Source organism: Micromonospora chokoriensis, assembly GCF_000718555.1.
GTDB lineage: Bacteria > Actinomycetota > Actinomycetes > Mycobacteriales > Micromonosporaceae > Micromonospora > Micromonospora chokoriensis_B.
Window position 1 is genome coordinate 54,002 of sequence record NZ_JOAN01000016.1, and the last position, 57,671, is coordinate 111,672.

A 57,671-nucleotide genomic window follows, 5' to 3' on the forward strand; every position below is an offset into this window, starting at 1 on the left:
CGCCGCCACCCGCCTCGCGGCCGAATTCGACGGGACCTACGGCGTCGAGACCATAGAGCGATTCCTGTATGCCAGCTACGACCAGTTCGCCACCGCCACCAGCATCCCCAACTACCTTCCCCTCCTCGCGGAACGGTTCGCCCGGCAACGCCTACAGGCGTTGGCCCGCGTCGAGGGACACCACCGCGACGGCCGCCCAGTGGCGCTGTTCCTGTGCACGCACAACGCCGGCCGGTCCCAGATGGCCCTCGGCTTCTTCAGCCACCTCGCCGGCGACAATGCGGTGGCCTGGTCCGGTGGCAGCGAACCCGGTGCCAAGGTCAACCCCGCTGCGGTCGCGGCGATGGCCGAACGCGGCATCGACATCTCCGACGAGTTCCCCAAACCCTGGACCGACGAGGTCGTCCGCGCCGCCGATGTCGTGGTCACGATGGGCTGTGGGGACGCCTGCCCGGTCTTCCCCGGCACCCGTTACGAGAACTGGCACCTCGACGACCCGGCCGGCCTCGACCTCCCCGAGGTCCGCCCGATCCGCGACGAGATCGAACGGCGCGTCCGCCGACTCCTCGACGACCTGCACGTAGCTCACCCGTCAAGGCAGATCCAGCCCATCACCCTTACCGAGAATCAACGGGAGCGCCCGTGAGCACCCGCACCACAATCCAGGACGATCCGCCGACGAGCGCCGTGGTCGGCCGCCTCTCCCGACTCGACCAACTCCTCCCGGTCTGGATCGGGCTCGCGATGGTCGCCGGCCTGCTCCTCGGCCGGCTGATCCCCGGCCTGAACAGCGCGCTGGACTCGGTGACGATCGGCGGGATCTCGCTGCCGATCGCGGTCGGCCTGCTGATCATGATGTACCCGGTGTTGGCGAAGGTCCGCTACGACCGGCTCGACACCGTCACCGGCGACCGCCGGCTGCTGATCTCCTCGCTGGTCCTCAACTGGCTCGTCGGCCCCGCCGTGATGTTCGCCCTGGCCTGGCTCTTCCTGGCCGATCAACCGGCGTACCGGACCGGTCTGATCATCGTCGGCCTGGCCCGGTGCATCGCCATGGTCATCATCTGGAACGACCTCGCCTGCGGCGACCGGGAGGCCGCCGCGGTCCTGGTCGCGCTCAACTCCGTCTTCCAGGTCGTCGCCTTCGGCCTGCTCGGCTGGTTCTACCTCTCCGTGCTGCCCGGCTGGCTGGGGTTGCCCGGCACCGAGTTGACGATCTCGGCCTGGGACATCGCCCGCAACGTGCTGATCTTCCTCGGCATCCCGTTGCTCGCCGGCTACCTCACCCGCCGTCTCGGCGAGCGCGCCAAGGGCCGCGACTGGTACGAGGCCCGCTTCCTGCCCAGGATCGGCCCGGCCGCCCTCTACGGGCTGCTGTTCACGATCGTGATTCTATTCGCCCTGCAGGGCGACGCGATCACCAGCCGGCCCCTGGACGTGGTCCGCATCGCCCTGCCCCTGCTGGTGTACTTCGCGCTCATGTGGGCCGGCTCCTACGCCCTCGGCCGGGCCATCGGTCTCGGCTACGAGCGCACCACCACCCTGGCGTTCACCGCCGCCGGCAACAACTTCGAGCTCGCCATCGCCGTCGCGATCGGCACCTTCGGCGTCGCCTCCGGGCAGGCCCTTGCCGGGGTCGTCGGCCCGCTGATCGAGGTGCCCGTCCTGGTCGGGCTCGTCTACGTGTCCCTGTGGGCACGCCGCCGGTTCTTCACCACCCCTTGATTGAGAGGCACCACCGTGAGTGACAAGCCCAGCGTCCTGTTCGTCTGCGTGCACAACGCCGGCCGTTCCCAGATGGCCGCCGGCTGGCTGCGCCACCTCGCCGGCGACACCGTGGAGGTCCGCTCGGCCGGCTCCGCTCCGGCCGAGACGATCAACCCCGCCGCCGTGCAGGCCATGCGCGAGGTCGGCATCGACATCACCGACCAGACCCCAAAGCTTCTTGAGTACGCGGCCGCAGAGTCCTCCGACGTCATCGTGACCATGGGCTGCGGCGACACCTGCCCGGTCTTCCCCGGCAAGCGCTACGAGGACTGGAAGCTCGACGACCCGGCCGGCCAGGGCGTCGAGGCCGTCCGCCCGATCCGCGACGAGATCCGGGGGCGGGTGGAGAAGCTCCTCGCCGAGCTGCACCCCACCACCTGAGAGCGTCGCAGAAGCCCAGAGCTGAGCGCGCCGCTTCTTTGATCAGGTGACGAGAAGCAGCTCAGCACCGTTGCGCTAGACGGAGTGACTGTTCGTCAACCCCGCACTACGTCGTCGATCATGGAGTTGTGGTGGGTGACAAAGTGCCCGCACAATAGCAAATGAGGCACCACAACTCCATGATCGACGAGAGCGGGCCACCTCTTCCCCGCGATCTTGCGCGGACGGGGCGTTAGAAGTCGTCGTCGAAGGCGACGGTGCCCGTCACCCCGACCTGGTACGCGGACACCCGCCGTTCGAAGAAGTTGGACAGCTCCTGCACGTCCTGCAACTCCATGAAGCCGAACGGGTTGCTCGACCCGTAGTGCGGCGCGATGCCGAGTTGGGCGAGGCGGCGGTCGGCGACGTGCTGGAGGTACTCCCGCATGTCGGCCAGCGTCAGGCCGGGCACGCCGTGGCCCACCAGATCCTCGGCGAACTGCACCTCACACTCGACGGCCTCGGCGAGCATCTGCCGGACCTGGTCGGCGAGGTCGTCGTCGAACAGGTCCGGCTCCTCGGCGCGGACGGTGTCCACCACGTCGAACGCGAACGCCATGTGCATCGACTCGTCGCGGAACACCCAGTTGGTGCCGGAGGCCAGACCGTGCAGCAGGCCACGGGAGCGCAGGAAGTAGACGTACGCGAACGCGCCGTAGAAGAACAACCCCTCGATGCAGGCGGCGAAGCAGATCAGGTTGAGCAGGAACGTCCGTCGGTCCTCGCGGGACCGCAGCTCCCGCAGATCGCTCAGGGAATCGATCCAGCGGAAGCAGAACTCGGCCTTGCGGCGGATCGAGGGAATGTTCTCGATGGCCGCGAACGCCTCGAAGCGCTCGGTCTCGTCGGGCACGTACGTGTCGAGCAGGTTGAGATAGAACTGGACGTGCACGGCCTCCTCGAACAGCTGCCGGGACAGGTAGAGGCGACCCTCGGGGCTGTTGACGTGCTGGTAGAGGTTGAGCACCAGGTTGTTGGCGACGATCGTGTCGCCGGTGGCGAAGAACGCCACCAGTCGGCTGACCAGGTGCCGTTCGGCCGGCGACAGCTTGTCCAGGTCGGCGAGGTCGGCGTGCAGGTCGACCTCCTCGACCGTCCAGGTGTTACGGATGGCGTCGCGGAACCGGTCGAAGAAGTGCGGGTAGCGCATCGGGCGGAGGGTGAGGTCCATCCCGGGGTCGAGCAGCATGTGCGTGGTCCTCGTGTCGGTGGTGCGGGTGTCGGCGGTGGTGGCGTCGGCGAGGGTCACTGGCAGGCCTCGCACGACTCGGGGTTCTCAAGCGAGCAGGCCAGCGCCTCCGCGTCGACGGCGACGACGGGTGCGACGGCGCTGACGGTGGCCTGCTGGATCCGCGTGGCGGGGCGGGAACGCAGGTAGTAGGTGGTCTTCAGCCCGGCCTTCCAGGCGTACAGGTACATCGAGGAGAGCTTGCCGATGGTCGGTGCGGCCAGGAACAGGTTCAGCGACTGGGACTGGTCGATGAACGGAGCACGGGCGGCGGCCAGGTCGATCAGCGCCCGCTGCGGCAGCTCCCACGCGGTGCGGAACAGTTCCCGTACGCCGGCCGGCAGCTCGGCGATGTCCTGCACCGACCCCTCCGCCCGCTTGATCGCCGAACGGATCCGCTCGTTCCACAGACCGCGGGCCTTCAGCTCGCGTACCAGAGCGGTGTTGACCTGAAGGAACTCCCCGGACAGGGTCTCGCGCTTGAACAGGTTGGACACCTGCGGCTCGATGCACTCGTAGCACCCGGCGATCGAGGCGATGGTCGCGGTCGGCGCGACCGCCACCAGCAGCGAGTTGCGCAGCCCGTACGCCTCGACCCGCGTGCGCAGCGCGTCCCAGCGCGCGGTCTGCGTACCCTCGACGCCCCACAGGTCGGGCTGGAGCTGGCCCCGCGCGGCCCGGGTCTGCGGGTACGCCGGGTGTGCGCCGAAGTCGCGCGCCAGGTCGGCGGAGGTCTCCAGCGCGGTCAGGTACAGCTCCTCGCTGATCCGGGTGGACAGCTCCCGCGCGGCCGGCGAGTCGAACGGCAACCGCAGCGCGAAGAACACGTCCTGCAGGCCCATCAGCCCGAGCCCGACCGGCCGCCAGCGAGGGTTGCTCGCCGCCGCCTGCGCGGTCGGGTAGTAGTTGATGTCGATGACCCGGTCGAGGAAGGTCACCGCGGTCCGCACCGTGGCGCGCAGCCGCTCCCAGTCGATGCCACCGGCGGTGAGGTGGGCGGCGAGGTTCACCGAACCGAGGTTGCACACGGCGGTCTCGGCGTCGCTGGACACCTCGACGATCTCGGTGCACAGGTTGGACAGGTGCACCACGTTGCCCGGCTCGGCGGTCTGGTTGCACAGTCGGTTGGCGGCGTCCTTGAAGGTCATCCACCCGTTGCCGGTCTGGGCGAGGGTGCGCATCATCTTGCCGTACAGCTCCCGCGCCGGCACCTGCCGCACGTAGCGACCCTGCGCCTCGGCCTCCCGGTACGCGGCGTCGAACCGCTCGCCCCACAGGTCGGGCAGCTCGGGCACCTCGTGCGGGTCGAACAACGACCACATCTCGTCGGCCTCGACCCGGCGCATGAACTCGTCCGGGACCCAGTTGGCCAGGTTGAGGTTGTGGGTGCGCCGGGCGTCCTCGCCGGTGTTGTCCCGCAGTTGCAGGAACTCCTCGACGTCCGGGTGCCACGGCTCCAGGTAGACGCAGGCCGCGCCCTTGCGCCGGCCGCCCTGGTTGACCGCGGCGACGCTCGCGTCCAGCGTACGCAGCCACGGCACGATCCCGTTGGACTGCCCGTTGGTGCCCCGGATCAGCGCTCCCCGCGAGCGGACCCGGGAGTACGCGATGCCGATGCCGCCGGCGAACTTGGACAGGTTGGCGACCTGGGCGTACCGCTGGTAGATCGAGTCCAACTCGTCGAGCGGGGAGTCGACCAGGTAGCAGGAGGACATCTGGGTGTGCCGGGTGCCGGAGTTGAACAGGGTCGGTGAGCTGGGCAGGTAGGCCAGGCTGGACATCAGCCGGTAGAAGTCCACCGCCTCGTCGGCCGTCCGGGACAGCCCGCACGCCACCCGCAGCAGCCAGTACTGCGGGGTCTCCAGCACGAGTCGGCTGGTGGGGTGGCGCAGCAGATACCGGTCGTACACCGTGCGCAGGCCGAAGTACTCGAACCTCCGGTCGCCGTCGCGGTCGATCGCGTGATCGAGCGTCGTGGCGTGCGCGGCGACGAACGCGGCGGTGTCGTCGCCGATCAGGCCCTCGGCGTGGCCGACCTTGATCGCCACGCTGAACGAGGTGATGCCCTGTCGCCGCACCTCCTTGTCGACGTAGCCCGCCAACAGCCGCGCGGCGAGGCGCGAGTACTGCGGCTCCTCACCGATCATCTCGGCCGCGGTCTGGATGGAGAGCCGGTCCAGTTCGGCCGTCGTCGCGCCGTCGTACAGGCCGCTGATGGTGCGGGTGGCCACCCGCATCGGGTCGACGTCGGTGAGGTCGTCGGCCCACCGCTCGACCGCCCGGACGATCTTGTTCACGTCCACGGGTTCGGTGGCGCCGTCGCGCTTGCGGACCTGCATCGGCGTCCGCCGCAGGGTCGCGTCGCCGCTGACCGGGACTACCTCGATGACTGTCACCACTCGCTCCTCGGAGTTCGAGACCTGGTGGCCCGGACGCGAGGAGACAGACACCGACGGACGCCACGCCAGCCCGGCGTGGGTCAGGTGGCGTCAGCCGTCCCACGCGGCCTCGGACCGCCGCCTACCCGGGTGCGGGTACGCGGCGCGCTGGCAGGTCTTCGGACTCGTGGGCACGACCGGGCTCGCCGGTCTCCTACTGGCCGTCGCTTCCCAGGCCGGTTGGTGGCCCAGTGCTGTTGACGGCGGTCGTTCCCACTCACCGCTGCGGGACAGTCCCGGATTTCCACCGGGTTCCCTGTTGCCTCGACCGCACCGGATGAGCGGCCGAACCAGCTGCGCTCGACACCATATATAGGGACGCAGCCGTTGTCACACCCCACATGTCGGTCTCGGGCGTGTCGGGAGCCGGTCGGTGATCACCGTCACCAACGCGGCCAACCTGTCGAGGCGAGCACGCGGCGGCGGAACTCTGCACGCGAGTGTCGACAATCGACGACGACACGACGCATCGAGGTCGACCGACGAGGTACGCGGCAAACATCATACGTCTGCGGGGCTTACAGTGATCGACGTCGTTGACGTTCCCAGGCAATCGTTCGTATACTCCCAGTGATCATCTGATCTTTAGCCTAGCCGGGCGAGGAGCGCATGCCGCAGATCACCGCTGTCACCGTGCAGGACGTCCGCTTCCCCACCTCCCTGACCGCTGACGGCTCCGACGCCATGAACAAGGACGGCGACTACTCGGCGGCCTACGTCATCCTGCACACCGACGGCGTCGACGGCGTGGGTGCGCCACTCGCCGGGCACGGCCTGACCTTCACCATCGGTCGAGGCAACGACATCGTCGCGGCGGCGGCAGTGCACCAGGCACAGCGCCTCGTGGGCCTCGACGTGGCGACGATGGCAGCGGACATGGGCGCGGTCTACCGCCTGCTCACCTCCGACTCGCAGCTGCGGTGGCTCGGTCCGGAGAAGGGCGTCGTGCACCTGTCGCTGGCGGCCGTGCTGAACGCATCGTGGGACCTGGTCGCCCGGGTCGCCGACAAGCCGCTGTGGCGGCTGCTCGTCGACATGTCCCCCGAGCAACTCGTCGATATCGCGGACCTGCGCTACCTCTCCGACGCGCTGACCCGGGACGAGGCGCTGGCCATCCTGCGCGCCAAGGAGAGCACGAAGGCCGACCGCCTCGCCGAGCTGGACCGGACCGGCTACCCCGCATACACCACCTCGGCGGGCTGGCTCGGCTACGGCGACGACAAGCTGCGCCGGTTGTGCCAGGAGGCGGTCGACACCGGCTACGGCTACGTCAAGCTCAAGGTGGGCGCCAACCTCGACGACGACATCCGGCGGTGCCGGATCGCGCGGGAGATCCTCGGCCCGCACCGCAACCTGATGATCGACGCCAACCAGGTGTGGGACGTCGGTCAGGCCATCGAGTGGGTCAAGGCCCTCGCCGAGTTCACGCCACTGTGGATCGAGGAGCCGACCAGCCCCGACGACATCCTGGGCCACGCGGCCGTCCGCCGTGCCGTCGCCCCCATCGGCGTCGCCACCGGCGAGCACTGCCACAACCGAGTGATGTTCAAGCAGCTCTTCCAGGCCGGGGCCATCGACTTCTGCCAGCTGGACACCGGCAGGTTGGCCAGCATCAACGAGATCGTCGCCGTGCTGCTGCTCGCCGCGAAGTTCGACGTCCCGGTCTGCCCCCACGCCGGCGGCGTCGGGCTCTGCGAGATGGTCCAACACGTGTCGGTGCTCGACTACGTCTCGATCTCGGGGGATCTCACCGACCGGGTCACCGAGTTCGTCGACCACCTGCACGAGCACTTCACCGACCCGTGCATCATCCGGGACACCGGCTCGGGCAGCGGTTACGTCCTGCCCAGCCAGCCCGGCTACTCCACCCGGATGCGCCCCGAGTCGGTTGCGCACTACCGGTTCCCCGACGGCGACTACTGGGCGGCGACAGACCCGGCTACCGTGTCAGCTCCGGAGCCGTTCGTGATCGCGGGTGGGTCGGCCACCCCCGCCGGACGCTAGGGGGGTTCGTGTCTCGCACCGACGAAGTGGTCAACGGCATCAAGCGGATGATCCTCGAAGGTAGGTTCAAGCCCGGCGACCGGCTGCCCATCGAGAAGGATCTCGCCGAGTCGCTCGGCGTCTCGCGGGGGTCGCTGCGCGAGGGCATGTCGGCCCTGTCCATCCTCGGCATCGTCAACATCCGTCAGGGTGACGGCACCTACGTCACCAATCTCGACGCGCCGCAGCTGCTGGCCCCGATGGGCTTCGTGGTGGACTTCCAGGGTCAGGGCGACCCCCGGCACATCCACACCGTTCGGCGGCTGCTGGAGTGCGAGGCCGCCTGCCTGGCGGCGACCAGGATCACCGACGAGGCCCTCGCCCAGGCGGAGGACCTGCTCGACGAGGCGGCCCGGATGGTCGGCCAGTCACCGCAGGACCACGAGCGGATCCTCGAAATCGACATCGCCTTCCACCGGATCATCGCCGTGCACGCCGGGAATCCGGTGCTCGTCGGCCTGATCGAGGCCTTCGCCGGGCGCACCGTACGCGGGCGGCTCTGGCGCAGCCTGCACGAGGAGGGCGCGGACCGGCGTACCCACGACGAGCACGTGGCGATCCTCAAGGCCCTCCTGGCACGCGACCCCGAGCGGGCCCGCACCCGGATGGCCAACCACCTGATCGGGGTGGAGGAGTCGTTGCAGGGGCTACCCGACGACACCGACCCGAACGGCGAGCCCGCACGGCTCTGAGCACCCACTCACCGCTCGTCGCGCTCGGCGCTGATGCTCCCGGTCATCGCCGCGACCAGGTCGTCGGTGGTGACCTCGTCCGCGCGCAGCCGGGCCGCCCGCCGGCCGAGGCGCAGCACCTCGACCCGGTCGGCGATCTCGAGCACCTGCGGCATGTTGTGGCTCACCAGCACCACCGACATGCCGGCGTCGCGGGCCCGCCGGACGACGTCGAGCACCCGCCCGGTCTGGACCACGCCCAGCGCCGCGGTGGGCTCGTCGAGGATGACCACGTTCGTCGCCCAGATGATGGCGCGGGCCACCGCCACGCACTGCCGCTGCCCACCGGAGAGCATCGCGATCGGGGTGGTGACCCGAGGAATCCGTACGCCCAGCTCGTCGAGGGCCGCGGCGGCGCCCTGTCGCATGGCCCGCTTGTCGAGCAACCCGAGTCGACCGAGCGGACCGGAGCGCAGGATCTCCCGGCCGAGGTACAGGTTGGCGGCCACGCTGAGGTCGTCGGCGACGGCGAGATCCTGGTAGACGGTCTCCACCCCGGCGCGTCGGGCGTCGACCGGGGTGGAGAACCGGACGGGACTACCACCCACCCGGATCTCGCCCTCGTCCGGCGAGTGCACACCGGACAGCGTCTTGATCAGGGTGCTCTTGCCAGCGCCGTTGTCACCGATCAGCGCGACGACCTCGCCCCGGTGGACTGTGAAGTCGGCACCGCGCAGCGCCTCGACGTGCCCGAATCGTTTGACGATGCCGCGTGCTTCGAGGACCGGCGGTTCGTCGGTGCTCGGCTGCTGATCGCCCTCGGCGGTGACCGTTGGGGAGGTGCCCATCACTGCACCGGCGGGTTGGCGCAGCTGGGTTCGAGCACCGCCTTGATCTCCGTGGAGTCGATGTTCTCCTTGGTGACGAACGTGACGCCGGTGTCCGCCGACGCCAGCGGCGCCTTGTCCCGGAGGTGCTTGACCATCTTGTCGACGCCGAAGTAGCCCATCTTGAACGGGTTCTGCACGACCAGCGCCGAGATCTGGCCGCTGCGTACGCCGGCGATCTCGTCCGGGGCCGCGTCCCAGCCGATGATGACCACCTTGCCGGACTTGCCCGCCGCCTGGATGGCCTGGGCGGCACCGAGCACGCTCGGCTCGTTGGCCGCGAAGACGCCGGCGAGGTTGGGGTTGGCGGTGAGGATGTTCTCGGTGACGCGTCGTGCCTCGTTGACGTCGCTGCGGCTGGGCTGCTGACCGACCAGCTTCAGGTTGGGGTACTGGGCGAGGCCGGACTTGAAGCCGTCGACCCGCTCGGTGTTGGTCTGCGAGCCGGGCTGGAACTCGACGAGCGCCACCTCGTGGTTGCCCGGGCCGAGTGTGGTGGCGAGCCGCTTCGCCGCCTCCACGGCCGACGCACGGTTGTCGGTCGCGAAGAGTGGCACGTTCGATGGCTGCGGGCTGGTGCCAGAGTCGATCATCGCGACGGGGATGTTGGCGCCGAGCGCCTTGTCGGTGGCGGGTGCCAGGGCGCTGGAGTCGGTCGCCGCGTAGACGATGCCGTCGACCTTCTTGGTGACGAAGTTCTGGATCAGGTTGACCTGGCCCTCGACGTCGGTCTCGGTGGTCACCCCGTCCCACTGGACGGTGACGTTACCGGCGCGCTGCGCGGCGCACTCCGCGCCCGCCTTGACCGTGTTCCAGTAGTCGGCCCCGACCGCCTTCGGCACGACGGCGAGCTTCAACGGCCCGCTTGCGTCCTTGGTGGCACCGTCGCCGCCGTCGCGGACCTCGACCCCGCCGCAGGCGCTGAGCAGAGCGGTCGCCGCGGCCACGGCCAGGATCGCCTGTGCGCGCAGGAGTGGGCCTCGTGCCCGCCGGCTGGTGGTGGTGTGTGCCATGGTGTGTGTCCTTCCTCGTTCGGACTCTCGGAATGGCATGTCAACCCCGTGACTCCAGCCGCCGGCGGCGGTACTGGTCGAAGTAGACGGCGGCCCAGATGATCAGGCCGACGATCACCTGCTGGTAGTGGATGCTGATGTCGAGCAGGACGGCGCCGTTGCGCACCAGGGCGATGAGGAACGCGCCGATGATGGTCCCGACGATTCGCCCCTGCCCCCCGAACAGGCTGGCGCCACCGATGACCGCCGCCGCGATGACGTCGAGCTCCAGCGAGATCCCGTAGTTCGGCTGGCCGGAGTTGACCCGGGAGGCGGCGATCATGCCGCCCAGCCCGACCAGCACGCCGGCCAGCACGTAGACGCCGGTCAGGTGACGCCCCACCCGGATGCCGGAGCGGCGGGCCGCCTCCAGGTTGGAGCCCATCGCGTAGGTGTATTGACCGAAACGGGTCTGGGAGAGCAGGAAGGCGACCCCGACGGCGACCAGGACGGTGATCACCACGGCGAACGGGATGCCGAGGATCTCCCCGTTGCCGAGCAGTTGGAAGGATCGGGGCAGACCGTAGACGCCGACCGCGCCGGTGATGATGAAGACGAGGCCACGGCCCACGGACATCGTGCCCAAGGTCGCGATGAACGGCGGGATCCGGGCCACGGTCACCAGCAGCCCGTTCAACAGCCCGGCCAACGCGCCGACGCCGATCGCGACCGCCGTCGCCGCCCAGAGCGAGAAGCCGAGGTCGCGCACGACCATGGCTCCCACGACGCCGGAGAGCGCGGCGACCGACCCGACCGACAGGTCGATGCCCTTGGTGATGATGACCATCGTCTGCGCCGTGGCGATGATGGCGATCACCGCGGTCTGCGCCCCGATGTTGAACAGGTTGTCAGCGGTCAGGAAGTAGGGACTGGCGATGGTCAACGCGATGAACAGCACGACGAGCGCGGTCGCGGCGGTCAGCTCGGAGACGGCGTGGGACAGCCGTTCCCGGAACCAGTCGCTGAGTTCGCCGCGCTGCGTGCCGGCGGTTGCCTCGACGGTACTCATCGTCGGACCTGACCTCCGGAGATAGGTCGGATGTTTCCCTCGATCAGGCGTTACCTTGCCACGCATTCACGCATGTTGCCAAGGTCTTGCCGCCATGTTTTGTCATCGTTACCTGCGCGGCCGGAGGGAGACGTCTGACCAAACCGACACACACAGCCGCCGATGGCGTTTTATCGATAACATGCTATGCGAGACGGTGGTCAACCGCCGCCCTTTGGTCGGACGAATCCGCTGGCACCCACGGTCCCGACGCCGCTTACCGCAAGGTGCGGGGGTTGGGTTGACCGCCTGCGGCGGCACCGATACCGTCGACCCACTATCTGCGGCGACGCGAGGGAAGCCGGTGTGAATCCGGCGCGGTCGCGCCACTGTGAGCGGTCCCCGACCATGGGGCCCGCGAGCCAGGACACTCGGTCGTCCGCAGCCTTACGACGGGGACGCGTCATCCCCGAGGAGGTTCGGGTAATCATGTCCAGCTCCGCTTCCAGCCAGCCGATGGTGCACCCCGCTGGCACCGCTCGTCTCTTGTGGACGGTCTTGGTGACCGTCGTCCTACTCAGCCTGCTGGCCTACCTCGTCGCCTTCGACCAGGGGGCGGTGTCGCGCAGTGGGATGTACCTGCACGAGCTGATGCACGACGGCCGGCACCTGCTGGGTGTCCCGTGCCACTGACCACCGCCACTCCCCCGTTCCTCGCCGTCCTCGTCCGCGGGCTGCTCGCCGGCCTGATCGCTGGACTGCTCGCCGGCGCGTTCGCGTACGTCGCGGGCGAACCACAGGTCGAGGCTGCCATCGCCATCGAGGAGGCGGCCGCGCACGCCGAGCCCGCCGTCGGCGCGCACGACCACGAGGACGCCCTGGTCGGCCGAAATGGCCAACGCGGCGGCCTCTTCCTGGCCACCGGCCTGTTCGGCGCCGCGATGGGCGGCCTGCTGGCCACCGCGTACGTGCTGCTGTCCCGTCGGCGGCGCGGCGACGACGGGCGGTCGGGCCTGCTGCTGGCCGGCGCGGCGCTGCTCGGCGCGGTGATCGTGCCGTTCCTCAAGTACCCGGCGAACCCGCCGGCGGTCGGCGATCCGGCCACCATCAACCAACGGACCGTGACCTACCTGCTGATGGTGGTGCTCGGCCTGGTGGCCGTGTGGGCCGGCTCGCTGGGCTACCGGTCGGTCGGCGCCCAGGCGCCGCCGTGGCTGCGCGCCGCTGCTGCCGTAGGTGGCTTCTTGCTGGTCACGGCGGTGTCGTACGTGGTGATGCCGTCCTTCGAGGAGGTTCCGGCCAACTTCCCCGCGACCCTGCTGTGGAATTTCCGGCTGGCCTCACTCGGCACCCAGGTCGTGCTCTGGACCGGCATCGGCCTGCTCTTCGCGGCCCTGATGCACCACGAGCGGCACCGTCGGGCCGCCACCGCGCTGCCGAGCACGTGACCGGCACCAGCCTCCGGCTGGTCGCCCACGCGCACACCGCCGCCCTGCGTCGGGCCCGCTTCGGCGGGACCGACGACGACCTGGACGAGGGTGGCCGACGTGCTGCCCGCGCCGGCTCAGGCCCGCGTGGGCAGCTCGGCGTCAACGACGTCTGCCTCGCCAGCCCAGCGGCAGCGGCCCGGCAGACCGCCGACGCCTTCGGCCTGCTGCCGACGATCGAAGCGGCGTTGGCCGACTGTGACTACGGCGACTGGTCCGGACGCTCGCTTGAGGAGATCGCCGTCGCGCGGCCGCAGGCGCTGCACGAGTGGCTGGCCACACCGGACTCCGCGCCGCACGGCGGCGAGTCCGTCGCGGCGGTGCGGGATCGGGTGGGTCGCTGGCTGGACGAGCAGCGCGAAGTCGGTCACCGCATCGTCGCGGTCACCCACCCACTGGTGATCCGGGTCGCGGTCGTCCACGCCCTCGACCTGCCGATGGCGACGTACCGGCGGGTGGATGTGGAGCCCTTGGCGATCGTCCGGCTCACCAGCCAGGGTGAGCGCTGGCAACTCCGACTGAGCCCGCCGCGAGCAGGTTGAGGTCACAGCCGCGCCGAGCGCCTGCGGGTCAACCAGCGCGGGTGTGGACCAGGGCGGCGGCATGGTTCAGGGCAGCCTTCTCGACGGCAGAGAGGGCGGGGTCGATCCGGCGCATCCCCAGCGCGCTGCGCAGTTGGGTGGCCCGGGGTGGCTCCGCCCGCCGCTGAAAGGCGTCGAGCCCTTCCCGGGCGAAGTCGGCGAGCTGTCGGTCCCGGCTGACCGCCACCTCGGCGAGGATCAACGCGGTCATGGCCACATCCAGATCGGCCGGCCCCTCGGCGGCGTTACGCCAATCGATCACCACCGGCCCGCGCGAGGTCACCATGACGTTCTGGGGGTGCAGGTCGAGGTGCAGAACGCGGTCCGCCGGGTCGGTGCTGAACCGGGCCGGCAGGGTGTGCAGGCGATCATGCAGGGTCACCAGCAGGTCTGCAGCCACGCCGACGTCGGTGCGTCCAGCGAGCATCGAGGCCAGGAGGGTCTCGCCGTCGAGCCGTTCCAGCACCAGGTCGGGGCCGCTCGCGGCGTGGACCACCGGGACCGGGTAGCCGCCGGCGGCGACGTACGCCATCAGCGCCGCCTCCGGCGCGGTGTCCCCGCCCTGGCGGTAGCGGCGCAGCACCCTCGACTCGTCGAGCGCGAAGACATCGGCGTCACGCCCGGACGCGAGCAGTGCGGGATCGGCCATGGCGCCCGACGCTAACAGGCACGGCGGCAGTCGGTAATGCCCGTGTGGGGCGGGCCGTGAACACGGCCCGCCCCACACGGTTGGTACTACCTCAGACTCAGTTCTAGCCGGTGACGGTGAACGCCCGGGTCACCTTCGTCGCCGAGGTGGCACCGGTCAGCGTGACGCTGGTGGCGCCCGCCTTCGCCGCACCCGGAACGCTGACCGTCGCGCCGGAGATGACGCCGTCACCGTTCGCGCGCACGGTGCTGACCGCGAGCCCGTTCCCGAAGGTGATCGTGACGGCCTCGTTCGGAGCGAACCCGGAACCGTCGACCATGATCGACGTGGCGCGCGGCCCCGAGGTGGTCAGCAGCGCGACCCGCGGCTGGTAGGTCCGCGCCTGCGCCTGCTCGGTCACCTGGACGGTGGCCGTGGCCGGCGTACGCGAGGACGAGCCCGTCGCGGTGACGGCGTACCGACCGGGCTGCGCGTCACCGGAGGTCGGCACCGAGGCGTGGACCGTGCCCGTCGCGGAGGCCGCGACCTTCATGGTCCGGCCGGGGTCGGTGCCGACGCTGACGGTCACCTGCTCGCCGGCGGCGAAGCCGCTGCCGTCGACGGTGATCGCGCCACCGGTGGTGACGGTGCCGGCCGCGGAGAGCGCGATCGCCGGCTGCGATCCGCCCCGAGCCACGGTCACGGTGAAGGACTGCGTGCTGCTCGACAGCGTGTCCCACGCGGTGACGCGCACCGTGTAGGTGCCCTCGCCTGCGTAGGTGTGCTGACCGGTCATGGCACCGGACGCGCTGATCGTCACGTCGTTCGGCACCGTGCCGTCACCCCACTGGACGCGGGCGCGGTAGCCCGTCGTGCCGGGAACGCCACCGGTCACCGAACCGAGGTTCGCCGTGAGGGCCTTGCCGGCGTTGGCCGTCTGGTCCTTCGGAGCGACGGTCGCCAGCGCGGCGGCGGGCGTGCCGTCGTCGGCGACGGCGAACACGTGGATCCGGCCCTCGGCACCGGCGGAACCGGTCTGCTTCGGCAGGGTCACCGAGACCAGCGTCTTGCCCGCCGGGATCTGGTACGGCGCGGTCGCGAACAGGAACGGCTGGGCGCCGTCACGGCTCGTGCCCGACAGTCGGTACGCCGTCCGGGCGACGATGACGTTGCCGTAGGACGGGGTGCCGGATGCGTTCCCGCCCAGCGTCCAGTCGCTCATCTGGATCGGGATGCTGGCCGTGCTGCCATCGCTGAAGTTCGCCGTGCCGGTGGTGCTCTGGTTGCCCTGCGTACCGGCGCCGATGAACGAGATGCTCTTGGCGTCGTTCGGCAGGTCCAGAGCGACGGTCGCGCCGTTTCCGGTGGCGTTGTCCGGCAGCCCGGCCGGGATGGTCGGCAGCGTGAACTGCAGTGCCGTCCCCGGCACCTGCTGCCGCTTGCCCTGGGTCACGCCGCCGGCCGCCAGAGCGGCCCGCGAGTACGCCCACGACTTGGCGTCGCAGTCGCCCGCGACGACCCCTTCGTCGCCGATGCACACGTTGTCGAACGCGGCGATGAGACCGGAGGTCGGGGCGTACGCCACCTCGACGCCGACGGTCGCGGAGCTCTGGCTGTCGCCGTCGGTCACCGTGACGTTCGCCTGGTGGTAACCCGGCGTGGCGTAGGTGTGCGACCCACCGATGTTGTAGACGGCCCGCGACCGCAACGTCAGGGTGCCCTGGGTGACCGGCGTGCCGTCACCCCAGTCGATCGTGGCCCGGTACTCGCTGTCGTCGCCACCGGTGACCGAGGCCAGCGGCACCGAGACCGGCAGCCCAGAGGTCGCCTGCGCGCCGTCCTCGGCGGTGACCGTGATGTCGCCGCCTGCGAGGTCGAGGTCGCCCCCGGCGAGCAACTCGACCTCGGCGAGCGTGGTCTGCGCCGCGCCGACGGTCTTCGTCACCGCGAGGCGGAACTGCGCGAACCGTCCCGGCTTGTCGATCGAGTACGGACGGGTCTGGTTGCGCCACGGGAACACCTGACCGGTACGGGAGTCCACGGTGGTCCAGGTGAGGCCATCGTTGGAGCCCTGCAGGCGCCAGTCCGCCGGATCGCCCGCACTGGCCCCGGACGTGACGGTGTAGTACTTCGGCTTCTGCTTGCCATCACGGAAGGCCCAGGTGATCTGCGGGGTCGCCGAGGTGAAGGTCAGCTGCGTGCTCGACGAGTCGTCGAAGAGCTTCGACGCGTCCTGACCGCCGGTGGCGGTCGCGGTGCCGAGACGGGGGCCGGTGACGTCCTGCAACGGCTTCGGCGTCTCGTCACCCTTGGTCAGCGACGGCGGCGCGTCGTTCTTGCCGCTGCCCCACGACGACGGCTTGGAGCCCATCTCGAAGTCGATGGTGCCGCCCTTGGCGAGCGCCGACACGTTCAGGGACAGGTCGTGCTGCTTCTTGCCGTTGACCTTCACGTCCTGCACGTAGACGTTCGCCACGCTGTTGTTCGGCGCGTTGACGACGATGTCGCCGGTGCTGCGGTGCACGGTCATCTTGGTGAACTGCGGAGAGCCGATCGTCCACTCGGACGACCCGGCCTGCAGCGGGTAGATGCCCAGTGAGCTGAGGACGTACCAGGACGACATCTCGCCGTTGTCCTCGTCGCCCAGGTAGCCCTGGCCGATCTCACTGCCGACGTAGAGGCGACGCAGGATCTCGCGGACCGCCGCCTGGGTCTTCGCCGGTGCGCCGGCGAAGTTGTACATGTACGGAATGTGGTGCGACGGCTGGTTGCTCATGCCGAGCTGACCCATCCGCACCGCGCGGGCTTCGACCATCTCGTGGATGACGCCGCCGTAGCCGCCGGGGTGGTCGGCGTTCTCCGGAGTGGAGAAGAACGTGTCGAGCTTGTCCCGCAGCGCCTTCTGGCCGCCGTACAGGTTGGCCAGGCCCTGACCGTCCTGCTGCGCGGTGAACGCGAAGTTCCACCCGTTGGTCTCGGTGTAGACGCCACCCCAGTCAAGCGGGTCGTCGGCACGGAAGTTGCCAGCGGCGTCGCGACCCTGCATGAGCTTCGTCTTCGGGTCGAACAGGTTGACGTAGTTGCGGGCGCGCTCCAGGAAGTAGCGCGACTCCTCCTTGAGCCGGGCACGCTCCGACTTCGGCGTGGCCGGGTCCTCGGCGAGCGCCGCAGCCATGTTGCCGATGCCGTAGTCGTTGATGTAGCCCTCCAGCGCCCACGACACCGACTCCGCGGTGGAGGTCGGCGTGTAGCCGAGGAACAGGGAGGTCTCGATACCCTTGCGGCCGACCTCGCGGCGCCCGGACGCGACGGTCGCGTCCTTGACGGACGCGTTGTACGCCGAGAGCGGGTCGGGCAGCTTGACCCCGGAGAGGTACGCCTGGGCCAGGGCCACGTTGGCGCTGGTGCCGGTCATCAGGTCGGAGTAGCCGGGCGAGGACCAGCGGGCGATCCAGCCGCCGTCGCGGTAGTGCTGGACGAAGCCGTCGGAGATCTTGGCGGCGATGTCCGGGTAGAGCAGCGAGTAGGCGGGCCACACGGTGCGGTAGGTGTCCCAGAACCCGTTGTTGACGTAGATCTGGCCGTCGACGATCTTCGCACCGGTCTTGGTGGGGGTCGACGTGCCGGGCTGAGCCGAGACCGGGCTCGCGTACTGCCAGCGCGGCGCGGCGGCGGTGCCGGTGTTCTCCGACTGCGAGTTCGGGTAGAGGTTCAGCCGGTACAGGTTCGAGTACATCGAGACCAGCTGCGCCTCGGTGGCGTCCCGCACCTCGACCCGGCCGAGCCGGTCCTTCCACGCGGCCGTGGCGGCGGCGTGGATCTGGTCGAAGCTCTTGCCGGTGACCTCCAGGTCGAGGTTCTTGCGCGCCTGGTCGACGGAGAGGAACGACGTCGCGAGACGCATCGTCACCTCTCGGCTCGTGGTGACGTCGAAGGTGGCGGACGCCGTTGCGCTGGCCGTCGGTGCGCGGTCGAACGCGCCGGAGACGAACATGCGGGTCTGACCGGCCGTCAGGCCGCTCGCGTTGTCCACCCAACCGGTGAACGTGCCGTCCGTGCCGATGGTGAAGTTGCCGTTGTGGAAGACGAGGCTTCCGGTCGCCTGCCCGGTGGGGAAGGTGAACCGCATGATCCCGGCGTGGTCGGTGGGCGACATCTCGGCGATCAGGCCGTTCTGCAGCTTCACCCGGTACAGGTCCGGCTGCGCCGTCTCGTCGTCGTGGCTGAAGGCGAGCGCGCGGCTGGCGGGATCACCGGTGAGTGAGCCGTCGCCGACGACCGGCATGACCGACATCTGGTCGCGGTCACCCATCCACGCGCTTGGCTGGTGGGAGATCGCGAGGCCCTGCAGCATCGGCAGGTTGGCCCCGTTGTTGTTCCGGTGGTACTCGTACTCCCAGGAGTCGGAGTTCGCGTCGGTCACCGGGGTGAAGAAGTTGAAGCCGTTCGGCACCGCGGTGATCGGCAGGTTGTTGCCGCGCGAGAAACCGGCCGTCGAGTTGGTGCCGCGGCGGGTGTCGACGTAGTTGGTGAGCTTCGAGCCGTCGATCGGCGTCGGGGAGCCCTCCACCTCGACGTCGTCGAGCCAGCCCTGGAAGCGGGTCTCCCCGCCGGCCTTCGGGTTGTCGTACGCGAGCAGGATGCGGTCGATCGTCTTGCCGCGCGCGATGGTGCCGAGGTCGGTCTGCACCAGGTTCCACTGGTCGGCGAAGAGTGCCTTCGAGGCAGCCTGACCGGGGCCGGTGAGCAGGTTGCCGTGCTGGTCGACGGGTGAGCGCCCACTCAGGTAGCTGCCGTCGGTGAAGTGCAGGTCGAGCGCGGCGTAGGTGGACGGGTACTGAGCGTCCCCATCGGTGTACTCGGGGAAGATCTTGTACGACAGTCGGGTCTTCGGCCCGACCGGGATGTTGACGTCGAAGAGCTTGTTGGTCCCGTACGAGCGGCCACTGGCCAGGGCGCCGCCGGCGTACCGCAGCGCGGCCAGCCCGGTGAAACCGGCGTCCGGCTTCGTGGTTTGCCCGTCATACGGACCGGCGCTGAGCACGCTGGCCATGTTCGTGACCGGCGGGCGGACATCCGAGCCGTCGCTGATGTTCCAGTCGCCGAGCTGCAGGATCGTGCCACCGGAGTTCGCGGTGACGTTGAGCCGGTAGAAGCTGTAGGCGGTCGTGTTGGTGAGGCTGTACTTGTTGGTCGCGAAGCGGCTGCTGAACTTCTGGCCGGTGCGCTTGTCCAGGTCGGTCCAGGTGTTGCCGTCGTTCGACCCCTGGATGACGAAGTCCTTGGGGTCTCGCGCCGACTCGTCGTTGGCGGCGGTCAGCGAGTACCGCACCACCTTCGTCGGCTTGGCGAGCTGGTAGGTCACCCAGCCGGTCGTCGCGAACGTGAGCCACTTGGTCGACGGCTCCTCGTCCTTGAGGTTCGCGGCGATCTCTCTCGGCTCGTACTCGTCGCTCGCGGTCACGGCGGTGACCTGGCCGAGCAGGCTGCCAGGCAGCGTGGAGACCTTGCCGCTCAGGTTGCCCTGGACCGGCTTTCCGTTCGCGCCGACCTCAACGGTGCTGGTGGCGGGCTGCGGGTCGGCGGACTCGAACGAGGAGGTGAAGTTGCCGGGCGTTGCCGGGCTGGGGGCTGCGTACGCCAGGGGCGTCGCGACGAGCAGGCCCAGCGGAAGCAGGGCTGCTGTCGTCGCCGCCAGCAGGCGCGGACGCGCGAGGGGGGTATGCGACATGAGGGACGGGGCCTTTCGACTCGAACCGTGTCGAGTACGTCGAACGTGTGGGCAGAGTGGAACTTCTCGTAGGTCGGGCCCTGACATCGTTGTCATTGGCGCTCGTGTGCAACGAGAGTCGGGGCGGTGAACTGTCGCTGATAGTTCCGGGCGCACCACGGCCGTGTCAACGGGTTGATCACAACGAAACGGCCGCCGTCCCATCCGGGTGCCGGCGGCCGTTCGCCGGGCCTCGACTCCGTTCGCGGACGTTTGCCGAGGCCCGGCCACGGATCAGCAGTAGAGGTTGGCTCCGGCGGAGACGCCGAGGATGCCCACGAACTGCTGGTACTTGGTGACGCGACTCTGCACCTGGGCGGGGTTCCCACCGTTGCACTCGATCGAGCCGTTGATGCTGCGGATCGTCTGACCGAACCCGGCGCTGTTGACCATCGCGTTGTGAGCCGTCATGGTGCCCGGCCCGTTCTGGGTCATCCAGTACCAGATACCGGTCTTCCAGGCCACCGAGGCGTCGTTCTGCACCAGCCACGGGTTGGTCAGCAGTGGCAGGTTGAGCGCGTTACCGGCGGCGTTGTAGTTGAAGTTCCAGCTGAGCTGGATCGGCCCACGCCCGTAGTAGGCGGCCTGCCCGGCGGGGCAGCCGTAGGGCTGGCCGTAGTCACAGTAGTGCGGGTAGTTCGCGGTGTTCTGCTCGACCACGTGCACGAGCCCGCCGGTCTCGTGGAACACGTTCGCCAGGAAGGCCGCGGCCTCCTGCCGTTGGATGGTGGAGCTGCCGGTGCGCGCGAATGCCGGGTACGCGCTGAGCGCGGCGACGAGCCCGGAGTACGTGTAGAACGAGTTGCGACCCGGGAACATCTGGTTGAACTGGGCCTCGGTGACCACGAAGCCGCCCGGGTTGGTGGGCGGCGGGGTGGTCGGCGGCTGGCCGCTACAGGTGTAGGGCTCCCAGTACCAGGTGCTGATGATCGGGTCGTACCCGGGATTCTCGTGCTCGGCGATGTAGTAGAGACCGTTGGTGTACCGCACGATCGCCCCGGTGGCGTACCAGGTCCCGGCGGTCCAGTTCGGGTAGCTGCAGGTCCCCCCGGTGGGCGGCGTGGTGCCTCCCCCGCACGCTCCGAGGTCCTCCCAGACGCCGGTCGTGCCGGGCGGCGCCTCGTTCTGGGTCCACCACTTCGCCCGGTAGTTACGGCCGTTGTGGGAGACCTGGGCATCTCCCCAGTAGACGGCCGAGGCCTGCCACGCTGCTGAGCAGGCTGCCGCCGAGGCCGGCGTGGACGGGAGGACCGCAACCAGTCCACCGGCGACGATCAGTGCCACCAGCGCGACCAGCGCGCGCAGTCTCGTCATGTGAAAGCTCCTTCCTGGGACCTCACTGGCCGAAACCCGAGTCGGATATCGACTTGCATGACTGTAACATCTTCTGTTCACAATCTTTACTGTTGCGCGGATCCAGCGCGGCGGCGAGCCCGACGATCGGCGGCCGAAAATTCCGGCGACTTTCCGGATCATGGCGGACACGTCTCCCGCGATCGGCATGATCGGGGCAGCCCAAGCAACGCTTGCCAGCCTAGGCAACCTGGAATTGCACCTCTGCGCCGTTCCGGAGCTATTCCGGAAGTTGTTGACGCGTTGGAATTCTCGCTGTAATACTTCGATCCACCGAGGTCGATGTGACGGATCCGGCTCGACCCACCACTCACCCACACCTGTCCGGACTGGGCTGCCCGCACGCCGGGGCGCGTCCGGGCCTGCGAGAAGGGGCACCAGATGAGCAGGCTCTTCCCCCGCACGGCCCTGTGGTCGAGGCGCTTACGCGCGGCGCTCGCCGTCCTCGCCACCGCCGTCGCGATGTGCGGCGTCGTCCTCGCGGCCACCTCGACCCCGTCGAGCGCCGCCACCTGCAACGGCTACGTCGGCCTCACCTTCGACGACGGTCCAACCGGTAACACAAGCGCGCTGCTGAACGTACTGCGCAACAACGGCGTACGGGCCACGATGTTCAACGTCGGGCAGAACGTCCAGAACAACCAGTCGGCCGCGCAGGCACAGGTAGCCGCCGGCATGTGGGTCGCCAACCACAGCTGGAACCACGCCCACATGACCTCGATGAGCCAGTCTCAGATGCAGTCGGACCTGTCCCAGACCAGCTCGGCGATCCAGTCGGCGACCGGCAGCCGGCCGGTGCTGTTCCGGCCGCCCTACGGCGAGACCAACTCCACCCTGCAGTCCGTCGCGTCGTCACTGGGCATGCGCCAGGTGATCTGGGACGTGGACTCGCAGGACTGGAACGGCGCCAGCGTCAGCCAGATCGTGGCCAACGCGAGCCGACTCCAGGCCGGTCAGGTCATCCTGATGCACGACGGGATTCAGAACACCCGCGACGCGATCCCGCAGATCGTGGCCAACCTGACCAGCCGCAACCTGTGCCCCGGCATGATCTCGCCGTCCACCGGCCGCGCGGTCGCGCCGGACGGCACCACGCCGCCGACGACCAGCCCGCCGACGAGCCCGCCGCCCTCCGGTGGCACCTGCACCGCGACCGCCACGACCCCCAACGTCTGGGGCGACCGGTACAACACGTCGGTGACGGTCAGCGGCGCCAACACGTGGACGGTGGTCGTGGCCATCACCTCGCCGCAGCGGGTCTCCACCATCTGGAACGGCACCGCCACCTGGGACAGCAGCGGCACCATCATGACCATGCGATCCAACGGCAGCGGCAACACCTTCGGCTTCACCACGATGACAAACGGCAACAGCAGCGCCCGCCCACAGATTCGCTCCTGCACCTCGGGCTGACACCGCCCGGGTTGAGACGTGCGCGGTGGGTGCGCCCGGCACCCACCGCGCACCGCCCGAATCTGTCGGGGGTCGCCGTTAGCGTGTGGTCACTGTCGCCGCGCCGGCCAGTTCGCGCCGATCGCTGACCCCTCGGAGGCCCCCATGTCCCAGGAGACGACCTACCTCGAACTGTCCGAAGTAGACGGTGCGCACAAGTTCTACGAGGTCATCGTCGACAACGCCACACTGACGGTGCGCTACGGCCGGATCGGTGACCAGGGGCAGATCAAGGCGAGCGCCTATCCGGACAACGCCCGGGCCCGGGCCGCGGCAGCGAAGAAGATCGGCGAGAAGGTCCGCAAGGGCTACGCGCCGGCCGTCGCCGGCGTCCGCCAGAAGCGCTCGGTGTCCCGGCGGCAGATCGTCAGCACCCGCTCCACCGCCCACACCGCCCCGGTGCTCTGGCGCTACGACTCCGGCGCCCCCGCCTTCGGCATCTTCGTCGATGGGCAGCACTGCATGGTCGGCAACGAGCACGGGGTCATCACCACGCTCGACCACGACGCCCAGGTGCGCAGCCAGGTCCGCCTCCCCGACGGTGTGAAGTGCATCGTCGCCGACGACGCCTGGGTCTACGCCGGCTGCGACGACGGCAACGTCTACGACCTGTCCGGCAAGGTGCCCCGGGTGGCGTACGCGATCGCCCCCGAGATCGACATCTACTGGCTGGACATCCACGACGGCGTCCTCGGCGTCTCGGACGCCGACGGCGGGATCACCGCCGTCGACCACGAGGACGAGTTCCTGTGGCGTCGGCCCGGGCGAGGGAGTTCGGCCTGGATGGTGCGGTGCGACGACGACGCCATCTACCACGGCCACTCGCAGGGCGTGACCGGCTACGAGTGGCGCACCGGCCGCGAGCTGTGGCACACCCGGACCGGTTCGGTGCTCTTCGGCTGGCAGGAACACGGCAGTGTGTTCGCCGGGACGGGCACCCGCGAGGTGGTGCGGCTGTCCAAGTCGGGTCGACACGAACGCAGCTACCGCTGCGACGCCCCGGTCTTCTCCTGCGCCACCGCCGAGGGCGGCGAGTACGTCTTCGCCGGTGACAGCCAGTCCTCGATCTACTGCTTCGACGCGGCGGGCAACCGGCTGTGGAAGCTCGGCACCGGCTGCGGCTCGGCGTACTCCATGCAGTACCACGACGACCGGCTCTACGTCGTCACCACCGGCGGCCATCTGGCCTGCATCGACGCGAGCGAGCCGGCGATCCGCGCGGCCCAGGCCGGGGACGTGCCCCAGGTACGCGACGTCAAGGCCCCGCGCGAGACGCCACTGGCGGTCCAACCGACGATCGTCGAGGTGACCAACGACTCGGGCTCGGGCGTGGTCGTGCAGTGCATGGACGATCGGGGGCGGTTGCGGGTTCAGGTGCTCTCCGACGGCTTCCGGCGCGACTGGTCGGTGCAGTTTCCCAAGGGGATCCGCGAGCCGGGCGCGCGCTACCTGGTGACCGAGGTCCGCGAGTCCAGCCGTGGTGGGTTCTACCGGGCCTACGGCGACATCCGCCGTCTGGGCTGAGCGGTGATCGCCGCGCCTGCGGCATCGACGGGTCACCTGTCGCGCCCACCCGTGTCGTAGGGTGCCGGCATGGCGCACCCCGTCCCGGCCGGCGGCGCGGCCAACGGAGCCTGGTGGGCCGCCCCGCCGACCCGGCAGGTGAGCCATCTGCCGGCCGTCGACCCGGAGCTGCTGCGGGTGGCCCTCGACCCGTTGCCGCCAGCGGCGCCCGCGATCGTGCACTACCGACCCACGGTGGTGGGCCCGCTCGGCGACCTGGTGGACGCCCTCCTCGACCAACTGGACACTGCGGCGCTCGCGATGTTCCCCAGCTGGCTGGCGGGCGCCGACCGTATCGACAGCGAGGGCACGCTCGGGGTCGCGGCGGTGCGCGCCCTCGCGGCCCGTTCCGCCGCCCGCTCCCGGCACTTCGGCCCGTTCCTCGCTGACCTCGCCGAGCGTGGGCTGCGCGATCCACGCCGGCCCGCCGGCCGGTCCCGCTTCGCCCCAGGTGTACGCGCCGCCGGGCTCGCCCGGGTGATCGCCGAGGCGTACGACCGGGAGAGCTGCGTACTCGTCATGGCCCTGCCCGATCTGGAGGCCGAGGCCGAGCGGACGCTGGTGGCCGCCGCCGAGTGGCTCGTGCGGCACGGCGGCTTCACCGTGTGGTTGGCCGGCGGGCCCCTGCGCCACGTCGACCGGGTGCGGTCGGTGCCGGTGCGGGTGCCGACGCGCTTCGCCGAGCTGGCCAGTACCCGCGATCCGCCTCCGGCCACGGCCGCCGAGCCGGGGTCGACGGTGTTGGCCTGGCCCACGATCGCGGGCGTGCCACGTGGCGACAGCGCCGCCGAGCAGGCGTTGGAACGCGCGCTCGCACCGCACGACTGGGCCTGCGGTCGGCGGTGGAACCAGACCTACGAGTGGCATGTCCTCGGTGTGGCGTACCGACTGGATCTGTTTTGGCCCGCAGAGGGTCTTGCGGTCGAGGTGGACGGCCCGGAGCATCGTGGGCGAATCGCTTTCGCCAACGATCGGCGGCGGGACGTGCAGCTGCAACTCCTCGGGCTGGACGTGCTCCGCTTCACCAACGAGCAGGTGCTCACCGACGTGCCGGCGGTGGTCGACGGGATCCGTCGACTGCTGGCCCGGCGGCGCGCGGGCGGCACGTACCCCCATGGAGATGAGAGATCATGACGAGCCCGGCGGACGTCCCGCATTTGACGCCGAACCAAATCAACGCCCTCGTGGTGCTGATGGTCGAGGCGCGTCGAGTCACCAACGTCGAGCTGAAAGAGCTGGCCGGTTTCACCCTGACCGGCACGGACAACAAGAAGCTCGTCGACCTGGGCCTGGTGGACACCGATCGGACGCACCGCCCGTTCGCCCACGAGCTGACCGAGGAGGGCTGGCGGGTAGTCCGTCAGCTACACACCTCCCCACCGCCGAAGCAGGGTGGCTCGACGACCCGGTCGCTGTTCGTCGTCCTGACGAACCTGCACCGTTCGCTGGACCGGCTCCGGGTCAGCCACGGGGACTTCTTCAAGCAGACCGACGCCGTGACCCCGTTGGCCAGCGAGCCTCGGCACGAAGCACCGGCAGCGGCAGCGGCGGACGTGGACGTGGAGGCGCTGGTCCGTGCGGCGTACCGGGAGCTGGCTACCTCGCCGGGCGCCTGGGTCGGCCTCGCCGACGTGCGGGACCGGCTCGCCGACACCGACCGGGCCGCCCTGGACGCCGCGTTGCGGACGCTTGTCGGCCGGGACGACGTCCGCATCATCCCGGTGGCGAACACCAAGTCACTGACGGCACGGGACCGGGCCGCGGCCGTCCGCATCGGGAACGAGGACAACCACGCCCTGGCGATCGGCCCGGCATGATCTCGGATGACCAGCGGACCGCGCTGGAAGCGGTGAGTCTCAACCCGGCGGTCACCCCGGACGACGTCTGGCGACCCAGCCCGCACAATGTGCCGGAGCTGCACGAGAAGGTGGCCGCGGAGATCCTGCGCGGGGTGGCGCGGGCCCGCACCGACGACACGAGCATGCCGCTCGGTGTGGCCATGCAGGGCCGCGCGGGCGCTGGCAAGACGCACCTGCTCGGGGCGGTCCGCGAACAGATCCAGCGCGACGGCGGCTACTTCTTCCTGGTCGACATGGTCAGTGGCAAGACGTTCTGGGAGAGCGTCGCCCTGGCACTGGTGGAGGGGATGGGCCGCCCGCACGTCGGTTGGGGCACCCAGCTGAAGACCTTTCTGCGTCGACTCACCACCCAGCTCGGCCTGCCGGTCGAGGTCCGCGACGCGGTCGCCGGCGCCCGACCGGTGGCCCGCGCGCAGCTCGACACCTTCATCTGGGCGCTGCGCGAGCGCGATCGGGAGGTCGGACGGGACGCCCAGGACACCGCTCGGGCGCTCGTCCTGCACGGCGCCGTCGACTTCGAGGCACAGGACGTCGGTTACGCCCACCTGATCTCCGAACCGGGTGACCCGGCCGCGCGGGCGGCGTGGGGGTTGAGCGCCGCGATCCGCACTCCGCAGCAGGTCGTGCAGGACATCTCCCGGCTGATGGCGCTGGCTCTGGACCCCACGGTCATCGCCGTGGACCAGCTCGACACGCTGTTCGCCCAGACCAGCACCTCACTGCTCAACCAGCATCAGGGGCTGGAGGACGCCCAGGCAAAGGTGCTCGGCCCGATCGCCGACGGCCTGCTCAAGCTCCGCGACATCACCCGCCGCACGCTTGTCGTCGTCTCGTGCCTGCCGGACACCTGGGTGCTGATGACCCGCGCGGCGCCCACTCCGGTCGCCGACCGCTTCCGTACGTCGACCCTGCCGGACCGGATCCCCACCCCGGAGATCGGGCAGGCGATCGTGGCGAAGCGCCTCTCCGCCGCGTTCGCAGGTATGTTCTTCGGGCCACCGCACGCCACCTGGCCGATCGCCCCCGCCGCCTTCGCCGACGCGCCCACCCTGACGCCGCGCGCGCTGCTGCGCCGGGTCGACCGCCACATCGCCTGGTGCCGAGACCGCGACGAGGTGGTCGAACTCGACCGACTCATCGACGGCGTCGACTCGACGCCGACGGTGAGCACCGTCCGCCGCGCCTCCGGCGACCCGACGACGGACGAGCGCCGCCTGCGCGAGTTGGACGCACGCTTCGCCGAGCTGGTCGAGGCCGCAGACGTGTCGGCCGCCGTCGACCCGGCGGGCGAGGACGAGCACATGCCAGCGCTGCTCGCCGCCGGCCTGGCCGCCTGGATCGCCGAGCAGGCGCCGACCGGCGCCACCTACAAGTACGATCCGCCGCCCGGCCGCAAGCCCGCGCTGCACGGGCGGCTGATCGAGGTGCTCGACGAGGCCACCGAGAACGAGGCCCACTGGTGCTTCCGGGCCATCGCGCACCCCAACGCCATCGCCGTCACCGCCCGGGTCAAGGCCGCGTGCACGCTCGCCGGGTTGGACCGGGACCTGCCGCAACGGCGGCTCATCCTGCTGCGCAACGGTCCATGGCCGACCGGGAAGCGTACGACCGAGGTGTTGACCGGCTTCGACGCGGCCGGCGGCCTACGGTGCGGCGTGTCGGAGGCGGACCTTCGGGTCTTCGCGGCGCTGCGGGTGCTGGCTACCGAGCCCTCCACAGCCTTGCAGGAGTGGCTGGTGGCCCGCCGTCCGGCCAGCGGCTCCGAGCTGTTCCGCACGGTTCTGCCCGGGCCCGACGGGTCGCGCGACGACGCCCCGCCGTCAGCGCCCAACGAGCCACCGTCGGGCGCTGACGATTCCGTTGCCGATCCCGACGCGACGAGCGGGCCGGTCGCGGACCTGCCTGATGATCCGGCGACCGTGCTCGTACCGACTGAGCCGGCCGAGCTTGTGGTCGGCGTCGACGGTCGGGCCGTCGGGCTGGGGCGGACCGTCGACGGCGGCCACCCGTTCGCGGTGCCCCTGGAGTCGCTGCGCCGGCACGCCGTCGTGTTCGCCGGGTCCGGCTCGGGCAAGACGGTGCTCATCCGTCGCCTGGTCGAGGAGTGCGCCCGCGAGGGGGTCTCCTCGATCGTGCTCGACCCCAACAACGACCTCGCCCGGCTCGGCGACGCGTGGCCCGAACCACCGAGCGGGTGGGGGCCCGGCGACGCGGAACGGGCCACCGACTACCTCGCACACACCGAGGTGGTGGTCTGGACGCCCCGGGTCACCGCCGGCCGACCACTGAGCTTCCAGCCGCTACCCGACTTCACCTCGCTGCGGGACTGGCCGGACGAGTTCGACCAGGCCGTCCGCTCCGCCGTGGAGGCCCTCGCGCCCCGGGCCGGCGTCGACAGGTCGAGCCGGCTCGCCCAGCAGGGCAAGGCCGTGCTCACCGAGGCCCTCCAGGCGTACGCGCGAAGCGGGATGGTGGGCCTGCCCGGCTTCACCGAGTTCCTCACCGACCTGCCCGACGGGGTCAGTCGACTGGCCCGTGCCGGGAAGCTCGCCGAGGAGTTGGCCGAGGCGCTCAAGGCGGCGATGGTCACCGACCCGCTCTTCGGCGGGGTCGGCGCACCGGCCGACCCCGGGCTGCTGCTGACGCCGTCGCCGGGGCGGCGGGCCCGGGTGTCGGTGATCAGCTTCGTCGGCCTCACCTCCGACCAGGAGCGGCAGAGCTTCGTCAACCAGTTGCAGATGGCGCTCTTCGCGTGGATCAAGCGGCACCCCGCCGGTGACCGACCGTTGGGTGGGCTGTTCGTGATGGACGAGGCGCAGACGCTGGCGCCCTCGACCGGCACCACCGCCTGCACCGCCAGCTCGATCGCGCTGGCCGCGCAGGCCCGCAAGTACGGGCTCGGGCTGGTCTTCGCCACCCAGGCGCCCAAGGGTCTGCACAACCAGATCTCCGGCAACGCGACGACGCAGTTCTTCGGGCTGCTCAACGCGCCCGCGCAGATCGACGCGGCCCGCCAGCTCGCCGAGGCCAAGGGCGGGCGACTTCCGGACATCGGCCTGCTCAACAGCGGCGAGTTCTACGCCGCCGGGGAGGGATTCTCGTTCGTCAAAGTCCGCACCCCGCTGTGCCTGACGCACCACCCGAAGGCGCCGTTGACCCCCGAGGAGGTGGTCGCCCGCGCCCGCCCGGCTGGGTAGCCTGAGGCCATGATCTTCATTACCGCCAAGTTCCGAGTCCTGGCCGAGCACGCCGACCGGTGGCCGCAGATCGCCGCCGAGTTCACCGAGGCGACCCGGGCCGAGCCGGGCTGCCTGTGGTTCGACTGGTCCCGCAGCGTAGACGACCCGACCGAGTACGTGCTGGTCGAGGCGTTCCGCGACGACCAGGCCGGCGGAGCCCACGTGCAGTCCGCCCACTTCCGCACGGCCCAGGAGACCCTGCCGCCATACCTGGCCGAGACGCCACGCATCGTGAACGCCACAGTGCCGCAGGAGGACTGGTCGCTGCTCGGCGAGATGGCCGTCCCCGAGGGCCGCTGACCCGCCGCCGACCCGCGACCCGCCGTCAGCGCAGCCGGCGGGCGGTGAAACGGGCCGGCGGGTCGGCGATCACGTCCTGCGCCGCGATCAACTGGATCTCCCGGGTGCCCGCCGCGAGCGTCGCCTCGAGGACGGCGTAGACGGAGGCGATGGTGCGTTCCAGCGCGGTCGCGGGTGAGCCGGTCGTCCACAGGTGCGCGAGGTACAGCGCCGCGGTGACGTCGCCCCCACCGTTCGGGTTGATCGGCAGCAGCGGCGTGGTGACCGCCCAGGCACCCTCGTCGGAGACCGCCACCACCTCCAGCGAGTCCGGCGGCAGGTCGCCGTGGAGCACGCTGGTCACCAGGACGTGCCGGGGCCCGGTCGCGCGCACCACGTCGACGGCGTCGAGCACCTCGGCCAGCGAGTTCGTCGTACGACCGGCCAGGAAGTCGAGCTCGAAGTGGTTCGGTGTGATGATGTCCGCACGCGGCACGACGGTGTCCCGCAGGTACTCCGGAATGCCGGGCCGGACGAACATGCCCCGACCGGCGTCGCCCATCACCGGGTCACAGCAGTACACCGCGGCCCGGTTTGTCGCCTTCACCTTCGCCACCGCGTCCAGGATCACCGCGCCCATGGCCGGGTCGCCCTGGTAGCCGGAGAGCACCGCGTCGGCGCTGCCGAGGACCCCCCGGTCCGCGATGCCCGCGATCACCTCGGCGACGTCGGCCGCTGGCAGCATCGGCCCACGCCACGCGCCGTACCCGGTGTGGTTGGAGAAGTGCACCGTCAGGACCGGCCAGACCTCGTGCCCGAGCCGTTGCAGGGGAAACGCCGCCGCCGAGTTGCCGACGTGACCGTAGGCGACCGACGACTGGATGGACAGGATCTTCACCGGCCCATCATCGCCGCTGCGGCCGGCGTCGCACGGACGGCCCGCCGAATCTGTCGGCTGGCCCACTCGCCGGGCCGACCCGCGCGGGCGGCCCGGACCTTGTCGTCCGGGCCGCCCGAGTGGTCGTACGGTCAGCCGCCGAGGCTCGCCGCGGCCGAGGCGATCGACGAGGCGAAGTAGCTCACCTGGGTGTAGACGCCCGGGTAGTTGGGCCGGGCGCAGCCGTTGCCCCAGCTGACGATGCCGACCTGGATCCAGGCGTTGCTGGCGTCGCGGCGGAACATCGGGCCACCCGAGTCACCCTGGCAGGTGTCCGTGCCGCCGCTGGCGTAGCCGGCGCAGATCTCCTGCGCCGGGATGAGGTCGCCACCGTAGTTGGCGTTGCAGGTGGAGTCACTCACGAACGGGACGGTCGCCTTCAACAGGTACCGCTGCTGGGCGCCGCCCTCACGCGCGGCGCCCCAGCCGGCGACGGTGAAGGTGCCGCTGTCGTACGCGGTGGTGGTGGCGATCGGCAGGGTGCTCAGCCCGGTGACCGGGCTGGCCAACCGGATCAGCGCCCAGTCACGGCCGGCGCCGTTGTAGCCGGGAGCACGGTAGACGTAGTTGGACCGGACGGTGATCCGGCTGGACGACTGGAGGTCGACCGCCCCGAGCGTCGCGGTGATGCTGGTGTTGGTGCCGGTCGCGCCCACGCAGTGCGCCGCGGTGAGCACCAGCCGGGCGCTGTACAGCGCCCCGCCGCAGCCCATCGAGAGACGCACCATGAACGGGAACTCGCCCTGCGCGGCGCGGGTACCGCCGACGACGTTCGGCGTCATGGGGTCGTCGGCCGCGGCGGCCGGCGCGGTGAGGGTGAGGCTGGCCGCGGTCACCGCGGCCAACGCGGTGGCCAGCAGGCCAGTGAGGGTACGCCAGCGAACCATGCATTCCTCCGCATCAGGATGGCACGCCTCGTGAGCGCACCCCGTTTCGAGATAGCGGTCATCATATTGAGGCATGTGGATGTTGCGGGTCATCCTCTCTGGGTCGTACCACCGAGACTATGGATCTCGGTCTCACCCGCCCGGCGTGCCGGTGCTCTCTCGTCGGACGAGCCGGAATGGCGTCTGTACGGTCAGCGGCGCCGCGACCTCCGTACCCTCGATGCGGGCGACGAGGCGACGCACCGCGAGCCGGCCGATCTCCTCCTTGTCCGGGGCGATGGTGGTGAGGGTCGGTGAGCTGAACCGTCCCTCTTCGATGTCGTCGATACCGACCACCGCGACGTCCTCGGGCACCCGGCACCCGGCCTCGGCCAGCGCCCGGAAGGCACCGATCGCGATCAGGTCGTTGTAGGCGAACACGGCGTCCGGGGGGTCGTCCAGGGCGAGCAGGTCGCGCATGGTCCGCATGCCCTCGAGCCGGCTGAACTCGTCGGTACGGGCTACCAGCTCGGAGCGGAACGGGAGGCTGTACGAGGCCAGGGCGTCCCGGTAACCGCGCATCCGCAGGTGCGCGGACTGGCGGTCACCGCCGGCCGCTCCGATGAACGCGATCCGGCGGCGGCCGATCTCCACGAGGTGCTGGATCGCCGCCTGACTGGCGGCCACATTGTCGATGGCGATGTGGTCGTGCGGCACGTCGTGGACGCCCTCGCCGATCAGCACGAGCGGGCCGCCGGAGGTGCGGGCCAGCACCTCCTCCCGACCGATCCGCACCGGACTGAGGATCAGGCCGTCGATGATGTGCCGCCGGGAGCCGGCGAGCAGCGCCAGCTCGGTCTCCCGGTCCGCGGCGGTGTTCTCCATGACCAGCGTGTAGCCGAGCCCGGCCGCCTCGGCGATGGCGATCTCGGCGAGCTCGGCGAAGTAGGGGTTGGTCAGCTCCGGGACGGCCAGGGCGATCAGGCCGGTGCGACCTCGGCGCAGGTGCCGGGCCCCAAGGTTGGGGCTGTACCCGAGTTCGTCGATGGCCTGCTGCACCCGCTGCCGGGTCCGCTCCCCCACCGGCCGGTATCCGTTGACCACGTTCGAGACCGTGGCCAGCGAGACGCCGGCGCGTTGGGCGATGTCCTTGAGGTTGACGCCCATCCACCAACCTTTCGCGAAGTCGACAGGCGGGCCGGCAGGGCATTGATGAACAAGCATTGACGGGACACCCGGCGCGGCTCTATAACGTTATACAGGCGATGATGGATGTCAATATGCCGGTCACCCTTGGCGCGTGGAGATCCCACCGACATCCGTCGCTGACGCCCGTCCCTCATCAATGACCACCCGATGCCCACCACCCACGCGCTTCGGGCCTGGCTGCACCGCCCGCGGCGACTCGTCCCCCCGGAGACGGCATGACACGTCACGTCCCCATCCGCCCCGCCCTGCCACTGCTGCTCATCATCGCCCTGGTCGCCGGCCTCCTCGCCGCCCCGTCGGCGTACGCCGCACCGGCCAAGACGCCACCCCTGACCACCCCCTGGACCAGCCAGGCCCTGAACGGCACACCACTGCCGGAGTACCCGCGCCCGCAGATGACCCGGCCGGACTGGCTCAACCTCAACGGCGAGTGGCAGCTACGCCAGTCGACCACCGACGACGCCCCACAGTTCGGCACCAACCTGCCCGAGCGGGTCAACGTGCCCTTCCCGGTGGAGAGCGCCCTCTCCGGCATCCAGCGGGCCGCCAACGACAACCGCAACTACCTGTTCTACCGACGCACCGTCACCATCCCGGCCAACTGGTCGGGTCGGCGAACCCTGCTGCACTTCGGCGCCGTCGACTGGCAGAGCACCGTCTGGGTCAACGGCGTCCGGGTCGGCGCACACACCGGTGGCTACGACGCCTTCACCTTCGACGTGACGCCCCAGCTCACCGCCGGGGCGAACGAGATCGTCGTCAAGGTCTGGGATCCCACCGACACCCGGCAGAACGGCAGCCTGCCCGCCATCGGCAAGCAGACCAAGACGCCGGGCGGAATCTTCTACACGCCCACTTCCGGCATCTGGCAGACGGTGTGGTTGGAGCCGGTCCCCGCCGCCTCGATCAGCAGCGTGGACGTCTACCCCAACCTCGCCAACAACACCCTGCGAGTACGGGTCTTCACCCGGGGCGACGTGAGCGGTCACAGCGTGCTCGCCGAGGCGCTGAACGCAAGCACCGTGGTCGGCTCGGCCACCGGCGGCTTCACCGACTTCAGCGTGCCCGTGCCCAACGCCCGCCGCTGGTCACCCGACGACCCGTTCCTCTACAACCTCCGGGTGACCCTGCGCAACGCCGCAGGTGCCGCCGTGGACCGGACCACGCACTACTTCGGCATGCGGGAGATCACCACCGGCCTGGTCAACGGTGTGCTGCGCCCCAAGCTCAACGGTCAGTTCGTGTTCCAGGTCGGCACCCTCGACCAGGGCTTCTGGCCGGACGGGCTCTACACCGCGCCGACCGACGCCGCCCTCGCCTTCGACCTGCAGAAGCACAAGGACCTGGGCTTCAACATGGTGCGCAAGCACATCAAGGTCGAACCGCAGCGCTGGTTCTACCACGCCGACCGGCTCGGCCTGCTGGTCTGGCAGGACATCCCGTCACTGACCGCGCAGGAGATCGACCCCACCGACGCCCAGCAGGCGCAGTTCGAGGCCGAGGCGCGCGAGATCGTCGACGAGCACCGCAGCTCGCCCGCCGTGATCGCGTACACGCCCTACAACGAGGGCTGGGGCGAGCGATCCCTCGCCGACACCCGGCGGGTCGCGCAGAACATCAAGAACCAGGACCCGACCCGGCTGGTCAATCCGCACAGCGGCCACAACTGCTGCCAGTCTCTCGGCAACCCCGGCAACGGCGACATCGACGACTGGCACGTCTACCTCGGACCGGACTCCCCCGCACCGTCGAGCAGCCGGATCGCGGTGCTCGGTGAGTTCGGCGGCCTGGGCCTACACACGCCGGGCCACGAGTACAGCCCGAGCGGCGGCTTCTTCGCCTACGAATGGCAGACCAGTTCGAGTGCCCTCACCGACCGTTACGTGGGGCTGGTGCAGGGCACCCAGAACCTGATGATCGGCAAGGGGCTCAGCGCCTCGATCTACACCGAGATCACCGACCTGGAGGGTGAGCTGAACGGCTTCCTCACCTACGACCGGCAGGTCGTCAAGATGGACCAGGCGCGGGTCCGCGCCGCCAACACCGCCCTGATCAACGCCTCTAAGACGATCGGCAGTTCGGCGCCCGTCGCCCTGCCGGTCAACACCCGACGGTCGTTGCAGGTGACCACGCCCGGCTACACCAACCGATACCTACGCCACCAGGACAGCCTGGCCTACACCGAGGTGGTCGACGCCGCGAGCCCCAGCCTGCTCAAGGCCGACGCCACGTACACCATCCGGCCCGGCCTCGCCGGCACCGGCTGCTACTCGTTCGAGTCGGTCAACTTCCCCGGTCAGTACCTGCGCCACCAGAACTCCCGGGTCCGCAACTCGCCGGACGACGGCTCAGCGCTCCTGCGCGCCGACGCCACCTGGTGCGCGCGCACGGGGCTGACCGGCACGGGCGTGTCGCTGGAGTCGTACAACTTCCGAGGTAAGTACCTGCGGCACTACAACGCGGAGGTCTGGCTCAGCAACGGCGCCGGCGGCGACGCGTACAACGCGCCGACGTCGTGGACCGCCGACAGCACCTGGAACATCGCCGCCCCGTGGGCGCCCTGACCAGTCAGCTGACCGGACGACGCGAGAGGGCTCCGACCTGGGCCGGAGCCCTCTCGCGACGCGTGACGTTGTCGTGGAGCCCGACGCCTCCCGTCGCTACGCAGGGGTCGGCCATCGGACTTGCGCGTAACTCGTCGTCTCGAAGGTCGTTTCTCCGGCCGTGCGAGAAAGCGGCGAGTTGATTCCACCGGCCGGCGGGCCGGCACCCGGCAAGGACCGAGCCGCAACTTGCATCCGGCCAGGCCCGCTCGTCTGTTGCAACACGCAATTATGCTGAGCAACAAATAGACGAAAACCAATCTTGACTTGCGCGTCCGGCCAGCGCACCGTAAAGAGCAAGAGGCAGATGCGCGCCATTATCGGCTCAACTGAAGTGGACCGCCAAAATGCGGGCGCTGCCGGTTTCGCGCCGCGTGCATCAGGAGGCGTTCCATGCGGTTGAATCCGTTCACCGGGGTCTATCTCACCGATCCGGCAAGCATGTGGCGGCGCATTCTCGACGATCCCGACGGGGTGCACTACGCCGAAGATCTGGGCCTGTGGTTGATCAGCAGGCACGCCCACGTCCGACGAGCCCTCGCCGACGCGGCGACATTCGCCAACGCCCTCACCCTCGCCCCGGTCTACGAGGTGTGCCCACCGGCACTGAACGTCATCATGCAGATCGACGCGCCACCCACGACGGCCGCCGCGGACCCACCGGCACACCCGCGCACCCGCCGCGCCCTCCGGGCGACATTCGCCAACACCGCCGAACGCGTCGAAGCCGATTACGGTGCGATCGTTCGACGTCGGGTCGACCAGCTGGTGTCGCGTCTCGCCGCCCGCCAGGGCGACCAGGTCGACCTGATCCCGGAGTTCGCCACCGAGCTTCCGCTGCTGGTGGTGCTGGACATCCTCGGGGTGCCCGACGCCGACATCGGGCGGATCCGGAGTTGGGCGGACGGCCAGATCGCCCTCATCTGGGGGCAACCGGACCCAGCCGAGCAGGTCCGCCTGGCGCAGGGCCTGCTGGAGTTCTGGCACTACTGCGAGGACCTGGTCCGCCAGCGGGTGGACAGTGGACAGCGGGGCGACGACTTCATCAGCCGCGCCCTGGCCTACCGGGACGACGACGACTCGGTGCTGACGGTGCCCGAGGTGGCGAGCCTGGCCTTCAACCTCCTGGTCGCGGGCCACGAGACCACCGCCGGACTGCTCGCGCACGCCCTCGACCAGGCCCTGTCCACTCCCCAAGGCTGGTCGGCGATCGCCGCGGATCCGGGGCTCGTCCCCGCCTTCGTGGGCGAGACGCTGCGGTTCGCGCCCGCCATCGACGGCTGGCTCCGGGTGACCACTCGGGACGTCACGCTGGGAGCGGTGACGATCCCCGCGGGGGCACGTTGCCTACTGCTGATCGGAGCGGCGAACCGGGACCCCGCGGCGTTCACCGACCCGGACCGGTTCGACCCACACCGGGCCGATGTGGGCAATCACCTGTCGTTCGGCCACGGTCCGCATTTCTGCATCGGTGCGGGCTTGGCGCGGCTTGAGGCCGGGATCGCCCTCACCCGGCTCGCCGAAGCCATTCCCGGCCTCCGGCTGTCACCGGAGCAACATCGCTCGTACAAACCCAATGTCGCGTTTCGCGCGCACCACACGCTGCTGGCGATAATCGATATCCCGGACCCCGTCGCACGGGATGGAGCAACGGCCGAAGTCCACGCCGTCTGAGCGCGCGCGGGCGCCGACGGCGCTGACCTGCGGACGGGTCGAGTGCGGGGTGCGGCGGCGAGGCCTGCCCCACCCCGCCCACCCCGGCGCCGGCAAGGGCTCTGGCACGCACCTTTCCTGCTTTGCCCGACGATCCATGTCGACGAACGTCTTCACACCCATCGCGTTCTGGGTTAAGAATTGCCCTCTATGAATGTTCGGCTCATCGGCCAATCTCGATCTGATCCCTGCCGCTGAATGTCCGTTCCACGAAGGTGAGCGCATGGAGCACACGTCCCCGTCGAGCTCGGCGCACTCTGCGGCCAGTCAGCGGTTCCGATGGGAGTTGCGCAGCTGTCGCGTTCAACGTGGCCTGACCCAGCGGGCCCTGGCGGATCTGGTGCGGTTCAGCCGGGAGACGGTCGCGGCGGTCGAGTCGGGTCGCCGGTTCGGCAGCCACGAGTTCGCGCTGCGCTGCGACGACGTACTCGACACCGGCGGCCGGCTGGCCGCGCTGTGGCCGCAGGTCGCGGCCGAGCAGTTGGCCGCCGACGGTCGCCGGGGCCCACGCGCTCCAGAACCGGTCCGGGCGGATCGGCCGGTGCCGCGTCAGCGTGGCCGGCGGGACGCGCGCGATCCGGGCGCCGTGGTCGACGCGATCGACGAGCTGCGTGAACTGATCGGCCAGGTGCTCAACGGCCCATCCGAACCAGACGCCCCACAGCGGCGACACTCGCCGGCCAGATCCATCGACGACCAGCGCTGATCCGACGACTCCGGGACGATCTCGCGGCGTCACCGGTCGCTGACGTTGGGTACAGATGCTGGTACGGGCAGTTTGTACCACGGCCAGGTCTGGTCTACGAGCGCGGCTTCCGGCCGAATGGGACTTGCATTCGGCAACGTGCGGATAGACCGTCATCGACGAGTCGTGGGAGTCAATCTTGGCGTCGAGCACCAGGTCCCACGCGGCCAGACCCTACCCGACCCGGCGACGCGGTTGGAAGATAGCCGGCCGGATGCGCCTCATCGTCGCGGCTCCCCTCGTCGCCGTGATCGGCTTCGCCGGTCTCGCGCTCACCGAGAGCGCACGTCAGACAGCTCGTGCCAGTGACCTGCGGATTCTGGCGCAGGTCGGTGCCGAGGCCGGCGACCTGGCCTATCGGCTGCAACGCGAACGCATCGCCGCCGCCGATCTGCTCACCTACGCCCGGCCGGAGCAGCAGGACGCCTTCGGCGCGGAGATGACCGCCACCGACGACGCCGTCGCCCGCTACCGCGAGCAGCGCGACCGGCTGTCCGCCGACAACGACGCCAACCAGGCTCTCCTGCGGCGCATCGACGCGGCCCTGGACGGCCTCGCCCCGCTGCGCACCCAGGTGCGCACGGCGACGCACGCGTCGGTGTCGGCGATGACCTTCAGCTACCGCATCGCGATCGCCGACCTGATCAGCTTCCGGGAGAACGTCTCGCACGGTGTGGTGGACGCCCGACTCGCCGACGGGATCAGGGCTTCGGCAGCGCTGTCGAAGACCGCCGAGGCCATCGGTCAGCAGCAGGTGGCCGTGCTGCGCACCGTCGCAGGCGGCGAGCTGACGCCGGCCATGCAGCAGGACATCACCGCTGCCCGCACCAGCTACACCGAGTCGAGCCTGTCGTTTCTGGCCCTGGCCCCGCCCGAGTGGAGCATCTGGTGGGAGCAGGCCGGCACCGGCAAGGAGGCGCTCACCCTGCAACGGATGCAGGACGAGGTGTCCCGGGCCCAGCCAGGGTCGCGATTGCAGCTGGAGACCGCCGCCTGGGTGTCCACCACGCAGACGCGCGCCGCCCGCCTGGCCGACCTGCGCGCCCGGGTCGACGACGCGGTCCGCGACGACGTGCGGGCCGCGCACGCCGACCAGCGCCGCCGGGCCGTGGCCGAGGCGGTGGGCGTCCTCCTGGCCCTGCTCCTGACCGCGCTGGTGACCTGGGCCGTCGCGCGGCAGATCACCCGGCGACTACGCCGCCTACGGGACGCCGCCAACACCGTGGCATTCGAACAGCTCCCCGCCGTGGTGGCCCAGCTCCAGCAGCCCGGCAGCGCCACCGTCGACCCGCAGAAGTTGGCCCAGGAGTCCAGCGCCGCTCTCGAGGCGTCAAGCGACGACGAGATCGGTGAGCTGGGCCAGGCGTTCAGCGCCGTGCACCAGGCCGCCGTGCGGACCGCCGCCGAACAGGCCGTCATGCGCGCCAACACCGCTGACATCTTCATCCACCTGAGCCGACGCGAACAGCGGCTCGTTGACGCCGTCCTGGCCCAGGTCGACCTGGTCGAGCGGGACGAGACCGACCCCGACCGGCTCGACCAGCTCTACACACTGGACAACCTGGCCACCCGGATGGGCCGGATCAACGCCAGCCTGCTGGTGCTCGGCGGCGTCGGCGTCGGCCGCGTACGACAGCGCGACGTCCCGCTGCAACAGGTGCTCCAGGCGGCGCTGTCCCAGATCGAGCACTACGCGCGGGTCCGGCTCGGCATGATCGACGGGGATGTCGCGGTGGCCGCCAAGACCGTCGACGAGGTCGTGCACCTGCTCGCCGAACTCATGGACAACGCCACGACGTACTCGCCGCCGGGCAGCGAGACATGGGTGAGCGGCCGGAGCCTGGGTGACCGCGTCATCGTCCAGATCAGCGACGAGGGTGTCGGGCTGTCCCCGCAGCGGATGCAGCAGCTCAACGAGCTGCTGGCCCGCCCGCCGGCCATCGACGTGGCCGCCGTCCGGGCGATGGGGCTGGTCGTCGTCGGCCAGCTCGCGGCCCGGCTGGGCGTCACCGTCCAACTGCGACGCGGTCCCCGACGCGGCATCCTCGCCGAGGCGACCCTTCCTGCGGCGATCATCCGGTCGCTGCCACCGGAGGAGTACCTGCTCGCACCCGGCCGGTTGTCGCGGCGGGCAGCGCGGACGCCCAACCCACCGCCGCCGTACCAGCCGCGCCTTGAACCCAGCGCCGGACGCCCTCCGGCGGAGCGGACCCTGCCGGCGGCGCCGGTGTTCCGACCGGCTCCCCCACCCCCGGACACCGGTGACGCGCCCACCGAGGAGCTCCTCATCTTCGAACAGGTCAACCACTGGTTCCAGACCGACGTCGTCGACGGCCAGAACGGCCAGAACGGTCACCAGTGGTCCAGCCCCGCCGACGACGCCTGGCGTACCGCCGCCCAGGCGCAGACCCCCGAGGTCGCCACGACCACCAACTCCGGCCTGCCCAAACGGCAGCCGCAACGGCACCTCGTGCCCGGCGGCGTGAGCGTGCCCCAGCAGCAGCAACGGTCCGAGTACCGCGACCCGGCGCAGGTGGCGACCGCGATGGCCGCGTACGCGCGGGGCGTGGCGAACCGACGGCGCACCCCGATCAACCTCGGTAACAAATGACGCGACAGGAGAGCACGTGACCGACCAACAGGATCTCGGCTGGCTGCTGGACAACTTCGCGGCGCGCGCGACCGAGGTCAGCCACGCGATCGCCATCTCCAGCGACGGCCTGATGGTGGCCGCCACCCGCGACCTGCCGCCGGACCGGGCCGACCAGTTGGCCGCCACGGGCAGCGGCCTCGTCAGTCTGCTGCGCGGGGCGGCGGCCTTCTTCGACGCCGGCGCGGTGATCTCCAACGTCACGCAGCTCGAGGGCGGGTTCATGTTCTCGATGGCCTTCAACGACGGCGCCTCGCTGCTGGTGCTCGCCGCCCCCGAGTGCGACGTCGGCAAGGTCTCCTACGAGATGACCGAGCTGGCCAACCGTATCGGGGACGCCCTGACCCCCGCTGCCCGAGCGGCACTCGCCCGCAGCCGCTGACAACGCCGGCGCCCCCACGCCGGAGACCCCTTCCCCTTCCCCTGGAGTAAGAGATGCCTCTCACCACCCCTTGGCGCAGCCGTGCCCTCACCGCCGCGCTGCTCGCGGCCGTGCTGACCACAAGCACTGCCTGCGGCGACGACGCTCCGGGCACGAGCGCCGGTGGCTCGATAAAGATCGGCCTGCTCGCGTCGCTGTCCGGGACGTACCAGGCGGTCGGTACGGAGATCCGCGACGGCTTCCAGCTCTACCTGGACACCCACGACGGCAAACTCGGCGGTCGGAAGGTCGACCTCATCGTCGCGGACGAGGGTAACGGCGCCCAGACCGCGGTCCCGGCGGCGACCAAACTGCTCAAGCAGGACCGGGTCTCCGCGCTCACCGGCATCGTCGGTGGCGGCTCGGTCGCCGGAGTCACCCCGCTGCTCAACGAGACCAAGGTGCCCCTCGTCGGCTCCAACGGCCGGCCGGAGCTCAAGGACGTCTCCCGGGTCTGGCACACGTCGTACCTCTCCGACGAGCCCGGGGCCGCGATCGCCCAGCACGTGCGCGACAACGTGAAGGGCTCCGTGTACGCGATCGGCCCGGATTACCAGGGCGGTTGGGACGAGCTGCGCGGTTTCACCGACGCGTTTGGGAAGATCGGCGGAAAGCTCGCGAACGCCGACGGCAAGACGACCTTCACGCCGTTCCCGGCCACCACCAACTTCCTCCCGTACTTCGCCCGGATCAAGGCCTCGGGCGCGGCGGCGGTCTACACCTTCTACGCCGGTAGCGCCGCCGTCGACTTCGTCAAGCAGTACGCGCAGTCCGAGATCAAGGACGTCCCGTTGTACGCGGCCGGGTTCCTCACCGAGGGCGGCGTGCTCAACGCGCAGGGCGATGCTGCCCGGGACATCTACTCGGTGCTCAACTACTCACCTGACCTCGACAACGCGGAGAACCGCGCCTTCGTGGCGGCGTGGAAGGCCAAGCACGACGGTTCACCGACGACCTACGCGCTCGCCTCGTACGACGCGGCGGCGGTGCTGGACCGGGCGATCGGCGCCGCCGGAAGCGACCCGACCCCCGAGGCCATCAACACGGCCATCGGCCAACTCGGCCAGATCGTGAGCCCGCGCGGCACCTGGCAGTTCTCCACCGCCACACACTCTCCAGTGCAGAAGTGGTATCTGCGGCAGGTCCGCCAGGACGGCCGGGCGCTGTCCAACACCGTCGTGGGTGACCTCGCGACCGTCGGCCGGTGATAGCGGTGGCGGCCGGCACGAACCGGATCGACCCGTACCTGATTCCGGCGTTGGACGGGGTCGCCTACGGGCTGCTCGTGTTCGTCGCCGCGTCGGGCCTGGTCTTCTGTTTCGGCGTCGCCAACATCCTCAACCTGGCGCACGGCCTGCTCTACGCGATCGGCGGGTACACCGCCGCGGCGCTGCTCGACGGCGGCTGGGCGAGTCTGGCGTTGGCGCTGGCGGTCGGTGTGCTGGCCGCCGCCGCGGCGGGGGTGCTCCTGGCCGGTCTGCTCACACCGGTCGCCACCGGCAATCACCTTAGTCAGGCCCTGCTGACGTTCGGCGTGGCACTGGCCGGCGGCAGTCTGCTCGTCGCCGGCTTCGGGCCGGACGACCCGCAGGTCCAGGTGCCCGCCGCCCTGGAGGGGTCGGTGCTGGTCGCCGGGCACCGCTACGCCGCGTACCGGCTGGTCTTCATCGGCGTGGCCGCGGTGCTCGCCGCCGCGCTCTACCTGGTGGTGCGACGCACCCGGGCCGGGATGTTGGTCCGGGCAGCCGTCGACGACCCGGAGATGGTCGCCTGTCTGGGCGTGAGTCCCGCGCGGATCCGGGCCGGTGTGCTCGCCGCCGCCGGTGCGCTGGCCGGCGCGGCCGGGGTTCTGGGCGCACCCATCCTCGGCCCCGGCACGGACACCGCCGACACCGTGCTGCTGCTGTCCCTGGTGGTCGTCGTCCTCGGTGGACTCGGGTCGATGGCCGGCACCCTGCTGGCCGCGCTCGCGATCGGCGAGATCCAGACGCTCGGGGTGGCGTTGCTGCCGTCCGCCGCACCGTTTCTGCTGTTCGCCGCCATGGCGGCCGTGCTCGCGGTACGGGCACGCGGCCTGGCCGGCAGATGGAGGACGGCATGAGGGACGAGGTGATCCGACGGGCGCGGGGCGGCGTCGCCGCGCTCGTCCTGGTCGGCCTGGTCGTGGCGCCCTGGGTGGTCGACGAATACACCACGGCGATCCTCGCCCGGACGCTGGCGCTGGCCCTGGTCGGGGTGAGCGTGGCCCTGCTCACCGGGGTCGCCGGCATGCCCACCCTCGGCCAGACCGCACCGTACGCGGCGGGCGCCTACGCCTGCGCCGTGGTCGGCAGCCGAATCTCCGACGTCGGGGTGGTGCAGCTCGTCGTCGCGGCGGGCGCCGGGGCGCTGCTGGCCGCGCTCACCGTGCCGCTCGTCGTGCACGCCCGAGGGGTGATCGTCCTGATGATCACCCTGGCCATCGGCGAACTCGTCGTCATCATCCTCGGCCGGTGGCGGTCGGTGACCGGTGGCACGGACGGGTTGGCCGGCATCCCCGCGGTCCGCCCGTTCTGGGGGCTCCCGCCCCTGGCCAGTGATCAGGCCCGCTACCTGTACGCCCTGGTCGTCGTGGCCACGCTTGTCGGCGCGGTGCTGGTGCTGCTGCGTACCCGGGCCGGGCTGGTGCTGCGAGCCGGCCGCGACGACGAGGCGCGGCTGCGTGCCAGCGGTCATCGGGTGGCGCTGCACCTGACCGGCGCGCACATCGCCGCCGGGGCGATAGCCGGTGCCGCCGGTTCGCTCCTGGTCGTCGCCCAGCAGTACATCTCCCCCGCCGATTTCGGTTTCGACACGTCCGCGCTGCTGCTGCTCGGCGTCGTCATCGGTGGCACCGCCTCGGTGGGAGGGGCCCTGGTCGGCGCGGCGTTGGTCATCGCCGTTCGGGACTGGCTGTTCGGGGTGCTGCCCGGCCACGCGCCGCTGGTGCTGGGCGCGCTGTTCGTGGCGACCGTCTACCTGCTGCCCACCGGCGTCAACCGGGCCCGGGGCAGGCTGCGCCCGCCGAGCGCCCCGGCGCACCAACCGGACCCGCCCGTCGCCCAGGATCAGGCCACCGTCGCGGAGCTGCACCGATGACCGGCCTGCTCGAAGCCCAGGATGTCCGCGTCAGGTACGGCTCGCTCGCCGCGCTCGACGGGGTGGACCTGTGCATCCACGACGGCCAGCGGCACGCGCTCATCGGCCCGAACGGGGCCGGCAAGACGACCCTGCTCAACGTGCTCGGCGGGTCCACCAAGCCGCAACGTGGCACGGTGCGGTTCGACGGCCGGGACGTCGGTCGGCTCGGGCCGGCGGCGCGGGCACGCCGGGGCATCAACCGCATCCACCAACGACCCGCGGTATTTCCGACGCTCACCGCGACGGAGAACGTCGTGGTGGCCGCGCTGCCGCGGGTCATCAGTCGTCGCGGGTGGTGGCCGGGCGGACGCCGACGCGCCGCACAACACCAGGCGGGCCCGCTGCTGGATCAGATGGGTCTCACCGCCGTCGCGGCGGAGCCTGCCGGGCACCTCGCGCACGGGCAACGACGCCAGTTGGAGATCGCCATGGCGCTGGCCGGTCGCCCCCGCCTGCTACTCCTCGACGAACCGGCGGCCGGGCTGTCCGCCATCGAGGTCGGCCGGCTGGTCGAGTTGCTCCAGGCGCTGCCCAGAGCGGTCGCCGTGCTACTTGTCGAACATCGACTGGATCTGGTGTACGCCCTCTCCGACACGGTCACCGTGCTGCGGGACGGTCGGACGTTGGCCGCCGGCACACCGGACGAGATCCGTACCTCGCCGCTGGTGCGGCAGGCCTACGCCGAGGGGGTGGCCTGATGTTGACTGTGGATCGCCTCAGCGCCGGCTACGCCGGGGGGATCGTCCTGCACGAGGTCAGCCTGCGGGTACGCCCCGGCAGCATCCAGGCCGTGGTGGGCCGCAATGGGGCGGGCAAGAGCACGCTCGTGCACACGATCGCCGGGCTGGTGCGAGCCTCCAGCGGTCGCATCGAGATCGGCGGCGTGCACGTGGCCGGCCGACAACCGCATCGCATCGCCCAATCCGGCGTCGGCCTCGTCCCGCAGGGCCGACGGGTCTTCTCCCGGTTGACCGTGGCCGAGCACCTGCACCTGGCGGCCGCGCCGTGGCGGGCACCGACCTCCGGCGGCGAGGGCTGGACGGTCGCCCGGACCCTGGACCTGCTGCCGAGACTGGCGGCGCGGTTGCGGCACCGCGGCTGCGAACTCTCCGGCGGTGAGCAGCAGATGCTGGCGATAGCCCGTGCGCTGCTCGGCCAACCCCGGGTGCTGCTGCTCGACGAACCGTGCGAGGGCCTCTCGCCGGACCTGGCGGCGCGGGTCCGTGAACTCGTCAACGGTCTCGCCGCCGACGGCCTGACCGTGCTGCTCGTGGAGCAGCAACTCCAGCATGCGATGGAGATCGCGGACCGGGTGGCGGTGCTGGAGTACGGCCGGGTCGTCTACGACCGACCGACCGCGGAGGCTCGCCGCGATCCGGCCCCACTGGCGGCGATGTTGAGCGTCGCCGCCGTCGCCCAGCCCTCGGTCAACCGATCAACCCCTCGGCTCTGGGCCGACACCCCGTAGTCACCCGACCCTTCTCGAGTCACCCGACCCTTCTTGGAGAGGTAGACACCGATGACGACCGCGACGAGCGATGACACGTACACCTTCGACAACGGCGCACCGGACGCCGTTCCCCAGATGCACGCGCTGGAGTCCTTCCTGGACCCGATCACGACGCGCCGGCTGGCCCGCCCGGTGCTGCAACCGGGTGCTACCTGCTGGGAGGTCGGCGCGGGTGGCGGCTCGATGGCTCGGCGGATCGCCCGCGCGGTCGGCGACGACGGTCACGTGCTGGCCACCGACATCGACCCCACGCACCTCGTGGCAGAGGGCAACCTGCACGTACGCCGCCACGACGTCCGCACCGACCCGCCGCCCGGGGACGCGTTCGACCTGATCCACGCCCGGCTGGTGCTGCTGCACCTCCCCGATCGACGGCGGGTGCTTCGCACGCTCACCGGCGCGCTGGCACCCGGCGGGTGGCTGGTGGTCGAGGAGTTCGACTGCACCGCGCCGCCGCGGGTCCTGACCGCGCCGACTGACGACGCCGCGAAGCTCTTCGCGCAGGTCATGGACGCCATGATGGGTGTACTGGAAGACCACGGTGCCGACCTTGCGTGGGCGCAGGACGTGCACACCGAGATGGCCTTCGCCGGCCTGACCGACCTGGACACCATCACCCACTCGCAGAGCTGGGCCGGTGGGTCGACCGGCACGTCGCTCTATGAGACCAACTCCCGCCAGTTGGAACCGGGCCTGCTGGCGGCGGGGCTGTCACTCAGTCAACTGAACGCCTTCCGGCGGCTGGTCCGTGATCCTGGGTTCGCCGTCATGTCGTACCACTTTGTCTCCACGCGGGGTCGCCTACCGAGCTGAGCAGGTGGACCGCCGCGCGCAGCGCGGTCGCGCCGTCCGTACCTCTCCCACCGCAGCACCCCCCGCTGCGCTCCGGACAGCTCTACGAAGGCGTCGACCGCACCGGCCGGGCTCCCCGCAAGGGAGCCCGGCCGGTCTGTGCCCGTGGTGCCTGGCACCCCGATAACGGTGCAGGCGGTACGTACCGCACCTGCGCCGGCTGTATGAACAGCGGGTCACTGACGGTCAGCGTCCCGACCCGGTGCTGCACTGCCCAGCCGATGACGGTCTTCGCGGCCTCGTGCCCGGCCTGCCGTACCCGGCGCCGATGCCGCCCCTCCATCAGCCGAGCCCGCCGGCGGGTCTTGCGCCACCGCCGCGAACCCCGCTGGCCCCTCTTCGGCGCACGGGCGGCGGTCGCCCGGCGGCGGCCTTTCGTGTCGGCTAGGTGCTGACGGTGCTCGGCGCGGATCGCCCGCCCGGACACCAGCGTCACTGACCGCACCGCATCATCAGGGTAGGGAACCGCCCGGTCCAGGCGCACCACCAGCGGCGGGCTCCCGGCCGTGGGGAGCCGACCGCCCGGATGAGTCGAGACGCGGTCAGGCAGAGTTCGCCTCGTTCCTGTCAGAATGCTCGGGTGATCGTCAGACTTGCGGAAGAGCAAGACTTCCACGGCTTCCTTGGCCTGGCGGCCCAGGTCGAGTGCTGGTTCGGCCCGATGGTCGAGGATCGCGGCTTCCATGACGCTGTGCGCAAGCACATTCGTCGGTCCACAGCGCTCGTTGCTGTCTCCTCTGGGCCTGATCTCCTCGGTGGGTTGATGTTCGCGGCACAGGCCCCGACCCACAACGTCCGCTGGATTGTCGTAGCTGAGCAGTCACGCGGGAAGGGTGTTGGTCGTGCACTAATGGCAGAGGCGATGGGCAGGTTTGTGCGGGGCTCAGGCTCCGTCGAAGTGGTCACCTTTGGCGCCGATCACCCGGGCGCCCGTGTCAGCGGTGCGCGTGCCTTCTACGAACGCCTTGGTTTCACCCCTGCCGAGGCCGTCGATCCCGGTCCGGAGGGCGGTTCCCGGCAGGTCTTTCGCCTGGCCGTCACCTGATCTATCCGACGGTGGTCCAGGCGACGAACTGTGCCGGAGGGTCCGACCGGGCCTGGAGGAGACGATACGGGCACCCCGAGCCGGGCCCTGGCTCACCGGGGAAGGGCCTCCTGGTCGGCCAGCACGACCAGGTCCTCGGCGCGGGCTGACAGCGACGCCGTCGCTCCGTCGGGCCACACGAGATACCCCACCGGCGGGCCCGACGACCCCCACGTGGCACCGATGACCGTGGCCGACTGCGCCTCGTGCGGCTGCCTGAGCAGGCGTACCCGGGTGCCCGGCGCATGTCCGTCGTCGGCGACGATGAGCAGCGCATCGAGTATCTGCCGGGCACCAACACTCGGCAGCCCCGCCACGTACGGCTCGCCCTCGTACCCGACACACGGCGTCATCATGGTGCCAAAGAGCGCCGACTGCCGGATCGCCTCTTGGCGAATCTGCCAGTCCGCGCTGCGTTCGGCGGCGGCCAGCGCCTTCTCGATTGCCGACCAGAGCACCAGCGACTCCTGGTCGAGCAGCCGGCGGGCCTCGCGGTCGACCTCGGCACAGGCTGTGTCGAGCGCGGTGTCCTCGCCCAGCTCCGCGATCCAGGCGAGGTCCCCCACCTCGGGTAACAGCCCGGGCGACTCGGCCGCGATCACGACGTACAGCATGGCGAGCAACTCCTCGCGGCCCTCGCCCTGATAGAGCGGGCCCACCCCGCTGCCCGTACGCCCACGGCTGGGCGGGAAGCGCTCAACGAGGTGCTCGGCACGGCCGTGCGGCAGGACGGCGGCCCGCCTCGTATCCGAAACGCGTTCCTCGAACGACCGCCGCTCACGGCGTTCCACGAGCAGTTGGCGGTGTGGGTCGAACCCGATCGGGTAGATCGTCCGTCCGTAGGTGGCGAGCGTCTCGCCGGGTCGCAGACCGACCGCTTCGAGGTGTCGGGCAGCCACCGAATAGGCGACGCCGGCCTGAGCTGCGTGCTCCCGGATGGCGCGTTTACGGGCACGTCCCGGGGTTGGGGTCCGCCGGGGGTGGTGATCAGACATGACGCCTCCGGTGCAGCCCCACGCACTCCACCGAACGGGCGGCGTGGCCAGCACGCCGGGAGTCGACACAACGGCGCGGAGTCGGAGACTCTTGGCCCCGGGATGCGGTCAGGCGTGGGCCACCACATCGGGCGCTGGCAGGCGCTCTGCCGCCGCCAGCATATCGCGACCTCGCCCCTTGGTGCGGGCCGGCCGACGCCAAGCGGTCACTTCGGAACGTGGAAGCGCAGGTGCGTGACGTGTGGCGATTCGATCACCGCGGATCGTTCGAGTTCGATGTGGTCGGTGCCGAGGTGGTCGAACAGGCGCGTGCCGGTACCGAGGAACACCGGTACGAGTTGGATGTGGATCTCGTCCACCAACCCGGCCTTGATGAACTGTTGTCCTGTGGTGGGCCCGCCCATGATGAGGACGTTCCGGTCGCCCGCGGCTTGTCGCGCCTGGCGCAGCGTGCTGTGGAGCCCGTCGTTGACGAACGTGAAGACGTCGCTCTTCATCCGCAACGGGTCGCGTGCCTCGCGAGTGACCACGAAGCACGGCACCGGGAACGGCGTGTCCTGCCACAGGTCCACACCGACGTCGAACGTCCGTTTGCCGATCACCACGGCACCGGTCGTGGCATGACGCTCTCGTACCTGCGCGGCGTCGACCCCGACCGGGGCGACCCCGTCGGCCGCCACAGCGCGATCCCCGTCATCCTGGAACAGCCACTCGTGCAGCCGCTCGCCGCCTCTGCCCATCGGTTGTTCGGTGGTGACGTCCGGTCCGGCGGCGAAGCCGTCCACCGACACGCTCATGCTCAACACCGTGCGGCCCATCGGGCCCTCCTCATCACTGAAGCTGCGCCGCCCTGGAGTAGCTGATCAGGGTGGTGGCGTGAGGTCTAAGGTGCCGCCTGCCGCTGTCCACGCGCACCGTGAAGCGGTACGGCTCCGTCCTGCCAGCGGTAGAGGTCGCGCAGCAGGGAAATCTCGGCGCCGTGATGGATCAGCTCCCTGTTGATGTGCAGGACGATGCCCTCCATCGGAAACCGCTCGGGACCCACCGCGGGCGGATTCTCCAGGTCAGCGTCGGAGAGCTCGCGGACCCCCGCGTTCCATCTCCCATACATCTCATCGAGCTGCCTCAGCGCCTCGTCAGCGGTCCCCGCGTAGGCGAATGTCTCGGAGTCGACCTCCTGGCCGCCGAAGTGCCAGCCGACCCGATAACCCAGGCAGGAGACGATGACGTGCGCCAGCCGCCAGGCAATCGTGGTCACCGGCGCCGGCACCGGGTCAGGAGACGCGAAATCCATCGTCCATTCCCCCGAACCTGCCGAGATCGGTGCGGCCGACGTGCCACGTGGACGGATGCTCCAGCAGTCACGCACCGGCTCCCAGAAATACTCCTCGTCGGCAAGACCGTGCAGCCGAGGCCGCAGGTTCTTGTGCCAGTGCCGGTCCAACTGGTCCGCGATGCGCTCACTCCTTGTCACTTCCGCAACCTACACACAACGGAGACCTGACGCGGGCCCGGTAATACGCCGAGTTCGGCCCAGTTCTGGTTGCTCCGCAACCTGGCTGGAGGCCGAGGCCGGCATTCTGCTGGATCAGGGTTGGCTCACGCCCGACGACCGGCAGCGACTCTGGATCACCGAGGCGGGCGAGGCGGCCCGCCTCACCATCAAGCGGTACGCTCCGGTGATCCGCGCTCGCATTCACCACGGGATCGACGACTCCGACTACGTGACGGCCCTGAAGGTGCTCCAGCGGATGATCCGGAACACGGACGGCGCGGCGTCCTGACCCTGGTCCGTGCGCACGCGGCCTGATCGACTCGGTTTTCATGATGTCGCGGTGTCGCGGGCGGGTGGATAGCGCGTCTTTCGCGAGGTCGAGTCGATCACCGCGCCGGGGCCGGAACCGCCTGCTGCCCATGTCAGCCGGTGTCGGTACCGTGTCGGGGCGGTGTCAGCGGGCTCGCGCAGACTGTTGGGCATGACAGCTGACCTGGTGATCGAGGCCGAGGGCCTCGTGAAGACCTTTGGGAAGACGAGGGCGCTACAGGGCGTGGACCTCGCCGTGCCCCGCGGGACCGTGCTCGGGGTGCTCGGCCCCAACGGCGCGGGCAAGACCACCGCCGTGCGCATCCTCTCCACCCTGCTGACCCCGGACGGCGGCACCGCCCGAATCGGCGGATTCGACGTGGTACGGGACGCCGAGCGCGTTCGGCAGAGCATCGGACTCACCGGCCAGTACGCCTCGGTCGACGAGGACCTGACCGGGCGGCAGAACCTGGAGCTGTTCGGCACCCTGCTGGAGCTGGGGCGCACCGGTGCCCGGCGACGGGCCGCCGAGCTGCTCGACTGGTTCGACCTGACCGACGCCGCGAACCGGCCGGCCAAGACCTACTCCGGCGGCATGCGGCGACGGTTGGACCTCGCTGCCAGCCTCGTCGGCTCCCCCGACGTGATCTTCCTGGACGAGCCGACGACCGGGCTCGACCCGGCCAAGCGCGAGGACATGTGGGACGTCGTCCGCTCGCTTGTCGCCAACGGCTCGACGGTGCTGCTCACCACGCAGTACCTGGAGGAGGCCGACGCGCTCGCCGACGCGATCACGGTGATCGACCATGGCCGGGTCATCGCGCACGACACCCCCGAAGGGCTCAAGCGGGTGGTCGGCGGGCAGACCCTGGAGGTTCGGCCGTCCGACCCGGCGCAGCTACCCCGCACCGCGGAGATCCTGACCCAGGTCGGCTCCGGCGCGCAGGCCGACGAAATCCGCAAGGGCGTGCTGGCGGTGCCGGTCACCGACGACGCGGCCCTGACCGAGAGCGTCGCGCGGTTCGCCACGGCCGGCATCGCGGTCACCGAACTCTCCCTGCACCTGCCGAGCCTGGACGAGGTGTTCTTCACCCTCACCGGGCGTACGGCGTCCGAAGACGACACCACCCGCCCCACGGAGGTCGCGGCATGAGCACTCTGACCGACACAGCGCCCACGAGAAGCCGTGCGCTCTCGAACTCCGCGCCGAACCCGCGGCCGTTCCGGCTGCTGCGGCACTCGTTGGCGCTCGCCAAGCGCAGCCTCATCAAGACCTGGCGTACGCCCGAGGCGCTCATCGACGTCACGCTGCAGCCGGTGCTGTTCCTGATCATCTTCGTGTACGTCTTCGGCGGCGCCGTCGCCGGATCGACCCACGACTACCTGCAGTTCCTGCTGCCCGGCATCCTGGCGCAGACCATCGCCACCGGTGCCATCGCGATCGGCGTCAACCTCAACACCGACATCGCCAAGGGCATCTTCGACCGGTTCCGGTCGTTGCCGATCCCCCGCTCCGCACCACTTGTCGGCGCGGTCCTCGGCGACGTCGTCCGGTATGTCATCGTCACGGTGTCGACCCTCGCGATCGGCTACGTGATGGGTTTCCGCATCGAGACCGACCTGTTCCGGGCGATCGCCGGGTGTCTGCTCGCGGTGCTGTTCGCGCTCTGCCTGAGCTGGCTGCCCGTGCTGGTGTCGATGAAGGTGCGTACCCCGGGCGCCGTGCAGGGTGTGATGTTCGCGTTGATCATGCCGCTGAGCTTCGCGTCCAACGTGTTCGTCGGCGCCAACACCCTGCCGGGCTGGATGCAGGCGTTCGTGAACGTCAACCCGATGACGCATCTGGTGGCGTCGGTACGCGGACTGTTCCTCGGCACCCCACTCGGCAACCACGTGTGGTGGACGCTCGCCTGGTGCGCCGGCTTCGTGGTGCTGTTCATGCCGCTGGCGCTGCGCGCGTACCGCAAGAAGCTCTGATCTACGCGAGCAGGTCGTCCATCAGCTCGCGGATCCGGCTGACGACCGCGGCGGGCGTCCGCTCGCGCCACACGGCCAGCAACGGCTCACGCTGCTCCTCGTCCCCGAGGATGGCGTTGAGCCGTTCGCCGTTTTCAAAGGGGAAGAACATCTCGATCTGGGTGCCGATCCGCTTCGCGAGCACGGCCAGTTCGCGGGCGGTGTCGACGTCGTCGCGGCACGCCGCGAGTTCCGCACCGCCCGACGCCCAGGCCCCGATCACCGGCAGGTCTCGTGAGGTCAGCGCATCCTCGCGGGCGAGCGACAGCATCGCAGCCGCCTGGGCAGTGGCGTCGTTGCCCGACCTGTGCCCAGCCTGGGCCACCCGCAGGTAGATGATCGCCACCGTGGCCCGGAGCATCACCCGCGGCTGTGGCTGCGGCCCGACCCAGCCGGCGAGGACGCGCGTCACCTCGTCGGCGTGGGCGAGCGCCTCGTCGTACCGCTCACGCTGCCAGGCGAGGTGCGCCAGGCCGAGAAGCGCCTGCCCGGCGTCCATCTGCTCGGCCTGGCCCAGTGCGGCCGTCTCATCCAGTCGCCGTTCCGCATCCGCGTCGCCGGTCAGGGCGAGCTGCACGTCCAGCCGGACCCGGATCGACCGTGCGTCCTGCGTGGCGCCGACCAACTCCATGTGCTGAACGCTGCGGGTCAACCACTCGGCCGACCGGGCATCCCCGCCCGGGACCAGGAACTGCCCGACCGCACCCGCCGCCATCGCCATGCCCCAGTGGTCGCCGGCGGCCTCGAAGCGGTGGTACGCCTGCTCGGCGTCGCTGATCGACGCCTCCGGCAGGCCGCCGTTCTCCCGTACCGCCGCGCGCGCGAACAGCCCGAGCCCCTGCACGTACGGGTCCGGGTGCGCGACCATCTCGGTCGCGCTCTTCAGGCTCTGCTCCAGATCGGATGCGTCGAAGCCGGGCAGCGCCGACGCGAGAGCGGTCATCCGGGGCGACACCTCGGCGGGGCGTTCGGCCTGGAGCGTCCGGAGCGCCCGCCGGGCGAGCACGGCGGGCCGCAGATCGGCGCTGACGCCGGCGTTCACGCTGATCACCACGCACATCCAGGCCAGCCGGTCGGCGTTGGGCAGTGGCCGGCCGCTGGCGGCGCCGCGCAGGATCGCCGAGGGCAGCCGTCGTTGTGGGTCGTCGATGTGCAGCAGCCCGCGCGCCCAGGCAAGAACCTCCAGGTGCAGGCCCCGTACCGACCAGAGGTGGAACAGCGCGGTGGCGACGTCGACCGAGGCGGGCTCGTCGTCCTCCCGCATCGCCCACCGCAGGCCGGCGACCAGGTTGTCCTGCTCGGCGGCGCAGCGGTGCAGCGCCTCGACCTGGCCGGGGCCGATGAAGCGGCCGGCGAGCGCGACGGCCTGCTCACGGGCCCACCTGACAAGGCCGGTCATGGCCAGACCCCGGGCGGCGGCCGCGTCGAGCCGGGCTTCGCCGTACTCACGGACCGTTTCGAGCATTCGGTAGCGCGGCGGGCCGTCCCCCTCGACCAGGGTCAACAGGGACTGTTCGACGAGGGTCGCCAGGCCGCGACGCACGTCCGGGGCCTGCGCGACGGCGGCGGCGAGGTCCGCGGTGAACGGCGCGGGAATAACCGCGACCCGCTGCAACAGGTCGCGGTCGTCCTCGGTGAGCAGTTCCCTGCTCCAGTCGACGAGCGCCCACAGGCTCGCGTGTCGCTCGGGCAGGCCGCGCAGGGCGTCGTCGAGCAGCGCGAACCGGTCGGTCAGCCCGGCGAGCACGTCGTCGATCGGCATGTGCCGCAGTCGCGCGGCGGCCAACTCGAGTGCCAGTGGCAGGTTGTCGAGCCGGTGGCACAGGGCGAGGACCCGCTCGGTGTCCCAGGTCGGCACCGCGCCGCCGGCCCGGGCCCGGGACTCGAGCAGCGCGAGCGCGTCGGCGTCTGGCAACGCGGTCAGCCGGTGCACCAACTCGCCGGCCAGACCCAGCGGGGCCCGGCTCGTCGCGAGCACCGCGACCTCCGGGGACGCCACCGCGACCAGATCCGCGACGACGACGGCCACCGCGTCGAGAACGTGTTCGCAGTTGTCCAGCACCACCAGGCCGTCGAGGTCCGGCGCGACTGCGCGCAGCCGCTCCTCGGGGCTGAGGACCCGCCGTTCCAGACCCAGGTTGCCGCCGGTCGCCGTGGTGTCCGCACCGCCGAACGCGGCGAGCACCGTGGGCAGCACCTCGTCGGGCGAGCGCAGGCCGGCGAGTTCGATGACGCGTACCGCCTTCCCGGCGGCCGCCGTACGCCGCGCCACCTCGGCGGCGAGCCGGGTCTTGCCCGCACCGCCGGTCGCCACGACCGTGACCACGGGTGTCTCGGCGAGCGCGTTGGTGACGGCTTCCACGTCCCGTTCCCGGCCGACGAGGGCGGTCATCGGGCGGCGCCACGCGGCGGGCAGCGTGATCCGCGCCGGTTGCCGGGGCGGCGCCGCGCCGGGCGGGGCGGTGAGTTCACCGCGCAGCAACGCCAGGTGGGCTGCGGTGATCACCGGCGACGGGTCGGTGCCGTAGCGGTCGGCCAGCTCGGCCCGGAGCCGTTCGACCACCTCCAGCGCCTCCGCCTCCCGCCCCTGGGCGGCGAGCACCCGGACGAGCAGGGCGGCGGACGGCTCGTCCGGCGGCGTACGCGCGACGAGCCGGCTCAGGTCGACCTCGTCGTACGGGCCCACGCCGGCGAGTGCCGCCTGCGCGCGCAGCGCGGCGACCTCCGCGAACAGGCGCGTGTCCTCGGCGCTGACCAGCTCCGGCACTTCGGGGAAGAGTGCCCGCGCCTGATCGGCCATGCCGCGGGCAGCCCGGACGTCGCCGCAGCGCAGCACGGTACGTGCCTGGTCGACGAGTGCCCGTGCCTCGACCGCGTCGACGGTGACCTCGTCGGCGGGCAGTCGGTAGCCGCCCGGCACCGCCGCCACGGGTAGCCCGAGACGGCGTACCCGGGAGACGAGGGCCTGGACGGCGCCGGTCGCGTCGTCGGGCGGCGTGCCGTCCCACACGGCGTCCACGAGCAGGCTCACCGAGACCGCCCGCCCACGCGCGTCGACGAGCGCGCGGAGCACCGCCGCGAGCCGTTCACCCCGAACGGGCTGGCCGTCGACGGCGAGTGGGCCGAGGGTCGCGATGTGCACGGACCCAGCATCCCCCACCCGCGCACGGGCCCGACCACCGCCGGTCCACCCGGTCGGCGACGGGCTTGACAGGCCTTCAGTTGGTTAGGTTAGCCTAACCTCATGCAGAACGAGTTGGCGTCGGCCAACGGGGAGCGCAGCCTGTCCGGCGTCGACCTCCAACTGGGCTATCACGGTGTGCCGGTGGTGCACGGTGCCGCGATCAACCTCCGCGCGGGTGCCGTGACCGCACTCGTCGGGCCCAACGGCAGCGGCAAATCCACCCTGCTGCGGGCCCTGGCCCGGCTGCACCCGATCGAGGCCGGACTGGTGCACCTCGCCGACGGCGCCCCGGCCGCCGGCCTCACCGCCCGGGAGTTTGCCCGCCGGGTCACCCTGCTCGCCCAGAGCCGGCCGGTGCCCAGCGGGGTCACCGTCCACGATGTCGTCGGCTACGGCCGTCACCCATACCGAGGGCGCTGGCGCACCGAGGATCCGGATGGTCCCGCCGCCATCGCCCGCGCCATGGACGTCACCGGCGTCGCCGCGATGGCCGAGCGTCCCGTCGACGAACTCTCCGGCGGCGAGCTGCAGCGGGTCTGGCTGGCCACCTGCCTCGCCCAGGACACTCCGGTGCTGCTGCTCGACGAGCCCACCACGTTTCTCGACCTGCGCTATCAGGTGGAGATCCTCGACCTGGTCCGCGACCTCGCGGACGATCACGGCGTCGCCGTCGGCGTCGTGCTGCACGACCTCAACCAGGCAGCCGCCGTGGCGGACGAGGTGGTCCTGTTGCAGCAGGGCCGGGTCCGCGCCACCGGCACCCCGGCAGAGGTCTTCACCGAGAACGCCCTCACCGAGACCTACGGGATCCGCATCGAGGTGACCACCGATCCGATCAGCGGACTGGTCACCACCCGCCCCGTCGGGCGGCACCAGATCCGCGTCCTGGTCTGAACACCCCATTCACAGCAGAGAAAGACCGTCATGACCCGTACCCGTTTCACCGCTCTCATCGCCGTCGCGGCCGCGCTGACACTCAGCGCCTGCGGCACCACCGAGAAGGCCGCGGCCCCCGAGACCTCCCCCTCGACGGCCACCGGCCCGGTCACCCTCACCGACAGCCGAGGCAAGCAGATCACCCTGAAGGCCCCGGCGACCAAGGTCGTCGGGCTCGAGTGGGGCGAGGTCGAGATGCTGGTCAGCCTGGGCGTCATGCCCGTCGGTGTCGCCGACCCCAAGGGCTACGGCACCTGGGTCACCTCGGCGAAGCTCGACCCGAGCGTCAAGGACGTCGGCGCTCGCGGCGAGCCCAGCGTCGACTCGATCGTCGCCCTCCAACCCGACCTCATCGTGATGGAGGACGGCGGGAGCGCCAACATCGTCAGTCAACTGGAGAAGTTCGTCCCCGTCGTGGTCGCCAAGGCCAGTGACGCCACCGACAACCTCGGCCGGATGCGCGCCGACCTCAACATGATCGCCAAGGCAGTCGGCAAGACCACCGAGGCGGAGAAGCTGCTCGCCGACTTCGACGCGGCCATCGCCGACGGCAAGAAGAAGATCGCCGACGCGGGCGCCGCCGGCCAGCCGTTCGCCATCGCCGACGGGTGGAAGGAGGGCAGCACCGTCAGCATCCGGATGTTCGGCAAGGGTGCGCTCGTCTCCCAGATCGGCATCCAGCTCGGCCTCACCAACGCCTGGACCGGCAAGACCGATGAGGTGTGGGGCCTCGGCCAGACCGACGTCGAGGGCATGACCGTCCTCAAGGATCCGAACATGCGCCTCTTCTACAACGCCTCCGACGGCGACGACGTGTTCGCCGACGGGCTCGCCAGCAACGCCATCTGGAAGTCGCTGCCCTTCGTGCAGAAGGGCAACCTGCACAAGATGCCCAACGGCATCTGGACCTTCGGCGGGCCGCTCTCCGGCAAGCAGTACATCGACGAACTCGTCAAGACGTACGCGGTGTGAGCGTGCTGAACGCACCCCCACGCCCGGAGCCGGCCACCCGGCCGGCTCCGGGCGGACGCCTGGCCGTACCCCGCATCGCCGCTGTCTTCGTCGCCGCGATCCTGCTGCTGCTCGTGGTCGGCGCGGTGCACCTCACCCAGGGCACCTCGAACGTCGGGGCCCTCGACCTGCTGCGACTCGCGACCGGCGCCGACGACGAGGCGGCCCGCGTCCTGATCGCCTCCCGGCTCCCTCGGCTGCTCGCCGGGCTGGCCATCGGCGTGGCGCTCGGGTTCGCCGGAGCAGCGTTGCAGTCGATCGCCCGCAACCC

Annotated in this window: 46 protein-coding genes, 1 pseudogene and 2 riboswitches (2 of these 49 running past the window's edge); of the genes and pseudogenes, 32 read left to right on the forward strand and 15 right to left on the reverse strand. The window is 70.5% G+C overall.

Annotated elements, in window-relative coordinates:
• The 3 genes in view from IF46_RS35270 to IF46_RS0122025 are tightly spaced (at most 15 nt apart) and all read left to right on the forward strand, a layout consistent with a single transcriptional unit that may run on beyond the window.
• A protein-coding gene (locus IF46_RS35270; protein ID WP_051724070.1) for an arsenate reductase ArsC crosses the window boundary here: on the forward strand, positions 1–646 show its 3' portion. Its footprint begins 65 nt before the window's first position; the window shows 646 of its 711 coding nt (coding positions 66–711); its start codon lies beyond the left edge, outside the window; it ends in the stop codon at positions 644–646.
• Positions 643–1,725: an ACR3 family arsenite efflux transporter gene (gene arsB, locus IF46_RS0122020; protein ID WP_051724071.1), complete on the forward strand. Its 1,083-nt coding sequence runs from the start codon at positions 643–645 to the stop codon at positions 1,723–1,725. The genes IF46_RS35270 and arsB overlap by 4 nt, the downstream gene beginning before the upstream one ends.
• A gap of 15 nt (positions 1,726–1,740) precedes the next feature.
• A complete protein-coding gene (locus IF46_RS0122025; protein WP_030490254.1) occupies positions 1,741–2,148 on the forward strand; it encodes an arsenate reductase ArsC in 408 nt (135 codons plus the stop codon).
• A 232-nt stretch (positions 2,149–2,380) separates the two neighbouring features.
• Here the strand turns inward: IF46_RS0122025 and IF46_RS0122030 are convergent, their stop codons facing one another.
• Together IF46_RS0122030 and IF46_RS0122035 are read right to left on the reverse strand one after the other, a co-directional pair.
• Positions 2,381–3,376: a ribonucleotide-diphosphate reductase subunit beta gene (locus IF46_RS0122030; protein ID WP_198041506.1), complete on the reverse strand. Its 996-nt coding sequence runs from the start codon at positions 3,374–3,376 to the stop codon at positions 2,381–2,383.
• A 56-nt stretch (positions 3,377–3,432) separates the two neighbouring features.
• A complete protein-coding gene (locus tag IF46_RS0122035) occupies positions 3,433–5,754 on the reverse strand; it encodes a ribonucleoside-diphosphate reductase subunit alpha (protein ID WP_232234122.1) in 2,322 nt (773 codons plus the stop codon).
• Positions 5,755–5,945: 191 nt separating this feature from the next.
• A riboswitch (cobalamin riboswitch) is annotated at positions 5,946–6,163 on the reverse strand.
• Between the two features lie 299 nt (positions 6,164–6,462).
• On the opposite strand from IF46_RS0122035, the gene IF46_RS0122040 reads away from it, so the two are divergent.
• Both IF46_RS0122040 and IF46_RS0122045 read left to right on the forward strand, forming a co-directional pair.
• Entirely contained in the window at positions 6,463–7,857 is a 1,395-nt protein-coding gene (locus tag IF46_RS0122040) for an enolase C-terminal domain-like protein (protein WP_030490257.1), read from the forward strand.
• 8 nt (positions 7,858–7,865) lie between these two features.
• A complete protein-coding gene (locus IF46_RS0122045) occupies positions 7,866–8,588 on the forward strand; it encodes a FadR/GntR family transcriptional regulator (protein WP_036392896.1) in 723 nt (240 codons plus the stop codon).
• An 8-nt stretch (positions 8,589–8,596) separates the two neighbouring features.
• On the opposite strand, the gene IF46_RS0122050 is transcribed toward IF46_RS0122045, so the two are convergent.
• Genes IF46_RS0122050 through IF46_RS0122060 form a run of 3 tightly spaced genes read right to left on the reverse strand, consistent with a single transcriptional unit; the run spans position 8,597 to position 11,515 of the window.
• The gene (locus IF46_RS0122050) at positions 8,597–9,415 is read right to left on the reverse strand and encodes an ATP-binding cassette domain-containing protein (protein ID WP_051724072.1); all 819 of its coding nucleotides are present in this window, start codon (positions 9,413–9,415) and stop codon (positions 8,597–8,599) included.
• Positions 9,415–10,467: an ABC transporter substrate-binding protein gene (locus tag IF46_RS0122055; RefSeq protein WP_084597992.1), complete on the reverse strand. Its 1,053-nt coding sequence runs from the start codon at positions 10,465–10,467 to the stop codon at positions 9,415–9,417. The genes IF46_RS0122050 and IF46_RS0122055 overlap by 1 nt, the downstream gene beginning before the upstream one ends.
• A 40-nt stretch (positions 10,468–10,507) precedes the next feature.
• Positions 10,508–11,515 (reverse strand): ABC transporter permease, encoded by a 1,008-nt coding sequence (locus tag IF46_RS0122060; RefSeq protein WP_030490261.1) that lies wholly within the window; start codon positions 11,513–11,515, stop codon positions 10,508–10,510.
• Between the two features lie 335 nt (positions 11,516–11,850).
• Positions 11,851–11,925: riboswitch (cobalamin riboswitch) on the forward strand.
• 58 nt (positions 11,926–11,983) lie between these two features.
• On the opposite strand from IF46_RS0122060, the gene IF46_RS33910 reads away from it, so the two are divergent.
• The 3 genes from IF46_RS33910 to IF46_RS0122075 are packed head-to-tail and all read left to right on the forward strand — an operon-like array spanning position 11,984 to position 13,523.
• On the forward strand, positions 11,984–12,187 hold the full coding sequence (locus IF46_RS33910; RefSeq protein WP_198041502.1) for a CbtB domain-containing protein: 204 nt from the start codon (positions 11,984–11,986) through the stop codon (positions 12,185–12,187).
• Positions 12,178–12,942 carry a CbtA family protein gene (locus tag IF46_RS0122070; RefSeq protein WP_030490262.1) on the forward strand — a complete coding sequence of 255 codons (765 nt, stop codon included), beginning with the start codon at positions 12,178–12,180 and terminating at the stop codon, positions 12,940–12,942. Before IF46_RS33910 ends, IF46_RS0122070 begins: the two co-directional genes overlap by 10 nt.
• Entirely contained in the window at positions 12,939–13,523 is a 585-nt protein-coding gene (locus tag IF46_RS0122075; RefSeq protein WP_030490263.1) for a histidine phosphatase family protein, read from the forward strand. Before IF46_RS0122070 ends, IF46_RS0122075 begins: the two co-directional genes overlap by 4 nt.
• 28 nt (positions 13,524–13,551) lie before the next feature.
• Here IF46_RS0122075 and IF46_RS0122080 read toward each other — a convergent pair whose 3' ends face one another.
• The 3 genes from IF46_RS0122080 to IF46_RS0122090 all read right to left on the reverse strand — a co-directional run bounded on the left by IF46_RS0122080 (position 13,552) and on the right by IF46_RS0122090 (position 21,274).
• Positions 13,552–14,211, reverse strand: coding sequence for a phosphotransferase (locus IF46_RS0122080; protein WP_030490264.1), 660 nt, complete (start codon positions 14,209–14,211; stop codon positions 13,552–13,554).
• 103 nt (positions 14,212–14,314) lie between these two features.
• A complete protein-coding gene (locus tag IF46_RS0122085; RefSeq protein ID WP_030490265.1) occupies positions 14,315–19,921 on the reverse strand; it encodes a GH92 family glycosyl hydrolase in 5,607 nt (1,868 codons plus the stop codon).
• 273 nt (positions 19,922–20,194) lie between these two features.
• Positions 20,195–21,274 (reverse strand): glycoside hydrolase family 19 protein, encoded by a 1,080-nt coding sequence (locus tag IF46_RS0122090; protein WP_030490266.1) that lies wholly within the window; start codon positions 21,272–21,274, stop codon positions 20,195–20,197.
• 420 nt (positions 21,275–21,694) lie between these two features.
• Between IF46_RS0122090 and IF46_RS0122095 the strand changes: the two genes are divergently transcribed.
• The 6 genes from IF46_RS0122095 to IF46_RS0122120 all read left to right on the forward strand — a co-directional run bounded on the left by IF46_RS0122095 (position 21,695) and on the right by IF46_RS0122120 (position 29,726).
• Complete coding sequence (locus IF46_RS0122095) at positions 21,695–22,726, forward strand: polysaccharide deacetylase family protein (RefSeq protein WP_030490267.1); 1,032 nt, start codon at positions 21,695–21,697, stop codon at positions 22,724–22,726.
• 144 nt (positions 22,727–22,870) lie between these two features.
• Positions 22,871–24,289, forward strand: a complete 1,419-nt coding sequence (locus IF46_RS0122100) for a PQQ-binding-like beta-propeller repeat protein (RefSeq protein ID WP_030490268.1) — start codon at positions 22,871–22,873, stop codon at positions 24,287–24,289.
• Positions 24,290–24,358: 69 nt separating this feature from the next.
• On the forward strand, positions 24,359–25,462 hold the full coding sequence (locus tag IF46_RS0122105) for an endonuclease domain-containing protein (RefSeq protein ID WP_051724073.1): 1,104 nt from the start codon (positions 24,359–24,361) through the stop codon (positions 25,460–25,462).
• Complete coding sequence (locus IF46_RS0122110; protein ID WP_030490270.1) at positions 25,459–26,145, forward strand: hypothetical protein; 687 nt, start codon at positions 25,459–25,461, stop codon at positions 26,143–26,145. The genes IF46_RS0122105 and IF46_RS0122110 overlap by 4 nt, the downstream gene beginning before the upstream one ends.
• Positions 26,142–29,384, forward strand: a complete 3,243-nt coding sequence (locus IF46_RS0122115) for an ATP-binding protein (RefSeq protein WP_030490271.1) — start codon at positions 26,142–26,144, stop codon at positions 29,382–29,384. Before IF46_RS0122110 ends, IF46_RS0122115 begins: the two co-directional genes overlap by 4 nt.
• Before the next feature lie 9 nt (positions 29,385–29,393).
• Positions 29,394–29,726, forward strand: a complete 333-nt coding sequence (locus tag IF46_RS0122120; RefSeq protein WP_030490272.1) for a putative quinol monooxygenase — start codon at positions 29,394–29,396, stop codon at positions 29,724–29,726.
• A 25-nt stretch (positions 29,727–29,751) separates the two neighbouring features.
• Here IF46_RS0122120 and pdxY read toward each other — a convergent pair whose 3' ends face one another.
• The 3 genes from pdxY to IF46_RS0122135 form a co-directional block, all read right to left on the reverse strand.
• The gene (gene pdxY, locus IF46_RS0122125; protein WP_030490273.1) at positions 29,752–30,603 is read right to left on the reverse strand and encodes a pyridoxal kinase PdxY; all 852 of its coding nucleotides are present in this window, start codon (positions 30,601–30,603) and stop codon (positions 29,752–29,754) included.
• A 131-nt stretch (positions 30,604–30,734) separates the two neighbouring features.
• The gene (locus tag IF46_RS0122130) at positions 30,735–31,529 is read right to left on the reverse strand and encodes a S1 family peptidase (RefSeq protein WP_030490274.1); all 795 of its coding nucleotides are present in this window, start codon (positions 31,527–31,529) and stop codon (positions 30,735–30,737) included.
• Between the two features lie 132 nt (positions 31,530–31,661).
• Complete coding sequence (locus IF46_RS0122135; protein WP_030490275.1) at positions 31,662–32,675, reverse strand: LacI family DNA-binding transcriptional regulator; 1,014 nt, start codon at positions 32,673–32,675, stop codon at positions 31,662–31,664.
• A 257-nt stretch (positions 32,676–32,932) separates the two neighbouring features.
• Between IF46_RS0122135 and IF46_RS0122140 the strand changes: the two genes are divergently transcribed.
• The 12 genes from IF46_RS0122140 to IF46_RS0122190 all read left to right on the forward strand — a co-directional run bounded on the left by IF46_RS0122140 (position 32,933) and on the right by IF46_RS0122190 (position 47,415).
• Complete coding sequence (locus tag IF46_RS0122140) at positions 32,933–35,281, forward strand: AbfB domain-containing protein (RefSeq protein WP_198041503.1); 2,349 nt, start codon at positions 32,933–32,935, stop codon at positions 35,279–35,281.
• A gap of 432 nt (positions 35,282–35,713) precedes the next feature.
• Complete coding sequence (locus IF46_RS0122145) at positions 35,714–36,994, forward strand: cytochrome P450 (RefSeq protein ID WP_030490277.1); 1,281 nt, start codon at positions 35,714–35,716, stop codon at positions 36,992–36,994.
• Between the two features lie 262 nt (positions 36,995–37,256).
• Complete coding sequence (locus IF46_RS0122150) at positions 37,257–37,739, forward strand: helix-turn-helix transcriptional regulator (RefSeq protein WP_030490278.1); 483 nt, start codon at positions 37,257–37,259, stop codon at positions 37,737–37,739.
• Positions 37,740–37,992: 253 nt separating this feature from the next.
• The gene (locus IF46_RS0122155; RefSeq protein ID WP_051724074.1) at positions 37,993–40,389 is read left to right on the forward strand and encodes a nitrate- and nitrite sensing domain-containing protein; all 2,397 of its coding nucleotides are present in this window, start codon (positions 37,993–37,995) and stop codon (positions 40,387–40,389) included.
• A gap of 16 nt (positions 40,390–40,405) precedes the next feature.
• The gene (locus IF46_RS0122160; protein ID WP_030490280.1) at positions 40,406–40,810 is read left to right on the forward strand and encodes a roadblock/LC7 domain-containing protein; all 405 of its coding nucleotides are present in this window, start codon (positions 40,406–40,408) and stop codon (positions 40,808–40,810) included.
• Positions 40,811–40,863: 53 nt separating this feature from the next.
• Positions 40,864–42,057 carry an ABC transporter substrate-binding protein gene (locus IF46_RS0122165; RefSeq protein WP_030490281.1) on the forward strand — a complete coding sequence of 398 codons (1,194 nt, stop codon included), beginning with the start codon at positions 40,864–40,866 and terminating at the stop codon, positions 42,055–42,057.
• Positions 42,054–42,950, forward strand: coding sequence for a branched-chain amino acid ABC transporter permease (locus IF46_RS33915; protein WP_084597996.1), 897 nt, complete (start codon positions 42,054–42,056; stop codon positions 42,948–42,950). Before IF46_RS0122165 ends, IF46_RS33915 begins: the two co-directional genes overlap by 4 nt.
• Positions 42,947–43,966 carry a branched-chain amino acid ABC transporter permease gene (locus IF46_RS33920; protein ID WP_198041504.1) on the forward strand — a complete coding sequence of 340 codons (1,020 nt, stop codon included), beginning with the start codon at positions 42,947–42,949 and terminating at the stop codon, positions 43,964–43,966. The genes IF46_RS33915 and IF46_RS33920 overlap by 4 nt, the downstream gene beginning before the upstream one ends.
• The gene (locus tag IF46_RS0122175) at positions 43,963–44,706 is read left to right on the forward strand and encodes an ABC transporter ATP-binding protein (protein ID WP_030490282.1); all 744 of its coding nucleotides are present in this window, start codon (positions 43,963–43,965) and stop codon (positions 44,704–44,706) included. The genes IF46_RS33920 and IF46_RS0122175 overlap by 4 nt, the downstream gene beginning before the upstream one ends.
• Complete coding sequence (locus tag IF46_RS0122180; RefSeq protein WP_030490283.1) at positions 44,706–45,476, forward strand: ABC transporter ATP-binding protein; 771 nt, start codon at positions 44,706–44,708, stop codon at positions 45,474–45,476. The genes IF46_RS0122175 and IF46_RS0122180 overlap by 1 nt, the downstream gene beginning before the upstream one ends.
• A 51-nt stretch (positions 45,477–45,527) precedes the next feature.
• Positions 45,528–46,331: a class I SAM-dependent methyltransferase gene (locus IF46_RS0122185; RefSeq protein WP_030490284.1), complete on the forward strand. Its 804-nt coding sequence runs from the start codon at positions 45,528–45,530 to the stop codon at positions 46,329–46,331.
• A 619-nt stretch (positions 46,332–46,950) separates the two neighbouring features.
• Complete coding sequence (locus IF46_RS0122190; RefSeq protein ID WP_030490285.1) at positions 46,951–47,415, forward strand: GNAT family N-acetyltransferase; 465 nt, start codon at positions 46,951–46,953, stop codon at positions 47,413–47,415.
• Positions 47,416–47,507: 92 nt separating this feature from the next.
• Here the strand turns inward: IF46_RS0122190 and IF46_RS0122195 are convergent, their stop codons facing one another.
• The 3 genes from IF46_RS0122195 to IF46_RS0122205 all read right to left on the reverse strand — a co-directional run bounded on the left by IF46_RS0122195 (position 47,508) and on the right by IF46_RS0122205 (position 49,923).
• Complete coding sequence (locus IF46_RS0122195; RefSeq protein WP_157563319.1) at positions 47,508–48,449, reverse strand: hypothetical protein; 942 nt, start codon at positions 48,447–48,449, stop codon at positions 47,508–47,510.
• Positions 48,450–48,655: 206 nt separating this feature from the next.
• Positions 48,656–49,267 (reverse strand): dihydrofolate reductase family protein, encoded by a 612-nt coding sequence (locus IF46_RS0122200; protein WP_030490287.1) that lies wholly within the window; start codon positions 49,265–49,267, stop codon positions 48,656–48,658.
• Positions 49,268–49,332: 65 nt separating this feature from the next.
• Positions 49,333–49,923, reverse strand: a complete 591-nt coding sequence (locus IF46_RS0122205) for a DinB family protein (RefSeq protein WP_030490288.1) — start codon at positions 49,921–49,923, stop codon at positions 49,333–49,335.
• Here IF46_RS0122205 and IF46_RS0122210 point away from each other — a divergent pair.
• The 3 genes and pseudogenes from IF46_RS0122210 (at position 49,904) to IF46_RS0122220 (ending at position 52,230) form a co-directional block, all read left to right on the forward strand.
• Positions 49,904–50,233 carry a hypothetical protein gene (locus IF46_RS0122210; protein WP_198041505.1) on the forward strand — a complete coding sequence of 110 codons (330 nt, stop codon included), beginning with the start codon at positions 49,904–49,906 and terminating at the stop codon, positions 50,231–50,233. The two genes, IF46_RS0122205 and IF46_RS0122210, sit on opposite strands and share 20 nt — an antisense overlap.
• A 291-nt stretch (positions 50,234–50,524) precedes the next feature.
• Positions 50,525–51,406, forward strand: a pseudogene (locus IF46_RS0122215) (ATP-binding cassette domain-containing protein); the annotation flags it as partial.
• Positions 51,403–52,230, forward strand: coding sequence for an ABC transporter permease (locus tag IF46_RS0122220; RefSeq protein ID WP_030490291.1), 828 nt, complete (start codon positions 51,403–51,405; stop codon positions 52,228–52,230). The pseudogene IF46_RS0122215 and the gene IF46_RS0122220, both read left to right, overlap by 4 nt.
• Position 52,231: 1 nt before the next feature.
• Here IF46_RS0122220 and IF46_RS0122225 read toward each other — a convergent pair whose 3' ends face one another.
• The gene (locus tag IF46_RS0122225) at positions 52,232–55,411 is read right to left on the reverse strand and encodes a BTAD domain-containing putative transcriptional regulator (protein ID WP_030490292.1); all 3,180 of its coding nucleotides are present in this window, start codon (positions 55,409–55,411) and stop codon (positions 52,232–52,234) included.
• Between the two features lie 102 nt (positions 55,412–55,513).
• Between IF46_RS0122225 and IF46_RS0122230 the strand changes: the two genes are divergently transcribed.
• The 3 genes in view from IF46_RS0122230 to IF46_RS0122240 are tightly spaced (at most 30 nt apart) and all read left to right on the forward strand, a layout consistent with a single transcriptional unit that may run on beyond the window.
• Complete coding sequence (locus IF46_RS0122230; protein ID WP_030490293.1) at positions 55,514–56,347, forward strand: ABC transporter ATP-binding protein; 834 nt, start codon at positions 55,514–55,516, stop codon at positions 56,345–56,347.
• Positions 56,348–56,377: 30 nt separating this feature from the next.
• Positions 56,378–57,361: an ABC transporter substrate-binding protein gene (locus IF46_RS0122235; protein WP_030490294.1), complete on the forward strand. Its 984-nt coding sequence runs from the start codon at positions 56,378–56,380 to the stop codon at positions 57,359–57,361.
• A 5-nt stretch (positions 57,362–57,366) separates the two neighbouring features.
• Positions 57,367–57,671: the 5' end (the start) of an iron ABC transporter permease gene (locus tag IF46_RS0122240; protein ID WP_030490295.1), read on the forward strand. It continues 1,795 nt past the right edge of the window; the window shows 305 of its 2,100 coding nt (coding positions 1–305); it begins with the start codon at positions 57,367–57,369; the stop codon falls past the right edge of the window.

Bases quoted from the DNA above. Each gene is read 5' to 3' on its own strand.
- IF46_RS0122030 (WP_198041506.1), bottom strand. From the start codon at position 3,376: ATGCTGCTCGACCCCGGGATGGACCTCACCCTCCGCCCGATGCGCTAC.
- IF46_RS0122035 (WP_232234122.1), bottom strand. From the start codon at position 5,754: ATGCAGGTCCGCAAGCGCGACGGCGCCACCGAACCCGTGGACGTGAAC.
- IF46_RS0122040 (WP_030490257.1), top strand. From the start codon at position 6,463: ATGCCGCAGATCACCGCTGTCACCGTGCAGGACGTCCGCTTCCCCACC.
- IF46_RS0122050 (WP_051724072.1), bottom strand. From the start codon at position 9,415: ATGGGCACCTCCCCAACGGTCACCGCCGAGGGCGATCAGCAGCCGAGC.
- IF46_RS0122055 (WP_084597992.1), bottom strand. From the start codon at position 10,467: ATGGCACACACCACCACCAGCCGGCGGGCACGAGGCCCACTCCTGCGC.
- IF46_RS0122060 (WP_030490261.1), bottom strand. From the start codon at position 11,515: ATGAGTACCGTCGAGGCAACCGCCGGCACGCAGCGCGGCGAACTCAGC.
- IF46_RS33910 (WP_198041502.1), top strand. From the start codon at position 11,984: ATGTCCAGCTCCGCTTCCAGCCAGCCGATGGTGCACCCCGCTGGCACC.
- IF46_RS0122080 (WP_030490264.1), bottom strand. From the start codon at position 14,211: ATGGCCGATCCCGCACTGCTCGCGTCCGGGCGTGACGCCGATGTCTTC.
- IF46_RS0122085 (WP_030490265.1), bottom strand. From the start codon at position 19,921: ATGTCGCATACCCCCCTCGCGCGTCCGCGCCTGCTGGCGGCGACGACA.
- IF46_RS0122090 (WP_030490266.1), bottom strand. From the start codon at position 21,274: ATGACGAGACTGCGCGCGCTGGTCGCGCTGGTGGCACTGATCGTCGCC.
- IF46_RS0122095 (WP_030490267.1), top strand. From the start codon at position 21,695: ATGAGCAGGCTCTTCCCCCGCACGGCCCTGTGGTCGAGGCGCTTACGC.
- IF46_RS0122100 (WP_030490268.1), top strand. From the start codon at position 22,871: ATGTCCCAGGAGACGACCTACCTCGAACTGTCCGAAGTAGACGGTGCG.
- IF46_RS0122105 (WP_051724073.1), top strand. From the start codon at position 24,359: ATGGCGCACCCCGTCCCGGCCGGCGGCGCGGCCAACGGAGCCTGGTGG.
- IF46_RS0122110 (WP_030490270.1), top strand. From the start codon at position 25,459: ATGACGAGCCCGGCGGACGTCCCGCATTTGACGCCGAACCAAATCAAC.
- IF46_RS0122115 (WP_030490271.1), top strand. From the start codon at position 26,142: ATGATCTCGGATGACCAGCGGACCGCGCTGGAAGCGGTGAGTCTCAAC.
- IF46_RS0122120 (WP_030490272.1), top strand. From the start codon at position 29,394: ATGATCTTCATTACCGCCAAGTTCCGAGTCCTGGCCGAGCACGCCGAC.
- IF46_RS0122130 (WP_030490274.1), bottom strand. From the start codon at position 31,529: ATGGTTCGCTGGCGTACCCTCACTGGCCTGCTGGCCACCGCGTTGGCC.
- IF46_RS0122135 (WP_030490275.1), bottom strand. From the start codon at position 32,675: ATGGGCGTCAACCTCAAGGACATCGCCCAACGCGCCGGCGTCTCGCTG.
- IF46_RS0122140 (WP_198041503.1), top strand. From the start codon at position 32,933: ATGACACGTCACGTCCCCATCCGCCCCGCCCTGCCACTGCTGCTCATC.
- IF46_RS0122145 (WP_030490277.1), top strand. From the start codon at position 35,714: ATGCGGTTGAATCCGTTCACCGGGGTCTATCTCACCGATCCGGCAAGC.
- IF46_RS0122150 (WP_030490278.1), top strand. From the start codon at position 37,257: ATGGAGCACACGTCCCCGTCGAGCTCGGCGCACTCTGCGGCCAGTCAG.
- IF46_RS0122155 (WP_051724074.1), top strand. From the start codon at position 37,993: ATGCGCCTCATCGTCGCGGCTCCCCTCGTCGCCGTGATCGGCTTCGCC.
- IF46_RS0122165 (WP_030490281.1), top strand. From the start codon at position 40,864: ATGCCTCTCACCACCCCTTGGCGCAGCCGTGCCCTCACCGCCGCGCTG.
- IF46_RS33920 (WP_198041504.1), top strand. From the start codon at position 42,947: ATGAGGGACGAGGTGATCCGACGGGCGCGGGGCGGCGTCGCCGCGCTC.
- IF46_RS0122175 (WP_030490282.1), top strand. From the start codon at position 43,963: ATGACCGGCCTGCTCGAAGCCCAGGATGTCCGCGTCAGGTACGGCTCG.
- IF46_RS0122180 (WP_030490283.1), top strand. From the start codon at position 44,706: ATGTTGACTGTGGATCGCCTCAGCGCCGGCTACGCCGGGGGGATCGTC.
- IF46_RS0122185 (WP_030490284.1), top strand. From the start codon at position 45,528: ATGACGACCGCGACGAGCGATGACACGTACACCTTCGACAACGGCGCA.
- IF46_RS0122195 (WP_157563319.1), bottom strand. From the start codon at position 48,449: ATGTCTGATCACCACCCCCGGCGGACCCCAACCCCGGGACGTGCCCGT.
- IF46_RS0122200 (WP_030490287.1), bottom strand. From the start codon at position 49,267: ATGGGCCGCACGGTGTTGAGCATGAGCGTGTCGGTGGACGGCTTCGCC.
- IF46_RS0122210 (WP_198041505.1), top strand. From the start codon at position 49,904: ATGCGCTCACTCCTTGTCACTTCCGCAACCTACACACAACGGAGACCT.
- IF46_RS0122220 (WP_030490291.1), top strand. From the start codon at position 51,403: ATGAGCACTCTGACCGACACAGCGCCCACGAGAAGCCGTGCGCTCTCG.
- IF46_RS0122230 (WP_030490293.1), top strand. From the start codon at position 55,514: ATGCAGAACGAGTTGGCGTCGGCCAACGGGGAGCGCAGCCTGTCCGGC.
- IF46_RS0122235 (WP_030490294.1), top strand. From the start codon at position 56,378: ATGACCCGTACCCGTTTCACCGCTCTCATCGCCGTCGCGGCCGCGCTG.